The 57,671-nt window shown below is 58.5% G+C and carries 52 protein-coding genes, 1 tRNA gene, 1 pseudogene and 1 riboswitch (1 of these 55 running past the window's edge); of the genes and pseudogenes, 21 read left to right on the top strand and 33 right to left on the bottom strand.

Annotation, left to right across the window (positions count from 1 at the left end; genetic code table 11):
- The 7 genes from LG31_RS0110375 to uhpC all read left to right on the top strand — a co-directional run.
- Window positions 1-1,045 carry the 3' portion of an alkaline phosphatase gene (locus tag LG31_RS0110375; protein ID WP_033114398.1) on the top strand. Its footprint begins 362 nt before the window's first position, so only the last 1,045 of its 1,407 coding nucleotides appear in the window; its start codon lies off the left edge, out of view; it ends in the stop codon at window positions 1,043-1,045.
- 50 nt (window positions 1,046-1,095) lie between these two features.
- Window positions 1,096-1,779, top strand: a complete 684-nt coding sequence (locus LG31_RS0110370) for a hypothetical protein (RefSeq protein ID WP_033114397.1) — start codon at window positions 1,096-1,098, stop codon at window positions 1,777-1,779.
- A gap of 37 nt (window positions 1,780-1,816) precedes the next feature.
- Window positions 1,817-2,587 carry a substrate-binding periplasmic protein gene (locus LG31_RS0110365; RefSeq protein WP_033114396.1) on the top strand — a complete coding sequence of 257 codons (771 nt, stop codon included), beginning with the start codon at window positions 1,817-1,819 and terminating at the stop codon, window positions 2,585-2,587.
- A gap of 226 nt (window positions 2,588-2,813) precedes the next feature.
- Window positions 2,814-3,209, top strand: a complete 396-nt coding sequence (gene rnk / locus LG31_RS0110360; protein ID WP_005334070.1) for a nucleoside diphosphate kinase regulator — start codon at window positions 2,814-2,816, stop codon at window positions 3,207-3,209.
- Between the two features lie 181 nt (window positions 3,210-3,390).
- Complete coding sequence (gene uhpA, locus LG31_RS0110355) at window positions 3,391-3,981, top strand: response regulator transcription factor UhpA (protein ID WP_033114395.1); 591 nt, start codon at window positions 3,391-3,393, stop codon at window positions 3,979-3,981.
- Window positions 3,978-5,498: a signal transduction histidine-protein kinase/phosphatase UhpB gene (gene uhpB, locus LG31_RS0110350; protein WP_033114394.1), complete on the top strand. Its 1,521-nt coding sequence runs from the start codon at window positions 3,978-3,980 to the stop codon at window positions 5,496-5,498. Before uhpA ends, uhpB begins: the two co-directional genes overlap by 4 nt.
- 27 nt (window positions 5,499-5,525) lie before the next feature.
- The gene (gene uhpC, locus LG31_RS0110345) at window positions 5,526-6,860 is read left to right on the top strand and encodes an MFS transporter (protein WP_033114393.1); all 1,335 of its coding nucleotides are present in this window, start codon (window positions 5,526-5,528) and stop codon (window positions 6,858-6,860) included.
- 19 nt (window positions 6,861-6,879) lie between these two features.
- Here uhpC and LG31_RS0110340 read toward each other — a convergent pair whose 3' ends face one another.
- Window positions 6,880-8,016 (bottom strand): GGDEF domain-containing protein, encoded by a 1,137-nt coding sequence (locus LG31_RS0110340; RefSeq protein WP_033114392.1) that lies wholly within the window; start codon window positions 8,014-8,016, stop codon window positions 6,880-6,882.
- Window positions 8,017-8,514: 498 nt separating this feature from the next.
- Here LG31_RS0110340 and LG31_RS0110335 point away from each other — a divergent pair, with 498 nt between their 5' ends.
- The 4 genes from LG31_RS0110335 to LG31_RS0110320 all read left to right on the top strand — a co-directional run bounded on the left by LG31_RS0110335 (window position 8,515) and on the right by LG31_RS0110320 (window position 12,071).
- Entirely contained in the window at window positions 8,515-9,315 is an 801-nt protein-coding gene (locus LG31_RS0110335; RefSeq protein ID WP_033114391.1) for a transporter substrate-binding domain-containing protein, read from the top strand.
- A gap of 96 nt (window positions 9,316-9,411) precedes the next feature.
- Complete coding sequence (locus LG31_RS0110330) at window positions 9,412-10,371, top strand: amino acid ABC transporter permease (protein ID WP_033114390.1); 960 nt, start codon at window positions 9,412-9,414, stop codon at window positions 10,369-10,371.
- Window positions 10,355-11,098 carry an amino acid ABC transporter ATP-binding protein gene (locus LG31_RS0110325; protein ID WP_033114389.1) on the top strand — a complete coding sequence of 248 codons (744 nt, stop codon included), beginning with the start codon at window positions 10,355-10,357 and terminating at the stop codon, window positions 11,096-11,098. The genes LG31_RS0110330 and LG31_RS0110325 overlap by 17 nt, the downstream gene beginning before the upstream one ends.
- A 133-nt stretch (window positions 11,099-11,231) precedes the next feature.
- Window positions 11,232-12,071, top strand: a complete 840-nt coding sequence (locus LG31_RS0110320) for a sterol desaturase family protein (RefSeq protein WP_033114388.1) — start codon at window positions 11,232-11,234, stop codon at window positions 12,069-12,071.
- Between the two features lie 103 nt (window positions 12,072-12,174).
- Here the strand turns inward: LG31_RS0110320 and LG31_RS0110315 are convergent, their stop codons facing one another.
- From LG31_RS0110315 to tadA, 9 genes are all read right to left on the bottom strand, one after another.
- Window positions 12,175-13,590 (bottom strand): basic amino acid/polyamine antiporter, encoded by a 1,416-nt coding sequence (locus LG31_RS0110315; protein WP_033114387.1) that lies wholly within the window; start codon window positions 13,588-13,590, stop codon window positions 12,175-12,177.
- 9 nt (window positions 13,591-13,599) lie between these two features.
- Window positions 13,600-14,502, bottom strand: coding sequence for a homocysteine S-methyltransferase family protein (locus tag LG31_RS0110310; protein ID WP_033114386.1), 903 nt, complete (start codon window positions 14,500-14,502; stop codon window positions 13,600-13,602).
- Window positions 14,503-14,775: 273 nt separating this feature from the next.
- Complete coding sequence (locus tag LG31_RS0110305; RefSeq protein WP_033114385.1) at window positions 14,776-15,318, bottom strand: hypothetical protein; 543 nt, start codon at window positions 15,316-15,318, stop codon at window positions 14,776-14,778.
- 18 nt (window positions 15,319-15,336) lie between these two features.
- Window positions 15,337-16,659: a polyamine export protein PaeA gene (gene paeA, locus LG31_RS0110300; protein WP_033114384.1), complete on the bottom strand. Its 1,323-nt coding sequence runs from the start codon at window positions 16,657-16,659 to the stop codon at window positions 15,337-15,339.
- Window positions 16,660-16,851: 192 nt separating this feature from the next.
- Window positions 16,852-17,562 (bottom strand): phosphate signaling complex protein PhoU, encoded by a 711-nt coding sequence (gene phoU, locus LG31_RS0110295; RefSeq protein ID WP_033114383.1) that lies wholly within the window; start codon window positions 17,560-17,562, stop codon window positions 16,852-16,854.
- An 84-nt stretch (window positions 17,563-17,646) separates the two neighbouring features.
- On the bottom strand, window positions 17,647-18,465 hold the full coding sequence (gene pstB / locus LG31_RS0110290; protein ID WP_033114382.1) for a phosphate ABC transporter ATP-binding protein PstB: 819 nt from the start codon (window positions 18,463-18,465) through the stop codon (window positions 17,647-17,649).
- A gap of 109 nt (window positions 18,466-18,574) precedes the next feature.
- Window positions 18,575-20,224 (bottom strand): phosphate ABC transporter permease PstA, encoded by a 1,650-nt coding sequence (gene pstA, locus LG31_RS0110285; protein ID WP_033114381.1) that lies wholly within the window; start codon window positions 20,222-20,224, stop codon window positions 18,575-18,577.
- Between the two features lie 16 nt (window positions 20,225-20,240).
- Entirely contained in the window at window positions 20,241-22,478 is a 2,238-nt protein-coding gene (locus LG31_RS0110280; RefSeq protein WP_033114380.1) for an ABC transporter permease subunit, read from the bottom strand.
- A gap of 205 nt (window positions 22,479-22,683) precedes the next feature.
- Window positions 22,684-23,166, bottom strand: coding sequence for a tRNA adenosine(34) deaminase TadA (gene tadA, locus LG31_RS0110275; protein WP_033114405.1), 483 nt, complete (start codon window positions 23,164-23,166; stop codon window positions 22,684-22,686).
- Between the two features lie 310 nt (window positions 23,167-23,476).
- Here tadA and LG31_RS0110270 point away from each other — a divergent pair.
- Window positions 23,477-23,553: transfer RNA gene (locus tag LG31_RS0110270), tRNA-Pro, on the top strand.
- A 269-nt stretch (window positions 23,554-23,822) separates the two neighbouring features.
- Window positions 23,823-23,966: a hypothetical protein gene (locus tag LG31_RS21430; RefSeq protein ID WP_167334755.1), complete on the top strand. Its 144-nt coding sequence runs from the start codon at window positions 23,823-23,825 to the stop codon at window positions 23,964-23,966.
- Window positions 23,967-24,163: 197 nt separating this feature from the next.
- Here LG31_RS21430 and LG31_RS21270 read toward each other — a convergent pair whose 3' ends face one another.
- Window positions 24,164-24,334 (bottom strand): hypothetical protein, encoded by a 171-nt coding sequence (locus LG31_RS21270; protein ID WP_161785983.1) that lies wholly within the window; start codon window positions 24,332-24,334, stop codon window positions 24,164-24,166.
- 315 nt (window positions 24,335-24,649) lie between these two features.
- Between LG31_RS21270 and aceB the strand changes: the two genes are divergently transcribed.
- Both aceB and aceA read left to right on the top strand, forming a co-directional pair.
- Entirely contained in the window at window positions 24,650-26,257 is a 1,608-nt protein-coding gene (aceB, locus tag LG31_RS0110265) for a malate synthase A (RefSeq protein WP_033114379.1), read from the top strand.
- A gap of 73 nt (window positions 26,258-26,330) precedes the next feature.
- Window positions 26,331-27,644, top strand: a complete 1,314-nt coding sequence (gene aceA, locus LG31_RS0110260) for an isocitrate lyase (protein ID WP_005344572.1) — start codon at window positions 26,331-26,333, stop codon at window positions 27,642-27,644.
- A 111-nt stretch (window positions 27,645-27,755) separates the two neighbouring features.
- Here the strand turns inward: aceA and hda are convergent, their stop codons facing one another.
- The 3 genes from hda to upp form a co-directional block, all read right to left on the bottom strand.
- Window positions 27,756-28,457, bottom strand: a complete 702-nt coding sequence (gene hda, locus LG31_RS0110255; RefSeq protein ID WP_033114378.1) for a DnaA inactivator Hda — start codon at window positions 28,455-28,457, stop codon at window positions 27,756-27,758.
- Between the two features lie 102 nt (window positions 28,458-28,559).
- Complete coding sequence (locus LG31_RS0110250) at window positions 28,560-29,579, bottom strand: DUF2066 domain-containing protein (RefSeq protein WP_033114377.1); 1,020 nt, start codon at window positions 29,577-29,579, stop codon at window positions 28,560-28,562.
- 146 nt (window positions 29,580-29,725) lie between these two features.
- A complete protein-coding gene (gene upp / locus LG31_RS0110245) occupies window positions 29,726-30,352 on the bottom strand; it encodes a uracil phosphoribosyltransferase (protein ID WP_033114376.1) in 627 nt (208 codons plus the stop codon).
- A 175-nt stretch (window positions 30,353-30,527) separates the two neighbouring features.
- Here upp and purM point away from each other — a divergent pair, with 175 nt between their 5' ends.
- Window positions 30,528-31,565 (top strand): phosphoribosylformylglycinamidine cyclo-ligase, encoded by a 1,038-nt coding sequence (gene purM / locus LG31_RS0110240; protein ID WP_021231046.1) that lies wholly within the window; start codon window positions 30,528-30,530, stop codon window positions 31,563-31,565.
- Complete coding sequence (gene purN / locus LG31_RS0110235) at window positions 31,562-32,200, top strand: phosphoribosylglycinamide formyltransferase (RefSeq protein WP_033114375.1); 639 nt, start codon at window positions 31,562-31,564, stop codon at window positions 32,198-32,200. Before purM ends, purN begins: the two co-directional genes overlap by 4 nt.
- 112 nt (window positions 32,201-32,312) lie before the next feature.
- Here purN and LG31_RS0110230 read toward each other — a convergent pair whose 3' ends face one another.
- The 5 genes from LG31_RS0110230 to LG31_RS0110210 form a co-directional block, all read right to left on the bottom strand.
- Window positions 32,313-33,074: a Nif3-like dinuclear metal center hexameric protein gene (locus LG31_RS0110230; protein WP_033114374.1), complete on the bottom strand. Its 762-nt coding sequence runs from the start codon at window positions 33,072-33,074 to the stop codon at window positions 32,313-32,315.
- A gap of 156 nt (window positions 33,075-33,230) precedes the next feature.
- On the bottom strand, window positions 33,231-34,574 hold the full coding sequence (locus tag LG31_RS0110225; protein ID WP_033114373.1) for a sigma-54-dependent transcriptional regulator: 1,344 nt from the start codon (window positions 34,572-34,574) through the stop codon (window positions 33,231-33,233).
- Between the two features lie 76 nt (window positions 34,575-34,650).
- A complete protein-coding gene (locus LG31_RS0110220; RefSeq protein ID WP_033114372.1) occupies window positions 34,651-35,685 on the bottom strand; it encodes a sensor histidine kinase in 1,035 nt (344 codons plus the stop codon).
- A 106-nt stretch (window positions 35,686-35,791) separates the two neighbouring features.
- Window positions 35,792-37,213 carry a sigma-54 dependent transcriptional regulator gene (locus tag LG31_RS0110215; protein WP_033114371.1) on the bottom strand — a complete coding sequence of 474 codons (1,422 nt, stop codon included), beginning with the start codon at window positions 37,211-37,213 and terminating at the stop codon, window positions 35,792-35,794.
- 242 nt (window positions 37,214-37,455) lie between these two features.
- The gene (locus LG31_RS0110210; RefSeq protein WP_033114370.1) at window positions 37,456-38,343 is read right to left on the bottom strand and encodes a DUF2726 domain-containing protein; all 888 of its coding nucleotides are present in this window, start codon (window positions 38,341-38,343) and stop codon (window positions 37,456-37,458) included.
- A 190-nt stretch (window positions 38,344-38,533) separates the two neighbouring features.
- On the opposite strand from LG31_RS0110210, the gene LG31_RS0110205 reads away from it, so the two are divergent.
- From LG31_RS0110205 to ppx, 3 genes are all read left to right on the top strand, one after another.
- The gene (locus tag LG31_RS0110205; protein WP_033114369.1) at window positions 38,534-39,046 is read left to right on the top strand and encodes a glycine cleavage system transcriptional repressor; all 513 of its coding nucleotides are present in this window, start codon (window positions 38,534-38,536) and stop codon (window positions 39,044-39,046) included.
- An 80-nt stretch (window positions 39,047-39,126) separates the two neighbouring features.
- On the top strand, window positions 39,127-41,196 hold the full coding sequence (gene ppk1, locus LG31_RS0110200) for a polyphosphate kinase 1 (RefSeq protein ID WP_033114368.1): 2,070 nt from the start codon (window positions 39,127-39,129) through the stop codon (window positions 41,194-41,196).
- Complete coding sequence (ppx, locus tag LG31_RS0110195; RefSeq protein WP_033114367.1) at window positions 41,186-42,676, top strand: exopolyphosphatase; 1,491 nt, start codon at window positions 41,186-41,188, stop codon at window positions 42,674-42,676. The genes ppk1 and ppx overlap by 11 nt, the downstream gene beginning before the upstream one ends.
- 63 nt (window positions 42,677-42,739) lie before the next feature.
- Here ppx and mgtE read toward each other — a convergent pair whose 3' ends face one another.
- From mgtE to LG31_RS0110125, 14 genes are all read right to left on the bottom strand, one after another.
- Complete coding sequence (mgtE, locus tag LG31_RS0110190) at window positions 42,740-44,083, bottom strand: magnesium transporter (protein WP_033114366.1); 1,344 nt, start codon at window positions 44,081-44,083, stop codon at window positions 42,740-42,742.
- A 121-nt stretch (window positions 44,084-44,204) separates the two neighbouring features.
- Window positions 44,205-44,374, bottom strand: a riboswitch (M-box (ykoK) riboswitch).
- 183 nt (window positions 44,375-44,557) lie between these two features.
- Entirely contained in the window at window positions 44,558-45,766 is a 1,209-nt protein-coding gene (gene flgL / locus LG31_RS0110185) for a flagellar hook-associated protein FlgL (protein WP_033114365.1), read from the bottom strand.
- Window positions 45,767-45,770: 4 nt separating this feature from the next.
- On the bottom strand, window positions 45,771-47,774 hold the full coding sequence (locus LG31_RS0110180; RefSeq protein WP_033114364.1) for a FlgK family flagellar hook-associated protein: 2,004 nt from the start codon (window positions 47,772-47,774) through the stop codon (window positions 45,771-45,773).
- Between the two features lie 3 nt (window positions 47,775-47,777).
- A complete protein-coding gene (gene flgJ / locus LG31_RS0110175; RefSeq protein ID WP_033114363.1) occupies window positions 47,778-48,833 on the bottom strand; it encodes a flagellar assembly peptidoglycan hydrolase FlgJ in 1,056 nt (351 codons plus the stop codon).
- A gap of 43 nt (window positions 48,834-48,876) precedes the next feature.
- Complete coding sequence (locus tag LG31_RS0110170) at window positions 48,877-49,974, bottom strand: flagellar basal body P-ring protein FlgI (protein WP_033114362.1); 1,098 nt, start codon at window positions 49,972-49,974, stop codon at window positions 48,877-48,879.
- Window positions 49,975-49,982: 8 nt separating this feature from the next.
- A complete protein-coding gene (gene flgH, locus LG31_RS0110165; RefSeq protein ID WP_033114361.1) occupies window positions 49,983-50,654 on the bottom strand; it encodes a flagellar basal body L-ring protein FlgH in 672 nt (223 codons plus the stop codon).
- Window positions 50,655-50,668: 14 nt separating this feature from the next.
- Complete coding sequence (gene flgG, locus LG31_RS0110160) at window positions 50,669-51,457, bottom strand: flagellar basal-body rod protein FlgG (protein ID WP_033114360.1); 789 nt, start codon at window positions 51,455-51,457, stop codon at window positions 50,669-50,671.
- 14 nt (window positions 51,458-51,471) lie between these two features.
- Window positions 51,472-52,218 carry a flagellar basal-body rod protein FlgF gene (gene flgF, locus LG31_RS0110155; protein ID WP_033114359.1) on the bottom strand — a complete coding sequence of 249 codons (747 nt, stop codon included), beginning with the start codon at window positions 52,216-52,218 and terminating at the stop codon, window positions 51,472-51,474.
- A gap of 145 nt (window positions 52,219-52,363) precedes the next feature.
- The gene (flgE, locus tag LG31_RS0110150; protein WP_033114358.1) at window positions 52,364-53,728 is read right to left on the bottom strand and encodes a flagellar hook protein FlgE; all 1,365 of its coding nucleotides are present in this window, start codon (window positions 53,726-53,728) and stop codon (window positions 52,364-52,366) included.
- A 10-nt stretch (window positions 53,729-53,738) separates the two neighbouring features.
- Complete coding sequence (locus LG31_RS0110145) at window positions 53,739-54,473, bottom strand: flagellar hook assembly protein FlgD (RefSeq protein WP_033114357.1); 735 nt, start codon at window positions 54,471-54,473, stop codon at window positions 53,739-53,741.
- A 15-nt stretch (window positions 54,474-54,488) separates the two neighbouring features.
- Window positions 54,489-54,908 carry a flagellar basal body rod protein FlgC gene (gene flgC / locus LG31_RS0110140; RefSeq protein ID WP_033114356.1) on the bottom strand — a complete coding sequence of 140 codons (420 nt, stop codon included), beginning with the start codon at window positions 54,906-54,908 and terminating at the stop codon, window positions 54,489-54,491.
- Entirely contained in the window at window positions 54,908-55,309 is a 402-nt protein-coding gene (flgB, locus tag LG31_RS0110135) for a flagellar basal body rod protein FlgB (protein WP_033114355.1), read from the bottom strand. The genes flgC and flgB overlap by 1 nt, the downstream gene beginning before the upstream one ends.
- A gap of 253 nt (window positions 55,310-55,562) precedes the next feature.
- Window positions 55,563-56,387: a CheR family methyltransferase gene (locus LG31_RS0110130; RefSeq protein WP_033114354.1), complete on the bottom strand. Its 825-nt coding sequence runs from the start codon at window positions 56,385-56,387 to the stop codon at window positions 55,563-55,565.
- 17 nt (window positions 56,388-56,404) lie between these two features.
- Window positions 56,405-57,316 (bottom strand): chemotaxis protein CheV, encoded by a 912-nt coding sequence (locus LG31_RS0110125; RefSeq protein ID WP_033114353.1) that lies wholly within the window; start codon window positions 57,314-57,316, stop codon window positions 56,405-56,407.
- Between the two features lie 144 nt (window positions 57,317-57,460).
- Here LG31_RS0110125 and LG31_RS0110120 point away from each other — a divergent pair.
- Window positions 57,461-57,671: pseudogene (locus LG31_RS0110120) on the top strand (flagellar basal body P-ring formation chaperone FlgA); the annotation flags it as partial.

The raw sequence follows: 57,671 nt of genomic DNA, 5'->3' as shown, positions 1-57,671 counted from the left end.
GGACGCCAACGGCAACAAGGGCGTCAACAACTGCGCCAGCGACAACGGCAAGCCGGTGTCCACCATTCTCGAGCTGGCCAAAGCAGCGGGCAAGTCGGTGGGTGCCGTCACTACCACCGAGCTAACCCATGCCACTCCGGCCGCCACCTACTCCCACATCTGCCATCGGGATGCCGCCTATGCCATCGCCGCGCAGGCGGTACCGGGCGGCGCCGGCTTCAACCAGGCTCTGGGGAACGGGGTCGACGTGCTGATGGGGGGCGGCGCCAACCACTGGACGCCCTACAACAGCACCAGCAACAAGGGGGGCCGCGCCGACGGGCGGGATCTTACCGCCGAGCTGACCGCCCGGGGCTATCGCTACGTCACCACCCGCACCGATCTCGCCAAGGTCGATAGCGGCAAGCTCATCGGCCTGTTCAGCACCAAATCCCACCTCGACTACGAGCTGGACCGCGTCGCCAAGGGGGCGGCCAATACCCAGCCGTCGCTCTCCGAGATGACCGCCAAGGCGATCGATCTGCTCAGCCAGAACAGCCAGGGCTACTTCCTGATGGTGGAAGGGGGCCGCATCGATCACGCCCTGCACGGCACCAATGCCAAGCGCTCGCTCACCGACGCGGTGGCGCTGGACGACGCGGTCAAAACGGCGCTCGGCAAGGTAGACCTGAAAGATACCCTGATCGTGGTCACCGCCGACCATGACCACACCATGACCATCAACGGCTACTCGGCCAAGGGCAACAAGGTGCTGGATCTGGTGAAAAATGGCGATGGCTCGACCCAGAACGACGTGGATGGCAAGCCGTTCACAACCCTGGTGTTCGGCAACGGCCCCAACCGCCCCGACGTGCGCCCCACCCTCACCAGCGATCAGGTGATGGCGGACGACTACCTGCAGGAGACCGGGGTCAAGCTCGGCTCAGAGACCCACGGCGGCGGCGATGTCATGCTGTTTGCCGACGGCGCCGGCAGCACTCGCTTCAAGGGGACGCTGGATAACACCCGGGTGTTCGGCAAGCTGAAGGAGGCGCTCGGCCTGTAAACGGCAGGGCCCGGCGCGGTGCCGGGCCCTGCTCGTTCGAGCGATCCCCCATGATGCGATATTTACTTCCGCTGTGGCTGCTCGCCAGCAGCCTCTCATTTCCCCTCCTTGCCGATGAAGTCCCCGATCTGGCCGCCCGCATCCGCTATCAGGAGAGGGTGACCAGCAGCGACGGCATCAGCAAGGAGAGCCAGTGGCAGGAGAAGTGGCTGCGGGTTGGCGATCAGGTGTGGAGCCAGCGGCTCATTCCGCTGCCCCTTGCCCGCGCCTACCACGCCACCCACGATGCCACCCCGGGCCACAAGCACTTTACCCACCAGATGGCGGCGCGCTGGATAACCCTCGACCAGCAGGGCATGCTGCAACTGCGCTACGCCGACAGCTGGCACAACCAGCTGGTGGAGGTACCGGAGGAGGAGTACGGTCATGTGGCTTTCAAACCAGACTGGCCGCGGATCCGCCACCTCATCAACCCAGCCCTGTTGCAGGAGATGACCCCCCTCGATGAAAGCGCCCCCGAACAGGCGCGCTGGTATGAAAAACGCGAGGGCAACCAGCGCACCCGTATCCTCTGGTCGAGTCGCTGGCAGCTGCCGCTGGTGGTGGAGTCGGCGAGCCTCGATGGCTATCGCAGCTACCGGATGGAGGTGACCCTAAAAACGCTGCCCAAGAATTTGCCCTGGCAGCAGCTGGAGGGGTATCAAACGCTCGATCTGCGGGACTTCTTCGATTGAGATGAAGCTCCATAGTGGGCTGACTTGTCTCTGCGGGATGTTACACTCTGTGTACTCATCCCGGATCAGGTCTGCCATGCGTCTCCCCTTGCTCCTGCTGCTCTGCACCTCGCTCCTGCCAGCCTTTCACGCCCGGGCCATGGTGGTGGTCGCGGCCGAAATTCCCCCTTACGTGATCCGCTCTCACCAGGGCGCCCCGAGCGGCATGGCCATCGAGGTGCTGGAGGAGGCGGCCCGTCGCCTCAAGGAGCCACTGACCATCGAGCTGATGCCGCTGGCTCGCGCCCTGAGTCAGACCCAGCACCGGCAGGATGTGCTGCTGGTGCCGCCGGTGAGAAGCCCCCAGCGCGAGCCACTGTTTCTCTGGATTACCCCCTTGCTGGACGAGGCCTTTGTGCTGGTGACTCATCGTCAGCACCATCCCCAACCGCTGACAACCGGTGAACTGCCCGGCCTCACCATCGGCGTGATGCGCAGCTCCTATGGCCAGAGCCTGCTGCTCCCGTTCAAACGGATCAAACAGGAAGAGGTGGCCGAAGAGGTCAACAACGCCAGCAAGCTGGCTCGGGGCCGTATTCAGGGCTGGGCAGTGGCCTGGAACAGCGCCCGCTACAACCAGCTGCAGGCAGGCTTGCCGCTGGCGGATCTGGTTCGCGGCGAAACGCTGAAACAGGCTGCGCTCTACCTGGCGGCCAGTCCCCATTTTCCAGCCAAAGAGGCAACACGCTGGCGCGACACCATCGCCGCCATGCGCGATGACGGCAGTCTGGCCCGCATCATCAAGCAGTACGATTACCAGGCACCCTGACAAACTTGTCAGGATAATTGCCAAAGCCGTCCAGAATGGTTATGGTAGCCCCATGAAAAGATTCACTATTTCCTCTCACAAGCTCACACCCTGCTGAGCCCCCGCCTCGCTCCTTCGGCCGCGAGTCGCTTGGGGGCATGGCACTTTCTCGATCTCTCGACACCCTTGTGATGGCCAGCCTGCGTGAGTGGGCTTGGCCCTGTAAGCTATTGATAAGGATTATCTTATGAAACAACCGCATCTCGTTATCTCCAGCCTTGATCTGGATCGGATTGAACAACTGCTCGGCAACCATCCCCAACACCTTGCCCTGCAAGAGGAGCTGGATCGCGCCGAAATCCGCGAGCCGGCCGACATGCCGCCCGATGTCGTCACCATGAACAGCAAGGTACGCTTCAAGATGCAGAGCAGCGGCAACGAGTTCTGCCTCACCCTGGTCTACCCGCGCGATGCCAAGGGCGACGAGAGCAACATCTCGGTGCTGGCACCGGTGGGCAGCGCCCTGCTTGGTCTGAAAGTGGGCGACAGCATCGCTTGGCCGGGCCCGGCCGGTCGCACCATCGAGGTGGAGATCCTTGAGGTGGTCTACCAGCCAGAGCGTGCCGGCGAGCTGCACCGCTGATCCCGGTTGCGGAAAGGCCAACCCGGAAGGCCAGCCCGCATAGCCTGATCCCGATCAAGCTTCCCCTGCTTATCGGGTCGATTTTTCCCCTATTCCCCCCCGCCCCTTGAGCCTGACTCGGGGGGCAGGTATCTTGTTGGCCGCGTCATGGTCATGACGCACCGAATTTCAGGCTGACATCATGATAAACATTGCCCTCATCGACGATCACCAGATCGTCCGTTCCGGTTTTGCCCAACTGCTCAATCTGGAGCCCGACCTGCAGGTGGTCGCCGAATTTGGCTCCGCCAGCGAGGCGCTGGCCGGCCTGCCCGGCAGTGGCGCCCGGGTCTGCGTCTGCGACATCTCGATGCCCGACCAGTCGGGACTGGATCTGCTCAAGCAGCTCCCCTCCGGTCTGGCGGTGGTGATGCTCTCGGTACACGACAGCCCCGCCCTCATCGAGCAGGCGCTGCAAACCGGTGCCAAGGGATTTCTCTCCAAACGCTGCAGCCCGGACGAGCTGATCGCCGCGGTGCGCACCGCCGCGCTCGGCGGTTGCTACCTCACCCCCGACATCGCCCAGAAGCTGGCCAGCAGCAGCCGGGATCCCCTCACCAATCGGGAGCGGGAGATTGCCCAGTTACTGGCGCAGGGGCTGGAGGTGAAGAGCATCGCCGAGCAACTCGGCCTCTCCCCCAAGACGGTGCATGTGCACCGCGCCAACCTGATGGACAAGCTCAAGGTCAGCAACAACGTCGAGCTGGCCCACCGCATGCTGGATAGCTGGTGATCCACCGTCTTGCCAGCTATGTCGCCATCGCGCTGGCGGCCTGCTTCATCTTTGCCGCCGGCTGGTTTTGCCTGTGGAGCATCAGCCTGCATCTGGCGGGTGGCCCAGCGCTGGCGGTGCTGCTGTTCCCCTTCGGCCTGCGCCTCGGCTTGCTGCTGCAAAGTCCCGGCCACTACTGGCCGCCGCTGCTGCTGTGCGAAGGGCTGCTGCTCTACTGGCTCAATCAGGAGGTGGGGTTGCCCCACTGGCCGTGGCTGGTCGCAGGCAGTCTGCTGACTCTGTTGCCGCTGCTGATTGCCCGTCGCCAGCAGGTACGCAACGACTGGCAGCAACTGTTGCTGCTGCTCGCCACCGTCACGACGGCGGCGCTGCTGCAAGCACTGCTCTGGCATCTGGCCGGGGAAGATGGCCTCTCGGCACTGCTGCTCACCCTCACCGGCGGCCTCACCCTCACCTCCACCTGCATGCTGATCTGGCACTACCTTACCCGCGCCACTTGGGTGCCGCTCGGCCCTGCGCTGGTGGATCAGCCGGTAGACTGGCGCTTTCGCCATCTGGTCTGGTATCTGCTGTTGTTCGTGCTGAGCCTCTGGCTGCAGCTGGGGCTGCCCAACTCGCTGGTGCGCTTCACCCCGTTTTGTCTGGCCATCCCCATCATCGCCATGGCGTGGCGCTACGGCTGGCAGGGGGCGCTGCTCGCCACTCTGATGAACACCATCGCCCTGCTGGCAAGCCAGGCCTGGCATGACCACCCCCTCGATTTGCTGCTCTCCCTGCTGGCCCAGAGTCTCACTGGCCTGCTGCTGGGCGCCGGGATCCAGCGCCAGCGCGAGCTCAATCAGGCGCTGACCCGCCAGCTTGCCCACAATCGCCAACTCACCGAGCGGCTGCTGGAGACCGAGGAGAGCATCCGCAAGGAGGTGGCGCGCGAACTGCACGACGACATCGGCCAGACCATCACCGCCATTCGTACCCAGGCCGGCATAGTGCGCCGCCTCGCCCCCGACAATGCGGGGGTGGGCCAGAGCAGCGCCCTGATCGATACCCTCTCCCTTGGCATCTACGACGCGGTGCGCGGTCTGCTCGGTCGCCTGCGCCCGCGCCAGCTCGACGACATGACCCTGGAGCAGGCGGTGCGGGCACTGCTCAGAGAGCTGGAGCTGGAGCGCCACGGCATCGTCACCCGGCTGGAGTGGCAGCTGGCGGACAGCGATCTCTCCGATGCCCAGCGGGTCACCCTGTTTCGGGTCTGTCAGGAGGGGCTCAACAACGTGGTCAAACATGCCAACGCCCACTCGGTGACGATCCGGACGCGGCACGGTGAAGAACAGCTGCAGCTGGTGCTGGAGGATGATGGTCGCGGCCTGCCGCAAAGCCGCGCGGCGCAGGGCTATGGCCTGCTCGGTATTCGCGAGCGGGTGCGGGCGCTGGGAGGCACCTTGCAGCTCTCCTGTGTCCACGGCACCCAGTTGACAGTCAATCTCCCCTGCCGCAAGCGGGAGGAGAGCCATGAGTAACCTCATCCTTCATCAGGGAGGAACCCCATGCTGAGCTTTATGAGAAGCGCACCGGCGCAACCGCCGATCCGCGAGCAAGCCGAGATCGACGCCACCTATCGTCACTGGCGGCTGCATCTGCTGCTCACCATGTATCTGGGCTATGCGGTCTTCTACTTCACCCGCAAAAGCTTCAACTTCGCCATGCCGGACATGCTGGCGAGCGGGATGCTGGACAAGTCCGACATCGGCATGCTCTGGACCCTGTTCTACATCACCTACGGCTGCTCCAAGTTCTTCTCCGGCATCATCAGCGACCGCGCCAACCCGCGCTACTTCATGGGGATCGGGCTGATGGCCACCGGCGTCATCAATATCCTGTTCGGCCTCTCGTCCGCTCTCTGGATGTTTGCCGCCCTCTGGGTGGCCAACGCCTTCTTTCAGGGCTGGGGTTGGCCCCCCTGCTCCAAGCTGCTCACCAGCTGGTATTCGCGCAGTGAGCGGGGTGTCTGGTGGTCGGCCTGGAACACCGCCCACAACGCTGGCGGGGCGCTCATTCCCCTTATCGTCAGCACCCTGGCCCTGCAACATGGCTGGCGCTACGGCATGATAGTGCCCGGTCTTATCGCCATTGCGGCCGGTCTGCTGCTCTGCTGGCGGCTGCGGGATACCCCGGCTGCCATGGGGCTGCCGTCGGTGGGCGAGTGGCGCAAGGATGCGATGGAGCTGGCCCAGCAGACTCAGGATGCGGGGCTCTCCCATCGCCAGATCTTGCGTAAATACGTGCTGGGCAACCCCTATATCTGGCTGCTGGCCTGCTGTTACGTGCTGGTCTATGTGGTGCGCACCGCCATCAACGACTGGGGCAACCTCTACATGACCGAGCAGCGCGGCTTCAATCTGATGAGCGCCAACTCGGCCATCTCCATGTTCGAGGTGGGGGGCTTTATCGGCGCACTGGTGGCGGGTTGGGGATCGGACAAGCTGTTCAACGGCAACCGCGGTCCGATGAACCTCATCTTTGCGGTGGGGATCCTGCTGGCGGTGGGATCGCTCTGGCTGATGCCCTTCTTCAGCTACGTGATGCAGGCAGCCTGCTTCTTTACCATCGGCTTTTTCGTGTTCGGCCCCCAGATGCTGATCGGCATGGCGGCAGCGGAGTGCTCCCACAAAAACTCGGCGGGAGCGGCCACCGGCTTTGTCGGCCTGTTTGCCTACATGGGGGCGGCGCTTTCGGGTTATCCGCTGGCCAAGGTGATGGAGATCTGGCACTGGAACGGCTTCTTCGTGGTGATCTCGGTGGCGGCGGGCGTCTCGGCCCTGCTGCTGCTCCCCTTTCTCAAGGCGCAGGCACCGCGCACCCAACCTGCCGACACAATATGATTGCCAGACAGGCTGGAGGTTACGCCTCCCGGCCAGCCTGACAGACCCGGTTCTTGCCCTGCCGCTTGGCGCAATAGAGTGCATGGTCGGCCTGAGTGAACAGGGGATCAAAGTGCCACTCCCCGTGCCAGTGGGAGAGTCCCATGCTGACCGTGATGGAGAGGCCGCCCATGTCGCGGTTCGCGACCGCCTCCAGTAATCCCTCGCAGCGTTGCAGGGCCAGCACACCGGGCTGCGAGAAGAGCAGCACAAACTCCTCGCCACCGAAACGGCTGCACACCAGATCGGGCTGGCAACCCAGATAGGCGCCGAGCTCGGCCAGTACCCGATCACCCACCTCGTGACCATGTATATCATTGATCTGCTTGAAATCATCGATGTCGAGCACGGCAAGCGCGCCGCCGTCACCCAACTTTTGCTGTTTCAGCTGCTCCATAAAGCCGCGCCGGTTGAGCAGGCCGGTGAGAGGGTCGTGACTCGCCTGCTGGTGCAGCGCCAGCGCCCGGTACTGGGTACAGAGCAGCAGCACCCCGAAGGTGGAGAGATAACTCCCCATCAGCATGGAGAGGAAGGGCAGCACATTGACCCCGCTCTTATCCATCAGCATCTGCACGTTGTCCTGCCACAGGAACCAGAGCCGCATCAGGTAGAAGGCGTAGAGCAGGATGTTGACCACGGTAAAGACCATCACCGCCGGCAAATAGTAGGGATAGCCGTGACGCCAGACCAGATAGACGATCACCGCCCCCAGCACCATGTAGCTCAGACAAGCCAGCATCACCCGGGACTCCATCCCCCCCTTCACAATGCACCAGCTCAGGATCAGCAGATAGACCAGCATGAAGAGCACACCTGCACGCCAGTTCGGGGGCTGGCCGAAAAAGCGCTGCAGCGCCAGCGGCATCAGCGCGATGCAGAGCGTGATCAGGGTGTTGGCCAGCCAGATGCCAGATGGGCTGGGGAAAAATGCCTGCAATGAGAAGAGCGTCTGGGCCACCAGCGCACAGAGTGCAGACCACCACCAGTAACCGATACCGGGGATCTCCCTGTGGGTAGACCAGATGATGGAGAGGGTGATAAAGCCAAGACTGTAGCCACCCAGCGCCATCAGCATCAGGGTGAACACATCCAGTTTCAGCAGCAGTGAGAGCGCCATACAAGAACCAGTTTCAGAAGGTAACTGAGTATATGAGAAGCGTTTGCCAAGACCCAGAGGGGACTGACTATTTTCACAATAAAAACATATTGTTTACTGTCTCTGTGACCTGCTTGCCCTGCCGGGATCGCACCACCGCAGGAACTGAAACAGCCAGAGTACAAAACAAGCCACAAGCGAACCCCATATATGTAACAAAAGGTATTGAACACAATTTGGGCTTGAACCGGCCACGTTAGATAGATATGTTGTTTTCGTGTGATTTTATGAGTGAAGCGGTGAGCGAAAAGCACCTCTAACCTATTGAGTATTCTGACACAATTGGTTTTTGGTACATTTTTCGCTCAATTTCGATTCATAGCATCCCATATGGGGCTTTCCCCCGACCCAAGACATTCATCCTGTCTTGCCTGTTGCCGGATGCAGCAGTCTCTTGTGCCACGGAGTCGCACGGGATCAGGTTCAAGGCCGAACACAACACCGACAGAGACGTCACTTATGATCAAAAAACTGATTCTTTCTACCCTGCTGTTTTGCGGGATCGCCACGGCGGCCCCGACCCCTGCCCCTACTTCCACCCTGGATGCCGTGCTCGAACGCGGCGTGCTGCGGGTTGGCTTTGATGCGGGCTATCAACCTTTCGAGATGACCAACAAGCAGGGCCAATACATCGGCTTTGACGTGGATCTCGCCAAGATGGTCGCCAAAGAGATGGGCGTGAAGGTCGAGTTCGTCAACACCGCATGGGACGGTATCATTCCCGCGCTCTTGACCAACAAGTTCGACGTCATCATGGGCGGCATGACCGTCACCCCGCAGCGCAACCTGCGCGTCAACTTTGCCGAGCCCTATATCGTGGTCGGGCAGACCATCGTTGTGCGCAAGGACAAGGCCGCCGAGATCAAATCCTTCACCGACCTCAACGACCCGAAATACAAGATTGCGGTCAAGCTCGGCACTACTGGCGAGCAGGCGGTCAAGCGCCTCATCCCGAAAGCCACCCTGCTGCAGTTTGAGACCCAGGATGACGCCAAGCTGGAAGTGATCAACGGCAAGGTCGATGCCTTCGTCTACGACCTGCCCTACAACGCCATCTTCGCCTCCCAGAACCAGGGCGCCGTGGTACACCTCGACAAGCCGTTCACCTTCGAGCCGCTGGCCTGGGCCATCCGCAAAGGGGATCAGGACACCCTCAACTGGTTCAACAACTACCTGCGCCAGATCAAGGGCGACGGCAGCTACGACCGCCTCTACAAGAAGTGGTTCGAATCCAACGCCTGGCTGAGTCAGCTCAAATAACCTCAAAAGGGGGCGCCTTGCCGCCCCCTCTCGCAACACCCCACACAATAACGAGAAGAGGTTGTGACTGTGCACACACCCAAACCGACAAGACAGATGGAAAAACAGCCCAACCCGCTACTCTGGCACGGCGTCTTTTTGCTGATGCTGCTGGTGGCCGTGTTCGGCATCTACAAGGCGGTGCAATCCGTTGACTACACCTGGCGCTGGGAACGCATTCCCCAGTACATCGCCTATCAAGCCGAACAGAAGAATTACGCCGAGTTTGACGGCACAGTGGTAGCCGGCACCACTGCCGCAGAGAAAGGCAAACTGTTCCTGCAAAACGATCTCGACCCCAACCAGCGCCAACCCATCGCGACCAGCGGTGTGCAGGTCAGCGAAGGGGATACCGTCTTTCGTGGTGATGCCCTCGATATCCAGCTGAGCTGGACCGCCGGCCCCATCGCCTGGGGCGTCTGGATGACCATCAAGCTCTCGCTGGTGGCGGGTATCTTCGCCATTTTGCTCGGCACCCTGGCCGGACTGGCCCGACTCTCCCCCAACCCGGCCCTGCGCAATCTGGCCGTCACCTATGTGGAGCTCATTCGCGGCACCCCGCTGCTGGTGCAGATCTTCATCGTCTACTTCTTTATCGGCACAGTGCTGAACCTCGATCGCTTTACTGCCGGGGTCGCGGCACTGGCCGTCTTTACCGGCGCCTATGTGGCGGAGATCGTGCGCGCCGGCATCAGCTCCATCCACAAGGGGCAGATGGAGGCGGGGCGCAGTCTGGGCCTCACCTCGGCCCAGACCATGCGTTACGTCATCCTGCCGCAGGCGTTCAAGCGGGTGCTGCCGCCGCTGGCAGGTCAGTTCATCAACCTGATCAAGGACTCCTCGCTGGTATCGGTTATCTCCATCACCGACCTGACCAAGGCAGGACGCGAGGTGGTCAGCTCCACCTTCAGCCCGTTCGAGGTGTGGTTCACCGTCGCCCTGCTCTATCTGGTGCTGACCGGTACCCTCTCCTTCCTGGTGCGCCGTCTCGAGGTGAAATATGCGAAAAGCAATTGATCCCATCATCAAGGCGACCGGTGTAGAGAAGTTCTACGGCAGCGAAGTGCATGCCCTGAAAAACGTCAGCACCGAGGTCGCCGAAGGGGAAGTGGTGGTGATCGTCGGCCCCAGCGGCTCCGGCAAGTCCACCTTTCTGCGCACCCTCAACCAGCTGGAGACCATCAACGACGGCGATATCGTGGTGGATGGCATCTGCCTGACCCAGCCGGGCGATGTCAACAAGCTGCGGGAAGAGGTGGGCATGGTGTTCCAGTCCTTCAACCTCTTTCCCCACCTGACTGTGCTGGAGAACATCTGCCTCGCCCCGCAAAAGGTGCGGGGACTGTCACGCAAGGAGGCCGAAGATCGCGCCAAGGCCCTGCTGCTCAAAGTGGGGCTCTCGGCCAAGGCGGGCAGCTACCCCTCCCAGCTCTCCGGTGGTCAGCAGCAGCGGGTGGCCATCGCGAGGGCGCTCGCCATGCAGCCGCGCATCATGCTCTTCGACGAGCCCACCAGTGCGCTCGACCCCGAGATGGTTGGGGAGGTGCTGGACGTCATGAAGGGGCTGGCCCGCGAAGGGATGACCATGGTAGTGGTGACCCACGAGATGGGCTTTGCCCGGGAAGTGGCGGATCGGGTGCTCTTTATGGAGAGTGGCGAACTGCTGGTAGACGAGAAACCAACGGAGTTTTTCGACACCCCCCCCTCCCCGCGCCTGCGCCAGTTCCTGAGTCAGGTGCTGTAACCAGTGCCGTACCACGGGAGAGGAGGCTGAGCCCCCTCTCCCGATTACCAGTCCTCACGCGCTGAAAATGTTAATGAAATATTGCGTTCATCCTTTATGCTGGAGAGCAATTGCTCTGAATGGATACCGGCTCATGGATGTGCAACTGATCCTGCTCTACCTATCCCCCCTCTTTCTGGCGTTTGTCGGCTGGGAGATGGTCTATCTGCGCAAGCATGGGGTGGCCTTTTCCACCGCCACCTACCAGTGGAAAGATCTGCTGGCCAATGCCACCCTGGCCCTGATGCATCAGGGGGGCGATGCGCTGGCAGCCATTGCCATCGCTTATCTGTATGACACCCTCTGGAGCTGGCGACTGTTCGATATCGAGCTGAATTTCTGGAGCGTATTGCTGCTCTTCCTGCTGCAGGATCTCTGCTACTGGCTGTTCCACTTCACCAGCCACCATGTGCGCTGGCTGTGGGCCTCCCATGTGGTGCACCACAGTTCGGAGCGGCTCAATCTCTCCACCGCCTTTCGCCAGAGCCTGATGTATCCGATCTCCGGCATGTGGCTGTTCTGGATCCCGATGATTGTCATCGGCTTCCCGCCCGAGGCGGTGGTCGCCACCGTGTTGCTGAGCCTGGGCTTTCAGTTCTTCGTCCACACCCAAGTGGTGGGCAAGCTCGGCTGGCTGGAGTGGGTCTTCAACACCCCCTCCCACCACCGGGTGCACCACGCCAGCAACGCCAAGTACATCGACCGCAACTTCGCCGGGGTGCTGATCATCTGGGATCGGCTGTTTGGTACCTTTGTCGAGGAGGACCCTGCCGAGCCGTGCTGCTTTGGCATCACCAAACCGATCCACAGCTTCAACCCCCTCACCCTCACCTTCCACGAATGGCGCGACATGCTGCGTGACGCCCGTGGCCTGCCGTGGCGACAAAAACTCGCCGTGCTGTTTGGCAAACCGGCCGGGCCAGCCAGCCGCTAAGCCTTCACCTCGAATAGCAACTCCCGGCCCTGATAACAAGTCCCTGATAACAAAGAGAGCGCCACAGTTGCGCTCTCTTTTATGGTCAGTCACATCTTAGATATCAGAGATGGGTAAACGACCAGACGGCGGGGATCAGGCTTAGCAAGGTCACTCCGGCCAACAGCCGTTCGCGACCGCTCAGGCAAAGACCTGCACCCAGCTGACGGCGGCTGTAGAGAAACAACAGCAAGCCCGGCCCGTAGAGCAGCAAGGAGAGCAATAGATACTCCACCCCGGCGGCATAGAGCAGCCAGAATCCGTAACCGCTCGCCACCAGTGCCACCGCCCGCATCAGGCCTAAGCCCTGCCCACCCTCACCCTTCCTGCGGAACGAGAGCTTGAGCAGGAACAGGCCGATCAGCAGGTAGGGCACCAGGATCATCGAGGTGGAGATAAGCAGCAGGCTGGTGTAGCCCTTGCCGAGCAGCCACACCAGCAGCAGGCATGTCTGCACCGTCAGGCTGGTGAGCCAGAGCGATGCGATGGGAGTGCCGTTGCTGTTCTGGCGCCGGAAGATGGCAGGAAACGCGCCGTGGCGGGCCGCGCTAAAGGGTACCTCGGCCGAGAACAGCGTCCAGCTCACGTAGGAGGCGAGCACCGAGACGATAAGACCGATGCTTATCAGCAGCTTGCCCCAGGAACCGGTCATCTGGGCCATCAGCCCTGCCATGGAGGGGTTGGGCAGGGCCGCGAGTTCAGGGCGACTCAATATCCCCAGCGCCAGCACCGAGATAAGCACATAGAGCAGCAGCGCCAACACGACCCCAAGCACGGTGGCCGTGCCTACATCCCGCCGGTTTCTGGCGCGGGCCGACAGCACCGCCGCCCCCTCGATGCCGGTAAAGACCCAGAGGGTGATCAGCATGGTGTTGCGCACCTGCTCGGAGACCGGCACCGCCAGAGTGCTGCCCTGCTGATCCGCCGCGAAGGTGACCGGGTCGAACCAGTAGCAGGCGAACAGGATAAACAGCAGCAGCGGCAGGCTCTTGGCCAGAGTCGCCACCAGATTAAACAGCGCCGCCTGCTGCACGCCACGGGCCACCAGCAGGTGCACCGCCCAGAGGATGCAGGACTCGCCAACAAAAGCCGCCAGGGTATTGCCGTCACCAAACCAGATCTGCTCGGGGGTATCGATAAAACTGCCCAGCGCCGCAAAGGCAATGACCAGATAACCCACCACGCCGATGGTGGCACAGAGCCAATAGCCCCATGCGGAGAAGAAACCCACCAGATCGCCAAAGCCGGCGCGGGCATAGCTGTAGATGCCGCCATCGAGATCCGGCCTTAACCGCGACAGATAGAGAAAACTCATGGCGAGCGCCACTATGCCCACCCCCGTCACGCCCCAGCCGATCAGCACAGCGCGTGCCCCAGCCACCTCGGCCATATTCTGCGGCAGGCTGAAGATCCCTGCCCCCACCATTGAGCTGAACACCAGCGCGGTGAGAGACCAGAGCCCAATCTTGTTCTCTTTCATCGGGACTCCTTAGCGCAACCGGCTGCTCAGCGCCTGAATATGCTCGGGGCCGATACCGCAGCAACCGCCGATCAAATTCGCCCCGGCCGCACGCCAGCGCTCGGCCCAGCCAAGGTAATCCAGCGGCCCCAGATCGGTGCGGATCTCATCCAACCCATCGTTGGCGGTGGCCTCTTTGGGTTGCGGCGGGAAGGCGTTGGCATAGGCACCGAGGCGAATATCGGTGCGGCCCACAGCCTGCAAGCGGGCGCGGGCAACTTCGAGGGCCCCTTCAATAACCTCGGGCTGACAGCAGTTGAACAGGATGGCGTCCACCCCGGCCGATGCCAGCGCGGTCACCGCATCGGCCACCCGCTCGCCGGAGCGCAGTCGCGGCTCGTTGCCCGGCGCCTCATCTTCCAGGGTGAAGGAGACCCAGAACGGCTTGCCATCTTTCGGCAGCAGCGCTTTCAGGGCCTGTGGCTCGGCGATCAGGCTCATGGTCTCGGCCAGCCAGATATCCACATGAGGGGATAGCGCCCGGATAAGCGGGGTCGCCAGCTCGCTCACCTTGTCCGCCTTGAACAGATCGGCGCGGTAAGAGCCAAACAGCGGTGGTAGGGAACCCGCCACCTGCACGGCGCCCTTCTGTTCGTCAGCCACCTCGCGGGCCAGTTGGCCAGCCAGCGCTGCCAGCCCCTCCCCTTCGGCAAAGAAACGCTCATCGCCGATATGAAACGGCACCAGCGCATAGCTGTTGGTGGTGATGACCCGGGCACCGCTCGCCACATAGGCCTGATGCACGTCACGCACCGTCTCTGGCGCCTCCATCAAGGCCAGCGCCGACCACTCCGGCTGACGAAACGGAGCCCCCCGCCGTGCCAACTCGCGCCCCATGCCCCCATCCAGCACCCACAATTCCCTGGTTTCCATCTGTCGTGTCTCTTTGTTATTTGCGTATGTGTCTTGCTGATCTGCGGTTTCGCGCAGAATCGCAGCAGATCGTCCGGCTTCATCCGGGTGAAGCACCTGACACCTTAGCCATAAAAACATTCAGATGTTTAGATGGCCAAAACAAGATAAAACAAAGTGCCACTGACGGCAATCCGTATCAGCAGAAATCAGAATGCGTACGGCGAGACAAACGCAGAAATGCAAAAGGCCACCCGAAGGTGGCCTTTTGTGGCGATATGGTGAACTGGCCACTTAATGTCCAGCCAGTACCCGCTTGATCTGTTTTACCCAGTCGGAGACCCGACCATCCTGCGGCAAGCGGCGCCAGATCTGCTCCCACTGGGCAGGGCTGAGCGGGCGGCCCAGGCGACGCTGCACACCGGCATAGAGGTAGTCGTGCGCCGTGGTGGTGGCATGGGCAGAGGTGAGGAACTTGTAGACCGGATCGGTCAGCCGCACATCTCGCATACCGAGCAGCGGATAGTCATTCTTCACCGCCGCCAGCATGGTTTCACGCATGGCCGACTCGATGTAGCCACGGGCAAACAGGGCGGTCACCGACTCCAGCGATCCCTGCTCCGGCCCGTGGTACTCCTCGTCAAACACCGGGCTGGGCTCAGCCACGGCGCTCTGCACCACCGCATCGGGATCCGGCTGCGGCACAACTACGGCAGGCTTTGTCGCCACCGGTTTGGCAGTAACGGTTGCCTTGCGCGGTGCACTCTGGCTACAAGCGCCGAGTGCCAGAGCGAGCGCCACACAGGCGATCGCACGGGAATGAGACTGCATTTTCATGACTCCTGAAAGCTCCTTTTACGCATCCTGAGCAAGCTTGTCGGTAACGACGGCGGGTTCAATCCGGGTAACCAGCAGCTGATCGATCTTGTAGCTGTCGATATCCACCACTTCGAACTTGTAACCTGCATATTTGACCGAATCGGTTCGTTTGGGGATCTTGCGCAGCATGTACATGATGAAACCGGCGATGGTCTCGTAGTTCTGATCGTCCGGGAACTCTTCGATATCGAAGGCACGCATCACGTCGGAGATGGGGGTCACCCCGTCCACCAGCCAGGAACTCTCGTCACGCTGCACAATCTGCTCTTCCACCACGTGAGTGGCCCATTCGCCCATGACGGTACTCATCAGGTCGTTCATGGTGACGATACCCACCACCAGCGCGTACTCGTTCATTACCACGGCAAAGTCGCCTCTGTGGTTCTTGAAGTACTCCATCGCCTCATAGAGGTTGAGGGTATCGGGAATGATGATGACGTTCTGCACCAGATTGCCACCGATGAGATCAATGCTCTGACCGCTGATGACGCGGATCAGCAGCTCTTTGGCATCGACAAAACCCTTGATGCTGTCGAGGTTGTGGTCACAGACCAGAAACTTGTTGTGCGGGTGCTCGGCGATCTTGGCCTTGATGCTCTCTTCACTCTCTTGCAGGGTGAAGTAGATGAGGCTCTCGCGGGCCGTCATGGCGGAGGTGACGCCAAGGGACTGCAGCTCGAACACGTTCTCGATGAGCTGGTGCTCCTCGCGCTGGATAACCCCCGCTTCGGCACCGGCATCCATCACTGCATAGATATCGTCCGAGGTGATCTCGTCGTTGCGCACGGTGGAGACCCGCATCAGGCGGAACAGGGCGTTGGCCAGTCCGTTGAAGATCCACACCAGCGGCATCAGCACGGTGACAAAGAAGAGCATGGGACGCACCACCACCACGGCGATCTGCTCGGGCATGATCATGGCGAGGCGCTTGGGCATCAAGTCGGCGATCAGGATAAACATACCGGTGACGAACACGAAGGACGCTCCGGAGCTGATCTCGCCAAGCCAGGGGCCCTGATAGAACTCGGAGACAATCCCCTTGATGGCGGGGTTGAGGGCAGACTCACCCAAGATACCGCCCAGAATGGCGACGGTATTGAGGCCAATCTGTACCACGGTAAAGAAATTGCCCGGCTGGGCCTGCAGTGCCAGCACCTTTTCGGCCTGACGATTACCTTCGTCAGCCATCACCTGCAATTTGATTTTGCGGGAGGCCGCGAGGGAGATCTCGGAGAGGGAGAAGAACACACTGCCGCCAACCAGCAGCATCAGAAAGAACAAACTATCGGCAAAACTCATGATTAACCTAATTGCTACGCCCGCCTTAGCACAAGACGGCAAACTGGGCCCGGGAGACCGGACCGTGAGTCCATCCGGGACTCACACAGGGGGAGTATTCTATCAGAAAACAGCCAGTTGGGGGCTTTATCTTACTCCGACCAGTTATGCAACAAAAAAGGCGCCTGACGCGCCTTTTTATTCACTTTCTGTTTAGCCCTTGCCCAGCAGGGTGCCCAGATCGTCCGCCTTGGTGTGGCGCACATCCTTGCCCTTGACGTAGTAGACGATGTACTCGCAGATGTGCTGGCAGCGATCGCCCACCCGCTCGATGGCCCGCGCCGCCCACAGGACGTTGAGCACCTGCGGTATGGTGCGCGGGTCTTCCATCATGTAGGTCATCAGCTCGCGGATGATGGACTCGTACTCCCGATCCACCTTGTCATCTTCCTTGTAGACCGCCAGCGCTGCATCCAGATCCATGCGGGCGAAGGCATCGAGCACGTCGTGCAGCATCTTGATGGTACGGCGGCCCATGTTCTCCAGCGACACCAGCGGCGGCTGCGGCTTGTTGGCGTTGTCGGTCAGCATGCGGGCGATCTTGTCCGCCACATCGCCAATGCGCTCCAGATCGGTGATGGTCTTGATGATGGCCATCACCAGTCGCAGGTCGGAGGCGGTCGGCTGGCGCTTGGCGATGATGCGGGTGCACTCCTCGTCGATCGCCACTTCCATGGCGTTGACCTTGTGGTCGTTGGCCACGATTTTGCGCGCCGCCTCCAGATCCTGATCGTGGATCGCCGCGATGGCGTCGGTGAGCTGCTGCTCCACCATGCCGCCCATCACCAGCACCTGGTTGCGCACACTCTCGAGCTCGGCATTGAACTGACCGGAGATATGTTTATTGAGGTTCATATTGTCCATACAAATAATCCTTGATGCTCCGATTATGCCTTAGCCGTTGAATTGACTGCCAATCTGTTTGTGGTGGTTCATCCTCTCCTCTCCTTAACCATAGCGACCGGTGATGTAGTCTTCGGTCTTCTTCTTGGCCGGGGTGGTGAAGATGGTGTTGGTATCCGAGTACTCGATAAGCTCGCCCATGTACATGAAGGCGGTCTGATCCGACACCCGCGCCGCCTGCTGCATGTTGTGGGTCACGATCACCACGGTGAACTGGCTCTTGAGCTCGTTGATCAACTCCTCGATGGTGAGGGTGGAAATCGGGTCAAGCGCCGAGGTAGGTTCATCGAGCAGCAGCACTTCCGGCTCGATGGCGATGGCACGGGCAATCACCAGACGCTGCTGCTGACCACCGGAAAGACCGAAGGCGTTGTCGTGCAGACGATCCTTCACCTCATCCCACAGCGCCGCGCCGCGCAAAGAGCGCTCGGCGGCATCGTCCAGGGTGCGGCGATCGTTGATCCCCTGCAGACGCAGGCCGTAGACCACGTTCTCGTAGATGGACTTGGGGAAGGGGTTGGGGCGCTGGAACACCATGCCCACCCGGCGGCGCAGGGCGGAGACATCGACGCTCTTGTCATAGATGTTTTGACCGTGCAGCTGGATCTCGCCGTCGATGCGGCAAATTTCCACCAGATCGTTCATCCGGTTGATGCAGCGCAGCAGAGTCGATTTACCGCAGCCGGAGGGGCCGATAAAGGCGGTTACCTGACCTTTGGGGATCTTCATGTTGACGTTGAACAGCGCCTGTTTGCTGCCGTAGTACAGGTTGAGATCCTTCACCTCCAGCGCGGTCTGCTCCGGGCTCAGGTTGAGCAGGTCGGTCGCGGTGTGTTGGGTCGCTGCGGTCGTTACGTTGATCATCTGTTACCTCAAAATCTGTCGGTGGCGGCGGGCAATCTCATCGCCCGCGGCCGGAACGCTTGGCTGGCAAGGAACCTGTCCCCTGCCCGTCTCTGTGGTGGCTGGCCTATCAATGTTCCAGCGACCGGAATTTCTCGCGCAGGTGGTTGCGAATACCGATAGCCGTCAGGTTGAGGCCGACGATCACCGTCACCAGCAGGAAAGAGGTGGCGTAGACCAGAGGGCGCGCCGCCTCGACGTTGGGGCTCTGGAAGCCGACGTCATAGATGTGGAAGCCCAGGTGCATGAACTTGCGCTCCACATGCAGATACGGGAAGTTGCCATCCATCGGCAGGGTCGGTGCCAGTTTCACCACCCCCACCAACATCAGCGGTGCCACTTCACCGGCCGCACGGGCAATCGCCAGAATAAGGCCGGTCATGATGGCCGGGCTCGCCATCGGCAGCACGATACGCCACAGGGTCTCGGCCTGGGTGGCACCCAGTGCCAACGAGCCCTGACGGATGGTGCTCGGGATCCGCGCCAGCCCCTCTTCGGTGGAGACGATCACCACCGGCAGGGTCAGGATGGCCAGGGTAAGCGCCGACCAGATAACGCCGGGTGAGCCAAAGGTCGGGCTCGGCAGCGCTTCCGGATAGAAGAGGCGGTCGATGCTGCCCCCCAGGGTATAGACGAAGAAACCCAGACCAAACACGCCGTAAACGATGGAGGGCACGCCCGCCAAGTTGATCACTGCGATGCGGATAAGCTTGGTCAGGCTGTTCTTGCCGGCATACTCGTGCAGGTAGACCGCCGCAATCACGCCGAGCGGGGTCACGATGATAGCCATCAGGAACACCATGAAGACGGTGCCGAAGATGGCCGGGAATACCCCGCCCTCGGTGTTGGCTTCACGGGGATCGTCGGAGACAAACTTGCCGATCTGGTGGAACCAGTAACCTACCTTGGCCAATAGACTCATGTCGTTGGGCCACACCACATCCAGTACCTTGGACATCGGCATGGTCACCAGCTCGCCACGCATATCCTTGACGGTGATGCTGTCGCGATCGGCCTGACTGCGCAGGGAGAAGAGCTCCTTCTCCAGCACCTGATAGCGATCGTTGAGAGCCTGACGCTCGCTCGCCAGCTGGGCTTTGAGCTGATCGGTCAGGTTATTCTCAAGCTCGGCCTTGCGCTCTTTGAGGCGCAGCCGCTCCAGCTGATAGTTGATGCTGCCGATGTCCCCTTTTTGCAGATCGTTAGCCTGTTCGGAGAGGCCATTGGCCCGCGCCAGCACCCGCTGCAGAGCGGCGTGCAGATCCGTGGTGATCTCGCGCCCATCCTCTTTGACCGAGCTGATGTAGCCGTAGAAGTTGCCGTTGGTGGCGCGCTCAATCATGGCGAGCTCAACCGGCTGGCTCTGGGACTTGATGTCGGTCTCCAGCACCCAGCGGAAGTCCAGATCGACAAACTCGCGGTTGCCGGTCTTGACCAGATAGCGGGTCAGCAGCTCGCGCTCCTCACCCTTGAGCGGCAGGCCTGCGGCGCGCAGGCGCTCCACCGGCACCAGCTCGCGATCGTTGATTTCACCGATCAGCACGCTCTTGTTGCCGCTCGCATCTTCCAGCTGCCACTCATAGATGGGGTGAGGCCAGAAGTAGACCAGACCACGCCAGCCGATGAGCAGCAACAGCCCCAGTACCGCGACCAGACTCAGGCTGACGGCGCCGCCGGTCATCCAGATCCACGGGGCCCCTGATTTAAACCACTTACCCATTGTCATTCCTTGGTCCTTACAGAGAGCTGTATTTTTCACGCAACCGCTGACGGATAAACTCGGCCAGGGTGTTGAACAAGAAGGTGAACACGAACAGGACGAAGGCTGCGAGGAACAGCACCCGATAGTGGGAGCTGCCCACTTCCGACTCCGGCATCTCTACCGCAATGTTGGCGGCGAGGGTACGCAACCCCTGGAACATGGAGAAGTCCATGATGGGGGTGTTGCCGGTGGCCATCAGCACGATCATGGTCTCGCCCACGGCGCGGCCAAGGCCCATCATCACCGCCGAGAAGATGCCCGGGCTGGCGGTGAGGATCACCACCCGGCTCAGGGTCTGCCACGGCGTGGCACCGAGGGCCAGCGAGCCCTGGGTCAGGTGCTTGGGTACCGAGAAGACCGCGTCTTCGGCGATGGAGAAGATGGTCGGAATGACTGCAAAGCCCATGGCGATGCCGACCACCAGCGAGTTGCGCTGGTCGAACTTGATGCCCATGTCGTGGGTCAGCCAGATGCGCGAATCACCGTGCATAAAGGCATTCTCGATGAGCGGGCTCAGCGCGAACGCTCCCCAACCGATGAAGAGCAGCACCGGGATCAGCAGGATGGCGTGCCACCCCTCCGGCAGCCAGGTGCGGCTGCGCTCCGGCAGGTAGTTCCACACCAGCGCGGTCAGCAGCATTCCCGCTGGCAGCAGAATAAGCAGCAACACCACGCCGGGCAGGGAGCCCTCTATGATGGGCGCCAGCCAGAGGCCTGCCAGGAAGCCGAGGATAACGGTCGGCAGGGCCGCCATGATCTCGACGGTCGGTTTGACATATTTGCGCAGCCCCGCCGACATGAAGTAGGCGGTGTAGATGGCGCCCGCAACACCGAGCGGCACCGCAAACACCATGGCATAGAAGGAGGCTTTCAAGGTACCGAATACCAGCGGCACCAGGCTCAGCTTGGCTTCAAAGTCGTTGCTGGCGGAGGTGGATTGCCACACATACTGGGGCTCCGGATACCCTTCGTACCACACCTGTTGCCACAGGGCAGACCAGGTCACCTCGGGGTGCTCGTTCTCCACCGCAAACAGCTTGAACGCATCGCCCTGCTGGGTCAGCAGCAGGTTGTGGCGCGGCGAAATGGCCAGCGCAGAGAAGGCGCCGCCATCGACATGCTCGCTCAGCAGCTTGGTCTCGCCGGTGGCGTGGAAGAAGCTGACGGTGCCATCCTTGTCGGCACTGATAAAGCCCTTGCGAAAGTGCTCCGGGGTGAGCTGCGCCACGGCGCCATCACCCTTGAAGTCACGGATCTGAGTGAACTGGCGTTTGCCATCCTTTGCCACTTCAAACCACTGGGAGATAACGCCATTGTCGTTGCCCACCAGCAGGGAAGAGGCGCCGGAGAGCAGCTCGACCCGGGTCACGTTGGCATTCGGGGCGTTGATCTCCAGCACGTTGCGTACCGAGATATCGCTCAGGTTCTGGATGTCGTAGACAGAGAGGCGGTTGCCCTCGCGCACGAACAGGATGCGCAGGTTGGGGGTGAGCAGCATCTGATCCACATGGCGCGGCAGGGAGGGAATGGTGTAGTTCTGGGCACTCCACTCGATCTCGCCGGAGAGGAAGTTCTCCTCACCGCTCATCACCGTCATCACGCCGCGACCATCTTCGGTCACGGCGGCAGCGGCCATCTTGTCCTTGGTGGCTTCAAACACCATGGTCTTGAGCGCCTTGCCCTCGGGATCCACTACCACCGGCTCTTCGCCGAAGGGGTACTGGAGGCTTGGCTCAATGACGCGCACATCGTTGGGATAGGAAACCTTGAAGGAGGGCTGTACCACTTGCGCCTTGCCGTCGGCAAAACCATAGGCAATCAGCTTCTGACCCGGCGCGGGCGGCGCCACGGCAGTGACGTCACCGGCCACCTCAGCCTGACCGAGGGATTGACCGACCTTGATCTTGCCATCGCCCTGCACGGCGAAGAAGTTGACCTGTCCGTTGTCGCTGAAGCGATAACCGATCTCGTTCTGCTCTTCTACCCCGAGCCAGGCGGTCTTGCCGCTTGTCGGCAGGGTAAACGAGGCGGTCGGCTCCATCGTGGCGCCATTGAAGATGGGCTTCACCACGTAGAGCAGGTAAAAGAAGATAAGCAGTAGCGCCACCAGCACCAGCGCCCCACCCGTGGTGACGCCGTACTTGGCCAATTTGTCCTTGATGCGGCGTTTTCGACTCCCCGCCATACCCAGGTGTAATGATTCCGATGACATGCAAAACCTCAATGTAAGCTAGGCTTGGCGGCATTATATGGCGGTTGCATGACAGTTTTGTTACACCCGCCACCTTAAATAAGCAGGATAAACAGGGGGTCGGAATACAAGGGGAGATAAGGAGTGAAGGCTTAATAACTGATTGTTTTTAAAGTGGTTATAAAAATGGCAAGCGGCGGGTTAGTACATCCCGCCGCTGACCGGCTCAGGCGGAAGCCTCACCCGATTGTTGCAGCGCCAGTTTGGCCGCCTTTTTCTCGGCGCGGCGCCGCTTGAAGAAATCGGAGAGCTGGGTCGAACAGGCCTCAGCCAGTACGCCAGCGGTCAGCTCGACCCTGTGGTTGTGACGCGGATCCTGCAAGATCTCGAACACCGACCCCGCTGCACCCGTTTTGAGATCCCGTGCGCCAAAGACCACCCGCTTGACCCGGCTATGGATGAGGGCTCCGGCACACATGCAGCAGGGCTCCAGCGTCACGTAGAGGGTGGTGTCGAGCAGGCGGTAGTTCTCCAGCTGGCTACCTGCCGCGCGGATCGCCATCACTTCGGCATGGGCGCAGGCATCGTGCTCGCTGATGGAGCGGTTCCACCCCTCCCCCACGATCTCGTCACCCAGCACCAGAACGGCACCAACCGGTATCTCGCCGATCCCCTCGGCGCGACCCGCCAGTGCCATGGCGTGGCGCATCCACTTCTCATCCGTTGCGGCCTGTTCCGGCGCATCGGCCCCCTCTGCTGGTTTCACGGCCATGCCTCTCTGTCTGTTCAATCTCTGCATTGGTATTCCATACTGCCGCACCTTTCAGCCGATATTATGAATATCTTGCATAAATAGTGGCTGCTGCGGGGCGGCGATTATGCCAAAACTCCCTCCTCCGCCCAAGCCGCATCTTGGCTGAGCAATAAAGAAGCAGTCGGCATCTCTATGATAAAAAAGGAGTTGCACCCATGAGTGCAGATCATTAGACTTCCTCCCCGTCAGCTCAGACTGACCTTGTCGGCGTGTAGCGCAGCCAGGTAGCGCACTGTCATGGGGTGTCAGGGGTCGGAGGTTCAAATCCTCTCACGCCGACCATCATTCCCCGAAAATAGCCCAGTCAAACGACTGGGCTATTTTTTTACTCCCGTTTTTGCTCTGAATTGCCTTCCCTCTCCCGCTTTCCCCCCCTTTTCTGCCCGACGCAACCAACGCCATCAGAGTCAGGAACAAAAAATGTACAGAATCGCTTGAATCTTTTTGATGCGATCATTAATATGCGCAACTTTCCGCCGGTATCAAGACAGGGAGGTGGAGGCACAAGTGAAGGGATCACTGGCCGGCTTGCATTCAATACGGGAGCAAGCATGAACCAGACCACCGATTTCACCCCGCTCATTCCGCTCTACCCTGTTCCTCACGACACCTCCTGCACCCCGCAAGGTGAAGAGGAAGAGCTGGTCATCCAGCTTGATGTCATCGATCTGGCCGAACCTGACGATGACTACTGAGCCCGCCTGCGGGCGATTTTCTCCTCTCTTTGCCCTCTTTTGTCCGTTTTCTGCCTCTTAAGACGTACCACCTTAAAAAAACGACAAACCACTACCAAAACATGATTACGCAGTGTAATTGACTACTGTTTAACCACCACTCCCCGCCGGGTTGATCCCCATCAGCTGATACAAACCTACGTTATTGCGCTCCACTTTCAATGCGGCAAGCCGTCAGCGCCAACAGAGCCCTGCGAAGGTATGGCAGTTTTAAACGAACGTTCACTATCCAGCATCAACGCCACCAGTCTATTGATTGAAATATTTAAACGCACTTCATACAGCTGTTTTTCAAAAGCCTGGAGTAAGGTCGGGATTTGTTTTTGCATTTGTAATTTTATTACGTAATAAGTTACGAATCGCATGACAAGAAGAGTGACCGGATGAGCCATCGTCCGGACAGAAAAACCAGGAGCATAACCATCTGTGTAGAGCTTTTATACCAATCCAATAACTCAATTAAAAACATCAACTTAAATATCACCCCCAAACAAGCGTTTAAAAAAAACTGTTGACGTAATCGACAATATTTCGCACCTTATCAATCGTGTTATCCCGTTGTTGCGGGAACGTTTCAGGAACAGGGATTCGACTTTAGTCGTAGTTAGTAAGTTCAAAATGTAATTCTCAAAGGAGTGAACCTTATGTCGGCACCGGCTCAGACCCACTGTAGCGCCCGCCTTCGCATCCAGGGCGAGATGCTGCCCGAATACGCGCAAATTCTGACGCCGGAAGCGGTGGCTCTGGTCTCCGAACTGGTGGAACGTTTTGCTCCCCAAAGAGGGGAATTGCTGAAACAACGTGTGGCACGTCAGGCCCGTATCGATGGCGGCGAGTTACCGGACTTCCTGCCGGAAACCGCCCACATCCGTGAAGGTGACTGGACCATTCGCGGCATTCCCGCCGACCTGCAAGACCGCCGTGTGGAGATCACCGGCCCGGTCGAGCGCAAGATGGTGATCAACGCCCTCAACGCCAACGTCAAGGTGTTTATGGCGGACTTCGAGGACTCACTGGCCCCCGCCTGGAACAAGGTGATCGAGGGTCAAATCAACCTGCGCGATGCGGTCAACGGCACCGTCTCCTACACCAGTCCGGAAGGAAAGGCCTATACCCTGAACCCCAATCCGGCGGTGCTCATCTGCCGGGTTCGCGGGCTGCACCTGCCAGAAAAACATGTCACCTTCGATGGCGAGCCGATCCCCGGTGGCCTGTTCGATTTTGCCCTCTACTTCCTGCACAACTATCAGGCGCTGCTGGCCAAAGGCTCCGGCCCCTACTTCTACGTACCCAAGCTGCAGAGCCATCTGGAAGGGCGCTGGTGGAGCGAGGTATTCGCCTGGACCGAGGACAAGTTCGGTCTGCCCCGTGGCACCATCAAAGCCACCGTGCTGATCGAAACCCTGCCAGCAGTGTTCGAGATGGATGAGCTGCTCTATCAGATGAAGGATCACATCGTCGCCCTAAACTGCGGCCGCTGGGACTACATCTTCAGCTACATCAAGACCTTAAAGAACCACCCGGATCGGGTACTGCCTGATCGCCAGGTGGTGACCATGGACAAGCCGTTCCTCTCCGCCTACTCGCGACTGCTGATCAAGACCTGCCATAAGCGCGGTGCGCTGGCGATGGGGGGCATGGCCGCCTTTATTCCGGCCAAAGATGCCGCCGTCAACGAGCAGGTGTTTGCCAAGGTCAAAGCCGACAAGGAGCGTGAAGCCAACAACGGCCACGATGGCACCTGGGTCGCCCACCCCGGTCTCGCCGATACCGCCATGGCGGTGTTCAACGCCACCATTGCGGTTGGCGCCAAGAACCAGATCGGCGTGCTGCGCGAGCAGGATGCCCCCATAACTGCCGCCGACCTGCTGGCCCCCTGCGAGGGCGAGCGCACCGAGGCAGGGATGCGCACCAATATCCGGGTTGCCCTGCAATATCTGGAGGCTTGGATCAACGGCAACGGCTGCGTGCCCATCTACGGTCTGATGGAAGATGCCGCCACCGCCGAGATCTCCCGCACCTCCATCTGGCAATGGATCCGCCACGGCAAGAGCCTCGCCAACGGCAAGGTGGTGACCAAGGATCTGTTCCGCCAGATGCTGGCCGAGGAGCAGGAGGTGGTCAAAGCCGAAGTGGGTACCGAGCGTTGGCAATCGGGTCGCTTTGCCGAGGCGAGCGAGCTGATGGAAGAGATCACCTGCGCCGATACTCTGATCGATTTTCTAACGCTGCCCGGTTACGAGCGGCTCTGAACTCCGGGCCCCGGGCGGGGCTCGCCAATAACAAGTCAATGGAAACGTGAAATCAATGAAAGAGGGAACTGATATGGCACTGACCCGTGAGCAACAGATCCAGGCTATCGAGAAAGACTGGGCGGAAAACCCCCGCTGGAAAGGGATCAAGCGCGGCTACAGCGCCGAAGATGTGGTAAACCTGCGCGGCAGCTTGCAGCCGGTACACACCCTGGCACAGCGCGGTGCCGACAAGCTGTGGGGTCTGATCCACGGCGACGCCAAGAAAGGCTACGTCAACTGCCTCGGCGCCCTGACCGGTGGTCAGGCGGTGCAGCAGGCCAAGGCGGGGATCGAGGCGATTTACCTCTCCGGCTGGCAGGTGGCGGCGGACAACAACTTGTCCTCCACCATGTATCCGGATCAGTCCCTCTACCCGGCCAACTCCGTACCATCCGTGGTGGAGCGCATCAACAACTCTTTCGCCCGTGCCGACCAGATCCAGTGGGCCAACAAAGTAGGGCCACAGGATGAGGGCTTTATCGATTACTTCCTGCCTATCGTGGCCGATGCGGAAGCCGGTTTCGGCGGTGTGCTGAACGCCTTCGAACTGATGAAGGGAATGATTGAAGCGGGCGCCGCTGGCGTGCACTTCGAAGATCAGCTGGCTTCCGTCAAGAAGTGCGGCCATATGGGTGGCAAGGTGCTGGTACCGACTCAGGAAGCGGTGCAGAAGCTGGTTGCCGCCCGTCTGGCAGCCGATGTCTGCGGCACAACCACGCTAGTGATAGCCCGTACCGATGCCAACGCCGCTGACCTGTTGACCACCGACGCTGACCCGTACGATGCAGACTTCCTGACTGGCGAGCGCACAGCCGAAGGGTTCTACAAGGTACGTGCCGGTATCGATCAGGCCATTGCTCGCGGTCTGGCTTACGCCCCTTATGCCGACATGGTGTGGTGTGAAACCGCCAAGCCGGATCTGGACGAAGCGCGCAAGTTTGCCGAAGCGATCAAGGCCAAGTTCCCGGATCGTATCCTGGCCTACAACTGCTCCCCGAGCTTCAACTGGAAGAAGAATCTGGACGATGCCACCATCGCCCGATTCCAGCAGGAGCTCTCCGACATGGGCTACAAGTACCAGTTCATCACCCTCGCGGGTATCCACAACATGTGGTTCCACATGTACGAACTGGCCTACCAGTACGCCCGTGGCGAAGGGATGAAGCACTACGTCGAGATGGTGCAAGAGCCGGAATTTGCCGCCGCCAGCCGTGGCTACACCTTCGTGGCACACCAGCAGGAGGTGGGTACCGGTTACTTTGACAAGGTGACCACCGTCATTCAGGGTGGCCAATCCTCGGTGACCGCGCTGACCGGCTCTACTGAAGAAGATCAGTTCCACTGATAGGCAGAACTCTTTGAGAGAGTCCTTGAGATAGCAAAACCCCGGCCTGAAGCCGGGGTTTCTTTTTGTCCGTTGTATCAGCGCCGCTGAGGCTCAAGCACACCCAATGGCTCAGAGCTCCAAGATCTCTTTTACAAAGGGGATGGTGAGCTTGCGCTTGGCGCGAAATGAAGCGTTGTCGAGCTGATTGAGAGTGGTGAGCAGAGTGCGCATGTCGCGCGAGAGGCGGTTGAGCAGGAAGCGGCCCACATCGATGGGAAGTTTGAAGCCCCGCAGCTCGGCACGCAGCTGCAGGGCACTGAGCTTGCCTTCATCATCCAGCTCTTCAAGGTGGAAACTCACCCCCCAGTCGAGGCGCGAGGCAAGATCCGGCAGCTGCAGCCCCAGTTTGCGCGGCGCGCTGCAACCGGTGACGATCAGCGTCCCTTCCCCTTTCTCCTGCCAGCGATTGTAGAAATCAAACAGCGCCCGCTCCCACACGGCATTGCCGGCGATGGCCTCAATGCTGTCGAGGCAGACCAGCGGCAGGCTTTCGAGGGCATCAAGCATGCTGGGGTCGAGCTGTTCAAACTGATCGAGGGAGAGATAGGCCGCCGCCGCATCGCGGGCATTGACCTCGGCACAGGTAGCGTGGAGCAGATGAGAGCGTCCGGAGCCCTTGGCTCCCCAGAAATAGAGGAAAGGCGACCCCTGACCGATGGCCGCATTCTTGAGGGCGGTGATCAGATGAGCATTGGTGCCGGGATAAAAACTGACGAAGGTTTCATCATCCGGTAGTTGTACGGCTAGGGACAGTTGGGCCGGTTGCTTCACTCGTTGGGCTTTGACTGTGACATTTGTGGCTAAGTGTACCATCGCAATGGCAGATAGAGAACCGCCCGGACAAGCCGGGCGGTAGACAAAAGCCTTGTGAAATCAGGGCTGCGACCATTGGTAACGCAGATTGCTGCCATTATCGTCAACCTTGTGCAAGCGGCTCTCCAACTGCAGGGCTCGCACCAACTCGCTCTGCTCCCCCTGCAGGGTGAAGTTGAAGGTGACCTGATTGCCTTCCAGCTTGCCGATCTCCACCTTGCTGACGTTGGCCATCCCCTGCAGCATCTTCTGCACGGCGATCATGCTATCCACATCGGAGAGACCATCCACCACCAGAGTCTGACTGGTTGCCGGGCCCGAGATGCGGGCACCGTAGTTTTTCACCAGCCAGGTCGCCAAGGTATCGGCAAGCCCTTGTGCCACTTCGGCCTGTGTACCCGTGCTGTTGCCTCGGGTCAGTTCGGCCACTTCACCCGCGGCCTTGGGACCGTAGAGTCCCCAGTCGATGCTCCACTTGTCCCCTTCCGGGGTCAGCTTGCCCAGCACCACCATTTCGGCGCCATAGCGCTGGCTCGCCTTGAGGATGGGATCAGCAAAACGGCCCCACACATCGGTGGCACTGACCGCCATGTTGTCGTCGAGATCCATCAGGGGAATGCTGACCGGCAGCCCCAGCGCCAGGGTCTGTTCGCGCAGTGCCTGTGCCCAGCCATCGGTAGACTGGTCTGCCAGCAGATGGCGCTCACCCTGATCCACCACCAGCCAGAGGGCCATCTGGGGACGAGCTGGGCCAAGCAGGGCGAATTTGCTCTCGGAGACCAGGCTGTTGACCTTGTCGCTCTTGAACTCGGCCTTCAGATACTTGACCGAATCCACATCCTGATAGCCATAGCTCTTTACATAGTCGCCCGGCGCAGCCAGCGCCTTGACCACGGCAGGCTGGGTCAGAATATCCCGCTTGCCGGTCACCTTGATCAACACCTCGCCCAGCGCCTGACCCTGAGCAGCCACCATGTCGCCGGTGGTCGGGGCCTTGCCCTGATAGAGGTCGGTCACCTGAGCGGCCGAGGCAATGAATGACAAGCCGCAGCAGAGGGCGGTCACAACACGTTTGAACATGAACAGAGTCTCGAAATGGGAGATGGTGCTTATGGTAGCGGCAAGGCGCGTCCTGCGGCAAGGCTGGGACAAAGGCCATAAACAGCGAAGCCGGCAGGACGCCGGCTCCGTCAGCCACCTCGGCAGAGGCGGCGTGTCACAGCAACTTACTTGGTACCGAAGATCTTGTCGCCAGCATCGCCCAGACCCGGCACGATGTAGCCTTTCTCGTTCAGGCCCTGATCGATGGAGGCACAGAACAGCTCCACGTCCGGGTGAGCGGCTTCCAGCGCCTTGATCCCTTCTGGTGCGGCAACCAGCACCAGCACCTTGATGGACTGGCAGCCTTTCTTTTTCAGCAGATCGATGGTGGCGATCATGGAGCCGCCGGTGGCCAGCATAGGGTCGATGACCAGCGCCAGACGCTCTTCGATGTTGCTGACGATCTTCTCGAAGTAGGGAACCGGCTGCAGGGTCTCTTCATCGCGGTAGATACCAACCACGCTGACGCGGGCGCTTGGCATGTGCTCCAGCACGCCATCCATCATGCCAAGACCGGCACGCAGGATCGGTACGACGGTTACCTTCTTGCCCTTGATCTGGTCAACTTCTACTGGCCCATTCCAGCCATCGATGATAACCTTCTCGGTTTCGAAGTCAGAGGTAGCTTCATAGGTCAACAAACTGCCCACTTCTTTGGCCAGTTCACGGAAACGCTTGGTGCTGATATCGCCTTCACGCATCAGACCGATCTTGTGTTTGACCAGGGGGTGTTTGACTTCAACGACTTTCATTATTATCTCCTCTAACCTGCCGCAAAAAAATCGCGGAATCATACAACAAAAGCCGCCGCTTGTAGAGCAGTTTTGCGCAAAAACGCGCAAACGATTTCCTTTCTGGTTTTTGACCGCCACTGTTAGAATACGCCCCGAATTTTACCCTCCACTTCTCACATGACGGGGACTACTCGTGACTGACAAAACCTCACTGAGCTACAAGGATGCTGGCGTGGATATTGATGCCGGCAATGCACTGGTTGAACGTATCAAGGGCGTGTCAAAGCGCACTCGTCGTCCTGAAGTCCTTGGTGGTCTTGGCGGCTTTGGGGCCTTGTGTCAAATCCCTGCGGGCTACAAGGAGCCGGTGCTGGTTTCCGGCACCGACGGTGTGGGCACCAAGCTGCGCCTCGCCATCGATCTGAAAAAACATGACACCGTGGGTATCGATCTGGTGGCCATGTGCGTCAACGACCTGATCGTACAGGGTGCCGAGCCCCTCTTCTTCCTCGACTACTACGCCACTGGCAAGCTGGATGTGGACACCGCGGCAGCCGTGGTCACCGGGATCGGTGCCGGTTGCGAGCAGTCCGGCTGTGCTCTGGTGGGCGGCGAGACCGCCGAGATGCCGGGTATGTATGAAGGGGAAGACTACGACATCGCCGGTTTCTGCGTCGGTGTGGTGGAAAAGAGCGAAATCATCGACGGCAGCAAGGTGGGTGAAGGGGATGCCCTGATCGCGCTGGCCGCCAGCGGCCCCCACTCCAACGGTTTCTCCCTGATCCGCAAAATTCTCGAGGTCTCCAAGGCAGACGTTCATCAGCCGCTGGGTGACACCACCCTGGCCAACGCCCTGCTGGAGCCGACCCGCATCTATGTGAAACCTGTGCTCAAGCTCATCAAGGAGTGCGAGATCCACGCTCTCTCCCACATCACAGGTGGTGGCTTCTGGGAGAACATCCCGCGCGTACTGCCCGCCAACACCCAGGCAGTGATAGACGAGCAGAGCTGGCAGTGGCCGGCAGTGTTCAGCTGGCTGCAGCAGGCAGGCAACGTCACCCGTCACGAGATGTATCGTACCTTCAACTGCGGCGTCGGCATGATCATCGCCCTGCCCGCCAACCAGCTGGAGAAGGCGCTGACCCTGCTCAAGGCGGAAGGCGAGAACGCATGGCACATCGGTCATATCGCCAAGGCAGCCGACGGTGAGGAGCAGGTCGTCATCAAATGATGCGGGTCCTCGTCCTAATCTCCGGCAGCGGCAGCAATCTGCAGGCAATCCTCGACCACTGTGCCAGCGGCAAGATTGCCGGTGAGGTGGTCGGCGTCATCAGCAACAAGGCCGATGCCTATGGCCTGATCCGCGCACAAGAGGCAGGGGTGGCTACCACCACCCTCAGCCAGCAGCAGTTTGCCAGCCGGGAGGAGTATGACGCCGCCCTGCTGGCGCTGATGGCTGACTATCAGCCGGATCTGGTGGTACTGGCCGGCTTTATGCGCATATTGAGCGGTGATCTGGTGCGCCACTTCGCCGGACGGATGATCAATATCCACCCCTCCCTGCTGCCGAAATATCAGGGGCTGCACACCCACCAGCGCGCTATCGATGCTGGTGACAGCGAGCATGGCGCCAGCGTTCACTTCGTGACCGAAGAGCTCGATGGTGGCCCGGTGATCCTGCAGGCGCACGTCCCCATCTTCGAAGGCGATGATGCTGACGAGGTAGCGGCACGGGTACAGGTGCAGGAGCACAGCATCTACCCACTGGTGGTGCAGTGGTTCTGTGAAGGGCGCTTGCAGATGCGAGATGCATCAGCCTTTCTCGATGGCAAGCAACTTGGCCCGGCTGGCTATGCCTGCGAGTAACCGCTAACCACAGCAAGCAAAATGTAACAAGGGAGGCCCAGGCCTCCCTTGTCATTTCCATAGATCAACGCAATGACCACGTTCATCTCCGATTACGCCACTACGCGGCTAATCAGACCGGATTGTCGATATCGATAAAGGTGACATCCAGCCCGTGCACGGTCGCCAGCCACTCTCCCAGCGCCTTGACGCCGTAGCGTTCGGTAGCGTGATGACCGGCAGCGTAGAAGTGCATCCCCATCTCGCGGGCGGTGTGAATGGTCTGCTCGGAGGCTTCGCCGGAGATAAAGGCATCGATGCCCTGCTCCGCCGCCAGATTGATGTAGCTCTGGCCGCCGCCGGTGCACCAGGCCACTGAACGGATAAGTTCGGGGCCGCTGTCGCCGCAGTGGAGCGGCTCACGACCGAGACGCTCGGCAATCAGCTTGGCAAAATCGCTGCCGCTCATCGGCTCTTCCAGCTTGCCAACCATGGCGACGCTCTTGCTGTTCCACGGCTCCAGACCACGGCGCACCTTGATGTCGAGCAGCTTGGCGAGCTGGGCGTTGTTGCCCACCTCGGGATGGACATCGAGCGGCAGGTGGTAGGCAAACAGGTTGATATCGTGGGCCAGCAGGGTCTTGATGCGGCGCTGCTTCATGCCGGTGATCTGGGCCGGTTCACCGCTCCAGAAGTAGCCGTGGTGAACCAGAATGGCATCGGCATCGGCAGCCACGGCGGCGTCGATAAGGGCCTGACTGGCGGTCACGCCGGTCACCACCTTGCGAATGCGCTCGCGCCCCTCAATTTGCAGACCATTGGGGCAGTAATCCTTGATGGCGTGGGGCTCAAGCAGGTGGTTGAGTACGGTTTCCAATTTTCGATGAGAGATCATAAGGGTCCCTTTATAACGGCGCGATTCCCTGTTTTACCAATAAAAACAAGGCCCCGGCTCAAAACGCCAAGGGCCCTATGATAATCGAGAGCCGCCATCAAGACCATGACGGTTCCCACACAGTGATACTTCCCCCTATTGAGGCTCCTGCCTGACTCAGGCGGGCAAGTCGATGCCGGCATCCCGCATCTGGGCCAGCTTGTAGCGCAGAGTTCGCGGGCTGATCCCGAGCCGGTCGGCCACATCCTTGCGACTGCCGTTGCACTCTTGCAAGGTGTCGAGAATGATCTGGTGCTCCTGCTGCTTGAGTTCGCTGCCGAGACGATCACCGCCATAAGCGCGCTCTGCGACGGCAAACTCCATTTCCTGCTCGTCCACCTCTTCCAGAATGAGGTGGCTGCAATCGATCACTCCATCAGGGCTGAGGATCAGCGCCCGCTGTACCACATTGTCCAGCTCCCGCACGTTGCCGGGCCAGGGGTGAGAGAGCAGCCGCTCGCGCGCCTGCGGCTCCAGCTGCGGGGCTGGCAGCCCTTGCTGGCTGGCATGCAGGGCCAGCAGATGTTCAGCCAACGGCAAGATGTCTCCGGGCCGCTCGCACAGGGCAGACCAGCGCAGCGGAAAGACGTTGAGACGGTAGTAGAGATCTTCGCGGAACAGACCATCCTGCACCGCCTTCTTGAGATCCCGGTTGCTGGTGGCGATGACCCGCACATCTAGCGGGATCATCTTGCGGCTGCCGAGCCGCTCCACCTCTTTCTCCTGCAGCACCCGCAACAACTTGGCCTGCAGCCCCAGATCCATCTCGGTGATCTCGTCAAGCAGCAGGGTGCCCCCCTGCGCCTGCTCGAACTTGCCGGGGCACCCCTGCACCGCACCGGTGAAAGCCCCCTTCTCGTAGCCAAACAGGGTCGCCTCCAGCATGTTCTCCGGAATGGCGGCGCAGTTGATGGCGATAAAGGGCTGCTCGGCGCGGTTGGAGTTGTCGTGGATGTAGCGGGCCAGTACCTCTTTCCCCGTACCACTCGGGCCTGTCACCATCACGGTGGCCTCGCTTCTGGCCACCCGGGTCGCCAGCTGGAACAGCTCGGCGCTCTTGGGATCGCCATAGACTACGGCACGTTTTTCTACCTTCTGGGCCGGTACATAGCGGCTCACCTGATTGAGCAGCACCTCGGGCGAAAAGGGCTTGGCCAGATAGTCGATGGCGCCTTCCCGCATGGCGCGCACCGCGCCGTCGATGTTGGCGTAGGCAGTCATCAGGAGTACCGGCACCTGCGGATACTGCTGGCGTATGGTGGCCAACAGGGTCAGGCCATCCATCCCTCCCATCTGAATATCGGAGATCACCATGTCAAACGGCTGACGGGAGAGGGCCAGCAAGGCCCGCTCGCCGCTGTCTACCTCACGACACTCATAGCCGCCAAGCAACAGGGTATCGACCAGCGCTTCGCGCAGGCCATTGTCATCTTCCACTACCAGGATCCGGGCCTGAGTCATGCTACACCTCCCACGACAGCCAACCTGGCCGCATTGATATGGCTCCCTCTCGGCCGGCACAGCACCTGAACAAGGCTCATGCTGCACCTCCAAGCTGTACCTGCTGCTGATGCAGGGGGAACGACAGAGTAAAACAGGTGCCCTCTCCGGGAACCGAGGCCACACCGACCTCGCCCTGATGGGCACGCACGACGGATTGCACCACCGCCAACCCAAGGCCGGTGCCCTGGGAGCGAGTGGTAAAGAAGGGCTCGAAAATCTGGCTGAGCAGGTGAGCCGGCATCCCCTTGCCATTGTCGATCACCCGCATCTCGACGCGGGCACCGCTGCGCACTGCACTCACCAAAAGCGACGTTGCCCCCGCCTGCTGGGCGTTGGCGATGAGATTGTTGATGGCTCCGGAGAGCGCACTGCTGTTGGCCAACAGGCAGAGATCGGGCTCCGGCGCCTCCATGTGCAGCTCGCACCCCTGCTGGGTGCAGAACGCCTCTGCCCCCGCATGTACTTCAGCCAGCAGACCCTGTACCGAGATGGGGGTAACCACCTGATTGTCGCCATTGCGGGCAAACAGCAGGATGTCGTTGATCTGCTTCTCCAAGTCCTGCAGCCGGGCCATCAGCTTTTGCTGAAACTGGGTGCGGGATTCGGGTTTGAGGGTGCGGTTGGCCAAGTTGGCAGCATAGAGCATGGCGGCCGAGAGCGGGGTGCGGATCTGATGGGCCAGCGAAGCGGCCATATTGCCAAGGGCCGACAACCGCTTCATGTGGTTGATGCGATCCTGCAGCTGACGGGTTTCGGTCAAATCGTTGATAAAAACCAGCTGGCCCGCCTGATCCTGCAGCGGTTGGGTCGAGAGTTGGACCCGGCGGCCATCGCGCAGGGAGATCTCGTGACCATCATCCTCGCGCGGCTCGAAGCAGCGGGTGATGACGTGACGCCAGAGTTCCCCCTCCAGCGGCTCCCCCAGCAGGTCTATCGCCGCCGGATTGGCACGGGTGATGATGCCAGTGCCATCAAGCAACAGCACCCCGGTCGGGAGCGCCTTGAAGATGGCGTAAAGCTGGCTCACTTCGTGAGACTGGAGTGGGATATCCTGCTGTTGGGCTGTCATAAACCTGACCTCAAACTGGCGACCTGGTCAGGTTATTCAATTTCCATGCCACTAAATTAATCTATTAAAACCAATAGATTACCGCTTTGCGTCAAGGCTTTGACCCTCAGACGTCCTTGCTCATCCCGTACTTTTTCATCTTCTCGACCAGGGTAGTACGGCGCATGCCAAGCAGATCGGCGGCGCGGGCCACCACCCCGTCCTGCGACTCCAGTGCCTGGCGGATCAGCTCCACTTCGAGGTCGGCCAGCATCTCCTTGAGATTGACCCCCTCCTCCGGCAGCTGCATGGTACGGGGCGAGGAAAGCGGATGGTCGATCTCCGGTGGATCCTGAAACACCGCGGCCAGCGCATCGCGCTCGTCCATCTCGGTCAGCCGCTCATCCCGTGGCTCGCTTGGCAGCAAGCGGTAGCGGCTCGGCAGATCGGCCACATCGACAATTTGCTGCGGATAGAGAATAAGCAGTCTCTCCAGCAGGTTGGAAAGCTCACGCACGTTGCCCGGCCAGGGATACTGCATCAGCGACTCCATCGCCCGCTGGGTCAGACGGATGGTGCTGTGGTGCTGTTCGGCATGACGGTTGAGCAGCTCCTGCAGCAGCAGGGGAATATCGTCGATGCGATCCCGCAGCGGCGGGGTCTCGATGGGGAAGACGTTGAGGCGATAGTAGAGATCTTCACGAAAACCCTGGGTGCGGATCAGCGCCTCCAGATCCCGGTGAGTCGCGGCGATGATACGCACATCGGCCTGAATGGGCTTACCACCACCCACCCGATCAAAGAGCCGCTCCTGCAACACCCGCAACAGCTTGACCTGCATCGGCATCGGCATGTCGCCAATCTCGTCGAGGAACAGAGTGCCCCCCTGCGCCAGCTCAAAACGGCCACGCCGCGCGGCGATAGCACCGGTAAAGGCCCCCTTCTCGTGACCAAACAGCTCGCTCTCCAAGAGCTCCGCCGGAATAGCACCGCAGTTGATGGGCACGAACGGCCCCTGGCTGCGGGCAGAGAGTTCGTGAATGGCGCGCGCCACCACCTCTTTACCGGTACCCGACTCCCCGAGGATCAGCACGTTGGCATCGGTCTCGGCAACCTGGCTGATGAGGCGACGCACCTCCTGGATCCCCTTCCCCTTGCCCACCAGCAGGCGCAGCAGAGCCTGCCCCTTGTCATGGGTCTGCTGACGGGGATGCAGAGAAACAAACGCCTGACAGAAGTGCAGGTGGCGAGTCAGCGACTCATAGGTAAACGGCGCCTCGGCAACCCCGATGAAGTTGCTGTTGGGCAGGTCGGCCTCGACCAGAGAGATAAAGGGGGTTCGGGGGAATGCGGCCAGCAGATCCGGCAGAACACGGGCGCCGAGTTCTCCGGCCAGCACACCTTGCAGGGGGCCGGAGGAGTCGATGGCGACATCCAGATCGCCTTCAGCGACCTCTTGCCACGGGATCCCCATAAACGAGAGCACTGTTCCCAACTGCTGACGCCGCTGCGCATCGGCATCAACAATCAACACGCCCATCTCCACCATATCAATCCCTCGCGACGACCGAATATAATTCATTGTTTTATATAGATATAAAACATATATCACTTATTTTATTTCAGACAGACAAAGTGCCAAAATTCCGACACTTTGTCAAAAACTGTCGTATTCAGGCTAAGTGTATCGACATAAAACGGGGATAAACGAAATGGCTACGGCATTTTTTTCGAAGGGAATATTCAGGTGATACCGCCTTGCCGGCGGCGGTATCACTCAGATGCAGCAGTTTAAGGGTGGATATGGTGGCGCGGGGTGGCGTAGCGGCACTCGGGAAAACGGCTGCAGGCCAGAAAGAGGCGGCCGGCATGGGGCCCTTTCTTGGCTTCACGCTCCACCAGCGGCGCATCGCAGCGAGGACAGTGGTGCACCTCTTCATCCTCGTCTTCAGACGGATCGGCAAACAGGTTGTCAGCAAGCTCCGGCTCCATCACGGGAACTGCAACGCTCGGCGCAGGGCTCTCCAGATTTGGGAAGTGAAGTGGCTCTTCATCGACCGGGCGAACTGTTGCCTGTGGCGAGCCACCGCGGAGCGGCGTGCCAAGATCGACCCCGTCCAGCAACAGAGGGTTGAAAGTGGGTTCGCGCCGCTGGCCCGGCAGCAGATCATCAACCACCGGCTCGCTGGTTTTGACCAGCAACGGCAGAATCTGTTCGCGCAGCTCTTCCACCTGATAACCGCTGCTGGCCGGAATTTGCAGCAGGGGCAGACCGGCGCTGTCGCAGGCAGTTTTCAGAAAGAGATCACGCGCCTTGCGCTTCTGATGACGGTGAGAGCTGTCATCCAGCTCGATGGCACAGATAAACGAGAGGTCGGTCGGATGGCAGAGCAGATAGTCAAAATGCTTGCCGCTGATCTTGTTGAAATGTTGCTGCCACTTGCTCTTGCCAAGCCCGGCTTGCGGGGTCAGCACATCGGCCACCCGCACCTTGGCCAGCACTCTGGCCTTGTCGCCTACTGCCAGATCCAGAACCCCGAGAAAAGAGCGTTCGGCCGGAGTGAAGAGAGTCTCCTGCAGATCGTAGGGCAGCTGCTTCTGCTCCTTGTTTCTGCTCCAGAAAATCGCCAGCACCAGCAGGGCCAGCAGCAGTAATCCCGACAGGACGAGGGTATTCATGAGAGCACAATCCAGTTCACAACACGAAAGGGGAAACACTTTACCACAGCCAGCGTCGCGCAAGGCAGCAGGCAAGCGTATGGAAAGTGTAAAAGTCCCTGCTTTTTATCCATTTGCCAGCGGGCGGGGCTTCATATGACCAGCCACAGCAGGCACAATGCTGGAGAAACCCAATTCCAAGGAGAGCAGGATGCAAAAGCAATTGGTGGTCACCGTGATCGGTGCAGACAAACCAGGTATCGTCGAGAGTCTGGCTGCCGTCATCAGTCGCGAGCAGGGCAACTGGCTGGGCAGTGCCATGAGCGAGCTGGCAGGCCAGTTTGCCGGCATCCTCCATGTGGCCGTGCCCGAGGAGCACTACCGCAGCCTGTGCGAAGCGCTGGCCCTGCTGCCCGGCCTCACCATCAGTTTTGCCGAAGGGACCCCCACCGCCGAACCGGCCCATCAGGTGATGATGACGGTCACCGGCAATGATCGCCCCGGCATCGTCCACGAAGTGGCCAGCATCCTGCGGCAACTTGATATCAATGTGGCCGATCTCACCACCGGCTGTGAACCGGCCCCCCACTCCGGCGCATCGCTCTTCTACGCCCATGCACTGGTTGCCCTGCCAGACGGGCTGGAGATGGAGAGCCTTGTCTCTGCGCTGGAGTCTCTCTCCGATGATCTGGTGGTCGATATTGACGAGGCGATGCCCGAGTAATATTGCTGTCACTTTTCTGTCATATATTCACGTCATACCTGCCGCGCAGAGGCGAACTGATTAGAGACCAGAGGCATAACATGAGCACCGACAAGCTGTATGAAGAGAAAGAGCTGAGCTGGCTCTCATTCAATGAACGGGTGTTGCAAGAAGCGATGGACAAGACGGTCCCCCTCATCGAGCGGGTCCGCTTTTTGGGGATCTTCTCCTCCAACCAGGATGAGTTTTTTAAAGTTCGGGTGTCGGACGTCAAGCGCCGCATTCTGATCAACGAAGTACATGGCGGCGGCGATGAAGCCAAGGTGCTGCTGCGCGCCATCCAGCAGAAGGTGATGGCCCTTGGCGAGGCATTCGACAACACCTACAAGGAGCTGCTGATCGCCCTGGCTCGCCACAACATCTTTCTGGTCAACGAAAACCAGCTCTCCGATGCTATCCAGAAGTGGCTGCGGGTGTTCTTTCGGGAAAAAGTGCTGCGCCACATCATCCCGATCCTGCTCAACAAGGAGGTCAACCCGGTCAAGTTCCTGAAAGACGAGCACACTTATCTGGCCATCGAGATGAAAAAGAATGGCCAGGTGATCCAGTATGCGCTGGTGGAAGTGCCGACCGATGACCTGCCCCGTTTCTTCCAGCTGCCGCCGGAAGGGACCCGCCGCAAGAAGCAGATCATCATTCTGGACAATGTCATCCGCTTCTGTCTGGACGAGATCTTCAAAGGCTTCTTCGACTACGACGAGATTGCCGCCTATGCGGTGAAGCTGACCCGGGATGCCGAATATGACCTCTCCGACCAGCTGGACTTGAGCCTGGTCGACAAGATGAGTGACGGCTTGAAACAGCGTCTCACCGCCATGCCGGTGCGTTTCGTCTACGAGCGGGAGATGCCGGCAGCGATGATAAGCTTCCTCAAGCTCAAGCTGCAGATCAGCTCCTACGACGCCATCATGCCGGGCGGGCGCTATCACAACTTCAAAGATTTCATCGGCTTCCCCAACGTGGGCCGCGACTATCTGGAAAACCCCAAGCTGCCGGCCATCGATTGCCGCGACTTTGACGGCTTCGTCAATGCCTTCGATGCCATCACCAAGCAGGACATCCTGCTCTACTACCCGTACCACAAGTTCCACCACTTCACCGAGCTGGTGCGTCAGGCGGCGTTCGATCCGGCGGTCAGCGCCATTCGCATCAATATCTACCGGGTCGCCAAGAAGTCGCGCATCATCCACTCCCTTATCGATGCCGCCAACAACGGCAAGAAGGTGACCGTGGTGGTGGAGCTGCGCGCCCGTTTCGACGAAGCGGCCAATATCGACTGGGCCAACATCCTGACCGATGCCGGGGTCAAGGTGGTGTTCGGGGTGCCGAGCCTCAAGATCCACTCCAAGCTCTGCCTCATTACCCGCCACGAAAATGGCGAGGCGGTGCGCTACGCCCATATCGGGACCGGCAACTTCAACGAGAAGACCGCCAAGATCTATACCGACTTCTCGCTGCTGACCCGCCACCCGGACATCACCGCCGAGGTGGAGAGCGTGTTCGAGTACATCGAATACCCCTACCGACGCTACAAGTTCAACCACCTGCTGGTCTCCCCCATCAACAGCCGGCGTCAGCTCTATCGTCTCATCGACAACGAGCTCTCCAACGCCAAGGCGGGGCAACCGAGCGGCATTACCCTCAAGATCAACAACCTGGTGGACAGGGATCTCATCAACCGGCTCTATGCCGCCGGTCAGGCCGGGGTGCCGATCCAGATGATCATCCGCGGCATGTGCGCCCTGCGCCCGGGCGTGCCGGGCCTCAGTGACAACATCAAGGTGATCAGCATCATCGACCGCTTCCTCGAGCACCCGCGGGTAATGGTGTTCCACAACAAGGGCAACCCCCAGCTCTATATCTCCAGTGCCGACTGGATGAGCCGCAATATTGACGGCCGGATCGAGGTGGGCACCCCCATCTATGACGAGCGGCTCAAGCAGCGCATCATGGATATTCTCGAGCTACAACTGAGTGATACCTGCAAGGCGCGGGTTATCGATGCCGACCAGAAGAACGAATATGTGAAACGGGGCAACCGCCGCAAAATCCGCTCTCAGGTCGCGATTTACGACTATCTCAAACGTATCGAGTCAAACAATGGACAATAGCCTCTACGCCGCCGTCGATCTCGGCTCCAACAGTTTTCATATGGTGATCGCCCATCTGAGCGAAGGGCGTTTTCGCATCGTCGATCGCATCAAGGAGCGGGTCCGGCTGGCGGAAGGGATGGATGAGCAGAAACGAATGAGCCCGGAGGCGATGGAACGCGGCCTCGCCTGTCTGTCACTCTTTGCCGAGCGGCTCACCAACATCAAACCGGATCAGATCCGCATCGCCGGCACCTACACATTGCGCCGTGCCAGCAACGCGCGCGAGTTCGTCAGCGAAGCAGCCAAGGTGCTCAACCACCCCATCGAGATCATCAGCGGGCAGGAAGAAGCCCGGCTCATCTATCAGGGGGTCGCCCATACCCAGCATATCGAGGGCCAGGTACTGGTCATCGATATCGGCGGCGGCAGCACCGAGCTCATCATCGGTGAAGGGTTTGAACACAAGGCCCTCACCAGCCGCAAGATGGGCTGCGTCAGCTTTACCCAGAGCTTCTTTGCCAGCGGCAAGCTGAGCGACAAGCACTTCACCAATGCCGTGCTGGAAGCGCAGCACCAGCTCGCCCCCATCGTCAACCAGTACCGCAAGCTGGGCTGGCAGAGCTGTCTTGGCAGCTCAGGTTCGATCCGCACCGTGCGCGACGTGCTGCAGGGTGAGGGGCTGACTGACGGCAGTATTACGCTGGAGGGGTTGGAGCGCCTCAAGGCTCTGATGATCGAACACAAGCGGGTCGATAACCTAAAACTGGTCGGGCTCACCGAGGAGCGTCTGGAGGTGTTTGCCGCCGCGGTTGCCATCCTGCTCGGCCTGTTTACCTCGCTGCCCATCGAGCGGCTCGACTACTCCGACGGCGCCCTGCGTGAAGGATTGCTGTATGAGTTCGAGGAGCGCTTGCAACACCACGATATCCGCGAACGGACGGCACAAGCGCTAGGCACCCACTACCGGATGGACCGCAAACAAGCCGCCCGGGTGGAGCAGAGTGTGCTGACTCTGTTTGATGCCTTGCAAGAGCCCTGGCAGATGGAGGTTGAACCCTATCGCGCCATCCTCGGCTGGGCGGCACGGCTGCACGAAATTGGCCTTGCCATCAACTACAGCGGTATCCACCGCCACTCCGCCTATATCCTGCAACACACCGACCTGCCCGGCTTCAACCAGGACGATCAGGCATTGCTGGCCGCGCTGGTACGCTTTCAGCGCAAGGGGCTCAAGCTCGCCGAGCTGCCGCCCCTGCCCAACCACGACATGCAAACCGTGCTGCGCTGCATCCGCATCCTGCGCCTCGCGGTGGCCGCGCACCACAAGCGCCAGGACAACCTGCTGCCTGAGTGGAAAGTCGCGGTACAAGGCGATCAGCTGGTAGTGACCCTGCCGATCGACTGGTGCGAGGAGAACCGTCTCTTGATGCAGAATCTGGAAAAGGAACATCGTTATTGCCAGGAGCAGGGCTGGCCCCTGTTGTTCCAGCTCGGCTGACCCGGAAAGAGAGATGTAAAAAAGGCAGCCCATTGGCTGCCTTTTGCGTTCTCAGGTTCTGACTTACTGCAGTTCGGGCAGCAGCATCTTGGCAATCTCGAAGTAGATGATAAGACCGGTACCATCCACCAGCGTCGCAATAAAGGGAGCCGATACGACCGCCGGGTCGATACGGAAGCGGCGCAGCACCATGGGGATAACCGACGCCACGGTGGCACTCCAGAGCACGATTGCGATGATGGTCAGAGTAACTACCATGCCAATCTGGGGCCCCACCCCAAGGCTCCAGGCCCGCACCCAGGCCGCCAGCGCAATAGCCGCCGAGATAAGCAGACCGGTGGAAATCTCTTTCTTCAGTACGGTACCGAGGTTGCGCAGACTCACCTCCCCGACCGCCATGGCACGCACTATGGTGGTGGTGATCTGGGTACCGCTGTTACCACCGGTACCGATCAGCAGTGGGATAAAGAACGCCAGCGCGATGGCCGCTTCCAGCTGCTCCTCAAACGCCCGCAGCACGGTGCCGGTGTAGGCTTCGGCCACAAACAGAATGAGCAACCAGCCCACCCGTTTGCGCCACAACTGCCAGGGAGTTGCCTGCAGGTAGGGGGTATCCAGCGGCGATGAACCACCCTGCATCTCGGCATCCTCGGTGGATTCGAGCTCCAGGATATCGGCTGCATCATCAACGTGGAAAATACCGACCAGCCTCCCCTGATCCTCGACCGGCAACACCGACAAGTCACGGTCAATCAGCAGGCGCGCTGCCAGCTCCTGATCCGCCCGGGCGTTGATCCGCACCGTTTCACGGTCCATCAGGGTCGCGACGCTGGCCAGCGGGTCAGCGATCAGCAAAGTCTTGAGCGAGATGCTCCCCTGCAGACGCCCATCCGCGTTGACCACATAGATGTGGCGAAACAGCTGGGCATTGTCCCAGGCATCGTGGATCAGCTGCTTGGCCTTGCCCACGGTGTCCTGTTCGCTCACGGCCAGGTATTCATGACGCATGTTGGCCCCGACCGACTCGGTAGGCCAGTCGAGCAGGGAGTAGTACATGGCTTGGGCCTGGGTCGGGAAACGTGCCAACAGCATGGTGCGATCCTGACGGCCGAGCTTGCGCAGGATAGCCACCATTTCGCGGCGGGGAATGGCCTCTTGCAAGACTGTAACGATGCTGCCATGCATGCGCTGCAACAGACGACCGGCACTCTCTGCCGAGAGAGAGGCGATAAGTTCAGCCCCCTGCGGCACAGGCAAGGTATCAAAGATGCAGTTGAGCTCTTCCGGGCGCAGAGTCAGCAGTTGATCGGCGCGCTGAACCGGATCCAGATTGTGTTCCAGCCAGCCCTGCAGGCTGGCGAGATCGAGCAGTTGATGACGGTTGAGAATGGTGTGTGTTTTCTTCATCACAAATAATCCCATGTGATTTCAGGCAAGCCTGAGCGCGAGCGGAGATCCGTTCGCTATCTGAAAGAAAACAGCAATTTGATTGACGAGTAATAGGCAGGAAATGACGCCGTTCGGCGTGTCATCATCCCCACGTACCAGCTTTAGCACTGCATAACGTATCCGGCATGCCGGAAGCCACTTGGGTTTACACCTTAATCCGATGAAAACTGTCCTGATCTTGGGCGTCTCTGGACGTCGTGAGATCAGTGGCCTGTGTTTATACAGGAGCCTCGCCTAACGAGATGCTGCAATTAAACTTGCACAACGCTTTTGTTGTGCGGGCGGCATAATTGTCCAATCACACAACAAGGTCAACCCCGGTTTAGCCAGAAACCGCCATAGGTAACAGCTTGTTACAATTACTGACCCAATCATGGCTCAACAATGGGATAGCCCATATGCAAAAAGGCCCCAGAGGGGCCTTTTATACATTTAGCGGATGTAATCAAACAGGGTAAGCCTGCTTATCTTGCTGAAGGAGAGTTGTGAGGCACTCAGCGCCGCATCCTCTTTCGACAGTGTTGATATCACCTCGTAGAGATCGGCCTCGGAAACCTTGGCCCTCGCCGCGGTATTCAGTGTGCTCAACCCCTCGTTGGAGCTCATCACCTGCTCAAGGCTGTTCATTCGGCCACCCAGCTCGCCCATCCCGTGATCCATGTTCAACCTGGCGTTTTTCATATGGACGGTTGCATCAGCCACCTTATCCTCGAAGGTATCCGCAGAGATGGTCGGATCACGCAGCGCGTTGATGAAGTCGGACATTCCATTGAGAATGTTGTCATTCTTTGGCGGATTGAGCGAAAACTGTTGCGTGGCGCCACCCGCAGGCAAATCAAGTGTCAACTCAAGACCGTTGAACGGGATCGCGGTGCCTGGTTTGTAATCACCCGTCTGCAGTGTTGTCCCACCGGAATCCTTGATCTGATAGGTATCGGGAGGTCCTATTGTGGTGGAAACGGTGTAGTCATTGCTGGCCAGCGCCGAGTTGTAGTTTGACTGGAAAAAGTTATCAAAGTTACCCTGATCCGCGATGCCAACCTTTATATTGGCTGTCCCCGCGCTGGCAGTTCGTCTGGTTGCCACAATCTCGAAGAGATCCTGGCCCGAGTCATTGGCCGCAATCTTGACGGTCGGCGAGACCTGGATCTCGCGCTGCCCGGTATCCCCCTGATAGATGAACTTGCCGTTGGTATCTCTCACATAGGGCTGGGTCTTGCTCTGGTTGCCGCCAAAGATATATTCCCCCTGAGAGTTCTTGCTGTTCATCAGGTCAAACATCTGTTGCTGCAACCCTTCCAGCTCACTGGCGATGGCTTTGCGGTCATCCATGCTGATGGAGCCATTGTGTGACTTCTGGATCAGGGTTTGCGCACTAAGCATCGCGGTATTCAAAGAGTCCAATACCGTCTCTTCATGACCGAGGCTGTTCTCCAGCAGGCTACCGTTGACCCCATACTGCTTGAAAAGGTCGATCTCCTTGGTCAACGCCATCTTTTGGCTCATACCAGCCGGGTCTTCCCCGGCAGTCTGGAATTTATTGCCGGTCTGCAGCTGCTGATAAGCGGTATTAAGCCGCTCGTTGGCACTGTTGAGGGAATAGATATTCCGGTCGTAGATCATGTTGGTCGTAATGCGCATGACGTTACCTCACGGAAGAGAGCAGTGTGTCGAAAATAGTTTTGGCGGTACTGACGATCTGGGCCGATGCCGCATAGGATTGCTGAAACCGGATCAGATTGGCCGCCTCCTCTTCCAGGTTAACCCCGGAGACACTCTCGTAAATACCGGAACTCTGAATCAGTTTGGACTCATTGGCCTTGAGCAAGGTCTTAGCCTGGCTGGTATTGTTACCCACCGACATAACCAGCCCTGAGTAGGCTTCATTGAAAGTCATCTTGTCGTTGGTGGTACCACCATTGGTGCTCTTGCGCACCAGATCCTTGTTTTGCAGCTCGGCCAGAGCCAAGCCATTGCTGTTATCGGCAAAGCCGTTGCTGTTGTAGCCAAGCGTAAAGTTGTCGCCCGCCTTGACCGTGCCGGTGATGCTGAACTCGTAACCAGGAGTCTGTTTTGGATTGGCATAGACTGCAGACCCAGCAGGGAAAGGGTTGACGATAGCAGACATCAGATTCTGCCCCTTACTGCTCGCGGGGGCAGTGCCTATCAAGGTAGTACCATCGGATTGAAATACCTGATAGTTACCACTGGCATCGATCTTGACTACCTGAGGTGCCGTCGCGCTCAGGCTATTGGTGCCAAAACCTGACCCTGTACCTGTATTGAATACGCCACCCAACTTGATATCTGCAGAACCTTTATTATCTGTGTCCTTTTGCGCTTTTAGCGGAGAAGCCAGGGCCAAATCTTCCGGCCGAGTGATATTTTGCGCAAGACCGGCCGCCGCACTCTTGGTCGGTTGCAACAACAGCTTGTCGCCTGTAACTGGTGCTCCGGTCAGATCCACTGAAATACCGTGGCCCGGGATCTGGAAAGTGGCAGGTGGCATAGTCCCCGTTGCAACCGAAGTTGCATTGCCATCCTTGTCCAGTGAAAAGACTTCGTAACCGGTAGCGCTGCTGAAACGGATCTCGTAATCAAAGGGAGTCACCTCTGCTCCCTTGCCGGGTACAAAACTGACTGTAGCCCCAGAGGTTCCTCCGTTGGTGCTGTATGGCAGACCCTTGCTGGTTGGCAGGGTGAAAATATCGCTACCGAGCTCGTTATCCAGATCCATCCCCAGCCGGTTTTGCTGGTTCATAGCATCGGCCATAGCAACGGAAAGCTGCCCCAACTCACGCTTGGTCGGTTCCAGATCTGTACGCGCCTTGAAAAGCCCGCCCATGGCGCCACCAAAGGTGTCATGGTTGATCAGCGTCTGATTGGCCCCCAGCGTTAATTGCAGCTCCTGATTACGCGAATCAGGCTCTCCAGCCACCTGTTTGAACTGTGCGACCCCACCATCAAGAACCAGAGAGTGGCCAGTACTCATGTTGACCAGCACACTGCCATTGGCCTGAGGGATAGTGCGAATATCCATCTTTTCAGAGAGCTGGCGAATAGCCTCATCGCGCTGATCAAATAGCATCAGGTTCTCTTCAGGTGAGCCCTGGGTCCGTATAATGGCCTGGTTCAGATCGTTGATGCTGGTAAGCAGGCTGTTGACCTGCTTGGTCTCGTCATCAATGCGGGTGTTGATGGTGTCACTCTGTTTGTCGAACTGGGCAGAGAGGGTGTGAAATCGGTTGACCATACCGCTCATCTCACTCATGGCGACCTTGCGGCCACCAATGTCGGCGGGAGACTCGTTGGCAGAGTGAAATGCCTTGAAGTAGGAGGTGATAGCAGCCCCTACGCTGTTGCTGGTATCACCCAGCAAGCTGTCCACTGAGGACATTTGATCATAGTGGGTCATGGCTGCATGGTAGGCAGAGGTATCACGGCGCACCTCCCCTTGCATATAGCTGTTGAGGATCCGCTCGGTCTTGATGTCGCCAGTACCCAGACCAACAGAATTGGTATACACCAGCGTACGCTCACGCACATAGCCCTGGCTATTGACGTTCACTATGTTGTTACTGGTGCTCTGCAGCAGGCGTTGCTGTGCCAGCACACCTGATGAACCAATCCCAAGCAGATCGCTTGCCATATGTTACAGCTCCATCTCGTTGTATTGCGCAATCGCATCGCTGCGCAATACCTGTTTCAGTTTGTTGGCGTATTGAGGATCAGTGGCATAACCGGCTTTTTGCAGCGCTTCAAAGTAGTGATCCGGACTGTCTACCTTGGCCAACGCCCCCTTGTAACGGGAGCCGGAGGTGAGAAAATCCACGTAATCGTTGAAGCTCTCTTCAAAAGAGTCGTAGGAGCGGAAGGCCGCTTTTTGGCGCGATGCAACCCCTTCCTCATACTCGAGCGTACTCACCACTGCCTTGGGCCCCTCCCAACGGGGATCAGCCTTAATGCCAAACAGGTTGTGAGTTACGTTCCCCTCGCCATCCTTGATCACCCGCTTGCCCCAGCCACTTTCCAGCGCGGCCTGAGCCACCAGTACCGCCGGACTTAGCCCCAGCTTGTCGGCCGCTTTCTTGGCTAGTGGCATCAAGCGCTGCACAAACTCTTCCGGACTATCAAACTCTTTGCCACCTGCTGCGTCAGCAGCTTGGGCGGCAATGCCCATCGGCGGCACGGTACGGTGAGGGCGTACCGGCATGGTGAGCGCAGGTTTATCCTCTGCCATCCCCTTTTCAGCAAAATCCTTGCCAACTTTAGAGGCTTCAATCAGATCATTGGCAGCCCCGGTGGGCGGCTCATAGGGTTTGTAGGCACGTTCAGTACGCTGCGGCATCTTGAGCACCCGTCCATCCTTATGGGTAAAGGTGGCTGGTGAAAGCTGCTTGGCCACCATATCAGCCAGCCCCAGCCCACCTTTATTGGTCATATCGGAAACACGCTGCTCATCCAGCATCCCCTCATAAAACTGGGTATAGCTGCTGTTGAACGGGCTATCCTTGGTCAACACCTGATTGGCCTGCCGCATCCCCTGAAAGATCATCTGGGTGAAAATTGACTCGAACTGGCGCGATGCACTCCGGAGCGCTTCAGCCTGCCCCTCTTTGCTGTTACTCATCTGACGGAGACGATCCAGGTTCTTGACGTCCTGCACGACCCCGAGATTGATACCGCTGTTAGTGTCAAAATCCGCCATTTTGCTTACCTCTTTGCCGCCCGTGGCAACCCCTTGCCGCTTGTTACAATATGACCAGCTGTCCTTCGATAGCGCCAGCCTGTTGCAGCGCCTCGAGGATGGCCATCAGGTCACCAGGAGCAACCCCTACCTGGTTGACGGCCCGAACCAGCTCATCCAGCGTGGCACCGGTATCAAACTTGAACATCCGCCCCTGCTCCTGCTTGACGTTGATGGTCGAGCTGTTGGTGGTGGTGGTCTGCCCGCCAGAGAGCGGATTGGGCTGGGAGACTTGCTGATTTTCCGCGATGGTGACGGTCAACCCGCCGTGGCTGATGGCCGCCGGTTTCAACCTGACTTCGCTGCCAATGACAATGGTGCCGGTTCGGGAGTTGACGATGATCTTGGCTGCTTCATTGGCCGGATCAACTTCCAGATTCTCGATGGTCGCGAGATAGGAGACCCGCTGACCCGGATCACGCGGCGCATAGACCTTGACCGAAGTGGCGTCGAGTGCCTGCGCGGTATTGGGGCCGACCAGATCGTTCACCACATCCGCCAGTCGGCGTGCAGTAGTAAAATCCGGACGGTTCAGATTGAACGTAATGGTATCGCCTTGACTGAACGCATTGGGTACTTCCCGCTCGACAGTCGCCCCGTTGGCAATGCGCCCGACGGTCGGGGTATTGATCACCACCTTGGAACCATCCGCCCCTTCGGCGCCCAGACCGCCGACTACCAGACTGCCTTGGGCAACCGCATAGACCCGACCATCAAGCCCCTTGAGGAAGCTCTGCAGCAGAGTACCGCCACGCAGACTTTTCGCCTCGCCAATCGCGGAAACCGTGACATCAATGGTCTGGCCCGGCTTGGAAAAGGGCGGCAAGTCGGCATGAATAGCCACCGGCGCCACATCCTTGATCTTGGGCTTGATGTTGTCCGGCACCTTGATGCCAAAGTTGTTGAGCATGGTGCGGAAAGTCTGCTCGGTGAAGGCGTTGTTCTTCTCGCCAGTACCGGGCAAACCGACCACCAGACCGTAACCAATCAACTGGTTGGTGCGAACCCCTTCAACCGAGCTGATGTCCTTGATCCGGGCGGCATGAGCCATGCCCAGCGGCAACAGACAGCAGAGGAGTGTGGCAAGACGGAGTGACTTCATAACATCTCCTAGAGCGGCCACCAAGGACCATTGAAAAAGCTGGTCAACCATCCCTGTTCCTGGGTATTGGCCAGATCACCGGTACCACCGTAGTAGATACGGGCATTGGCAACTTTCTGGGATGAAACGCTGTTATCAGAGGTCACATCCTCTGGCCGGATAAGGCCGGTGATCCGGATATACTCGTTACCATTGTTAAGCATGATCCACTTCTCGCCGCGCACCAGCAGATTACCGTTGGGCAGCACCTTGGCCACGCTAACTGAAATATTGCCCTGCAGGCTGTTGCTCTGATCCGCTTTGGCCTGCCCCTTGAACGCGCTGTCTTGTCCAATGGAAGCCGAGAGATCATAGGGACTGGCGGTGACTGGCACACCACCCAGCTTGACCGGGTCCAGATTGAACTTATTGTCCTTGCCACTCTGGGTATTGGCCTTTTTGGAGGCGGAAGTCGACTCCGACAGCTCGATGGTGATGATGTCGCCCACCTTGTGCGCCTTGATATCCGAATAGATGCCGTTGACCTGCTCCGGCTGAAAGATCGCCCCTGTCGGTCTCACCGAGACCGGCTCCGACTCCCCGTAAACGGGAGAAAACTCGGGATCATCGGGTTTGGGTGTATTGGGGGTCGAGGTACAACCACCCAGTACCAACAAACCCAGCATCCATACGGCTTTCATCATGCACCTCCTACTTAGGTACGCTGGATAAGGAAGGACATCATGCCGTCCACTGCCGAAAGCACCTTGGAGTTCATCTCGTAAACCCGTTGGGCTTGAATAAGGTTGACCAGCTCCTCGGTCACGTTGACGTTTGAGGTTTCCAGCATCCCCTGTTTCACCACGCCCATACCGTCGGCCCCCGCAGTCCCCTGAATGGCTGCGCCACTGGACTGGGTTTCCACAAACAGGTTTTCACCCATCGGCTGCAGGCCGCTGGCGTTGACGAAATCGGAGAGGGTAATCTGACCGACCACTTGAGATGCGCCATCCCCCTTGAGCTGGACAGATACCTGGCCATCTTCGCCGACCGTCACGCTCTGGGCATTTTCCGGGATCTGGATCTCCGGTTGCAGGGTGTAACCGTTGCCGGGCGTGACGATGGTCCCTTCGCTGTTCAGGGTGAATTGACCATTGCGGGTGTAGGCAGAGCTGCCATCCGGCAACTGCACTTCAAAGTAGCCGCGGCCACTGATCATCAGGTCGAGGGAGTTATCAGTGGTTTGCACGTTACCCTGGCTGTGATCTTTCTGGGTCGCCACCACCTTGGCACCGGCCCCCAGCATCAGGCCGGACGGGCGTTCGGTATCTGCCGAGGAGCGGCCGCCGGGCTGGTTGATATTCTGATAAAGAAGATCTTCAAAGATGGCCCGCGACTTTTTAAAGCCCACGGTGCTGGCGTTCGCCAGGTTGTTCGAGGTGACCGAAATATTGGTCTGCTGAGCATCCAACCCGGTCTTGCTGATCCAAAGTGCAGGATTCATAGGTAACTCCTTGGTTAGCTGATACGCAGCAACTGGGTTTGGGCCTCATCATTCTCTTCGGCCGTTTTCATTAACTTGATCTGGGTTTCGAACTGACGCTGCAGTTGAATGAGGTTGGTCATCTCATCCACCACATTGACGTTGCTACCTTCCAGAGAGCCGGCAATCAGACCAACAGCAGCTGAGGCTGGCTCATTTTGGCCATCCTTGCGGCGAAACAGGCCATCGGTCCCCTTCTCTACCGCATTGGCAGCCGGGTTAACCAGTTTGATCCGCTGAAAATCCTCAGACAGGTTGGCCGCAGCACCTTCGGGACGACCGCTGATGGTGCCATCACGGTTGATCTCAAGCTTCTCCATCGGCATTGGCAGCACGATTGGCTGGCCACCATCATCCACCACGTTCAGCCCGGTTGAGGTCTGCAGATTGCCAGTAGCATTCACCTGCAAGTTTCCCATGCGGGTATAGGCTTCTCCCCCCTTGGGATCCTGCACTGCAATCCAGCCAGGTCCATCGACAGCCACGTCAAGATCCCGACCCGTTGTCATCAACATGCCATGCTGCAAGTTCTGGCCAGGGCGCTCTGCCATAGCAAATACCCGACTGGGCAATCCTTCCCCAAAGCTTTGCATACTGCGCGCCTGCTCAAAGTCGGACTTGAAGCCAGTGGTATTGGCGTTGGCGAGGTTATTACTGCGAATAGCCAGGCTATTCATGTTCGCTTTGGCCCCGGACATGGCGATGTAAAGCAGGTGATCCATGGGATTCTCCGTCAAACAGATGACTCTGTTGAGGGAACTGCAATTTGAGTGCCAACAGGAAAAATTGAAGGGATCTCGCGGGGGGCCTGGACTCAGAAATACAGAGGGGGACATCAGTCCCCCTCTTCAATGGTCAGTAGATCAATTAACGGATCTGCAGGATTGTCTGTTGCAGAGAGCTGTTGACCTCCAGGGAGCGGGAGTTGGCCTGGAAGTTACGCTGGGCGGTGATCAAATCCACCAGCTCGGAGGTCAAATCCACGTTGGATTGTTCCAGCGCCGAGGATTTGACAGTACCGAATGTCCCGGAATTGGGCGTTCCCGGCAAAGCATCGCCGGAGAGCAGCGACTGCCGCCAGGAGGTATCACCCACCTGGGTCAACCCTTGCGAGTTGGCAAATTTGGCCATAGCCACCATGGCAACCTTCAGAGTCGTCGCATTACTGTAAGTAGCTGAAACAATGCCGTCCGGTGTGATCTCTACCTTGGTCAAGCGACCGACAGTGGAACCATCCTGCGTCAACTTGTTCACCTCAAACGGTGAAGAGTACTGGGTTACAGTACCGAGCTGAATATCTACCTGCTGGGTACCATCTGCACCATTGTTGATAATGCCAGCGCCTGGGGTACCCAAGGGGATTGTTTTGATTGCTGCAGGCGTGGTCGGGGTGATCATCTTGCCATCGGCACCAAAGGTGAAGCGGGCTGCCAGTGGTGGAACATTGGTAACGGTTCCCGACATCGTGGTTGCCACACCGCCAGCCACATCTATTGGTTTATTCCCCTCATACATGTACATGCGCCAAGCCGTCGGACTTGCCGGCTTTGTCACATCAGCCGGATCAGCTTCTTTAACAAAATATTGGGTAATTACATGAGGAGATCCCAAAGAGTCATAGATCGTAACTGATGTTGATGAGGCATAACTCTTCGGATTGTTGATTGGATCAAAAAACGAAGGGTCTGCAGCTGAACCACCGGCGGCCAGAGGGGTTGAGTCAGATTTGAGGTTGAAACTGGCTTCGATTTTAGTGGTCTTGGTCGGCTCACCTGCACGATCAGGGATCTGGATCGGTTTGGTTGCGTTGATGCTCACCGCCTTCGGCGTGCCATCGACGTTTACCTCATAACCTTGCAGATAGGCCCCTTGGTTATTGACCATATAGCTGTTTTCATTGAGCTTGAAAGCCCCTGCACGGGTGTAGGTGCGATCCAGGTTGGTCAAACCATCCGAAGTGACAAAAAAGCCATTACCCTGGATAGCCAAATCCAGCGCATTACTGGTAAATTGCAGTGCCCCTTGATGGAACTGCTGGGCAACAGCTCCTGTCGCGACACCATTACCGACCTGCGTCTTTCCATTGACAAAGATTGAGTTGGCATAGACATCAGCAAATTCAGCACGCGACTCTTTAAAGCCCATGGTGTTGACGTTGGCAATGTTGTTGGCGGTGACGTTCAAGTCTTTCTGTGCCGCATTGACACCGCTCAAGGCATTGTTAAATGACATATATTGCTCCTCAGATCGATGCTGTCGACTTGGTCGTTGACGGTTTCTGGTTTTGGTTGCTTCCCGAAATTTGCAGGATGCTGTTCAGGGTTGTTGTGCCCAGTCCTCTCAAATTGAGCTGGGTCGGATTTGAACCATTCCCCAGGACCACGCTATCAACCTTGCCATAAGTAAACGCAGTGATACTTTCCGACTTGCCATCCATTGCCCCGTTGGCCTTGATGACGTACTTGCCTGCTTTTGCCGGGTTGCCATCTTTATCTTTGCCATCCCAACTAAATTCCACATTACCTCGTTGCTCCCCTTCCAGGGAAAACTCCTTGATAACCTGTCCCTTCTCATCTTCTACCGTAATCTTGACGTTCGAATACTTGTTCTCAAGACCCACCGCAACGACACCGGAAATGGAACCATCCTTTTCCAGATAACCAACGTTGCTCGGCAGCAATACATTCTGGCCAACCAGCGCAGAAGCCTGCAACGCCTGGCTGGAGGTCATCAGGGTGTTGAGATTGCTCATTTGTGCAGAAAGACTGCTGATACCCTCAGATGTCGACATCGAGGTCATTTGAGAGAGCATCTGCGCATTGTCAACCGGCTTGAACGGGTCCTGGTAGGCAAGTTGCTTGGTCAGCAGCGTCAAAAATGCTGCCTGATCCAACTCCTTTTTGGGCGCTGTTGTCGTACCCGTCGTCTGACTAGTGGTACGGCTGATGCCATTCACACTGTTGGTTGTATCAACCATGTTGCATTCCCCCTATCAGGACTTGCCAAGATTCAGCGTCTGCTGAAGCATTTTCTTGGCCGAGTCTGCAACCTGAACGTTCGTTTGATAACTGCGCGAGGCATTGATCATGTCCGCCATCTCTTCAACCATGTTGACGTTTGGCTTGAAGATGAAGCCATCCTTATCCGCCATTGGGTGATTGGGGTTGTACTCCTTGAGCAGTGGAGCCTTACTCTCGACAATGCCTTTCACCTCGACCCCAACCGAGCCTTGATTATCAGACATAGCCTGATCAAGCTGGGCGGCAAAAATTGGCCGCCGGGCATGGTAAGTTTTTTCCACACTGGAGCTGACGCTATCTGCGTTGGCCATATTGCTGGCAACGGTGTTGAGCCGCACGGTCTGCGCGCTCATGGCCGAGCCGGCGATGTCAAAGACCTTGAACAAACTCATCACTGTTCTCCTTTCAGCGCCTTGAGCAGGCCACTGATCTTGCTATTCATGAATTCAAGAGAGGTCTGATACTCGAGGCTATTACGCAGAAACTCTGTTCGCTCCTGCTGCACGTCTACCGTATTGCCGTCACCAGTATCAGGCTGCAGCGGGTTGCGATACTGAACCGAACCGGGCGCATCCATATTCAAGGCAAAGTGCTTTTCGCTGGTGGTCGCCAGACCAAACCCCTGTTGTTGGTGCTGCGCATCCTGCAATGCCTGTGCAAAGTCGATATCTCTGGCCTTATAGCCAGGGGTATCGGCATTGGCAATATTGCTGGAGAGCACTTCTGCACGCTTGGCACGAACCCCCAGCGTGTATTGATGAACACCAAATGCCTTGTCGAATGAAAGAGCCATAGCTCACCTCCTGCTTGATACTGTTTCCAAGCAAGAGATATGCCACAAAAGACCGGTAATGAGAGGTAGGCAAGAAGGGGTTGCATTATCAGGAAGCACGGAACGCGCCAATAAACAGGCTGACGATTGTGGAGAACCCACGCAGATATCAACCAATGTGCTTCTAACGTAAATAAAGAGGGAGGCATTGTGCCTCCCTCTGGCGTGATATTGCCGGTATTCTGTCAATCCTCCAGGAGTGCGGATTTAAAGCTTATTTCACCTTGTAAACAATCCCAGGATTGCAACGGATCATCTCGAATCGATCAGTCAAACCGGCCAGTGACTCTGATGCCCCTAGCATCAGATATCCTCCCGGATTGAGGCTTGCAGCAAACTGGTTGAGGATCTTTGACTTCACTTCCGGAGCGAAATAAATCAACACATTACGACAGAAAATAATGTCAAATTTACCGAGCAAGCTGTAGCTTTCGAGCAAATTCAAGGGACGGAAAGTGGTCAATTTTCTGACTCGTTCCACCACCCGCATTTTATTGTCACCATAGGGTTCAAAGAACATTTTCTTGCGCTCAGGTGACAAGCCCCGCGCCAAAGCAAGGCTGTCGTATACACCCTCTTTGCACTGGTTGAGCATGGTGGTCGAAATATCTGTACCCACGATCTGTACACCGCCAGGCAGGGTACCAGGTTTTTTCATCTGCTGTTCCAGCGCCGTCATGGCAATAGAGTACGGCTCCTGACCAGATGATGACGCCGCAGACCAAATCTTGACGGGGCGGCCACTTTTACCTAGTTCTGGGAAAATCTTGTCAGTCAGCAACTGGAACGGATAGGTGTCACGAAACCAGAGTGTCTCGTTGGTTGTCATGGCATCTACCACCGCCATTTTCAGGTCACGCTCTCGCACACTCATTGCACGGGTAACCAGGTCAGACAGACTCTCGATGCCAAACTGAGCCATCAAAGGTGAAAGACGGCTCTTCACCAGATACTGTTTGTTATCACCCAGCACGATTCCGCTCTGTACCGCCAGAAAATTGCTGAACTGTTTGTATAAGTCGTCCGAAAGTGTCTTCATGCAGCTGTTCTTCTTTATTAGAGTGCGTTTTGTACGGCCTTGGCCAATTCATCCGGTTGGAACTTGGCGATAAAATTGTTGGCCCCCACTTTCTGCACCATTGCCTGGTTGAATACTCCACTGAGGGATGTGTGCAGAATAACATGCAAGTCTTTGAGGTTGGGATTATTGCGGATCTCGGCAGTGAAGGTGTAACCATCCATCTCCGGCATCTCGATATCCGAAATGACGAGAGCAATCTGCTCTTTAATCGGGCCATTCTTGGTCATTTCGAGCAGCATGTTCAATGCTTCACGGCCATCTTTTGCCAATACGCACTCAACCCCGATCGCCTCAAGTGCACGCTGAACCTGTTTGCGAGCAACCGATGAGTCATCGGCTACCAGCACAGGGCGTCCGAGAGTTGGGTGCTCGACACTCGCTTCAACCAGCTCCTGACTAACCTCGGTGGAGACCGGAGAGATCTCGTTGAGAATGCGTTCAACGTCGAGAATTTCAACCAACTCACCGTCCACTTCGGTAACTGCCGTCATGTAGTTGATACGGCCAGCGCCCTTCGGCGGCGGTAGAATTGATTCCCAGTTCATGTTGATGATGCGCTCGACCGAATGCACCAGAAAACCCTGAATGGAGCGGTTGTACTCGGAGATAATAATGAAGCACTTGCTCAGGTCTTCAATGGGACGTTTGCCCATCGCCATGCTCAGGTCAATAACCGAAATAGTCTGACCCCGAATGTGCGCTACCCCGCGAATGCAGGAGTTCAGCTTGGGCATCACAGTCAAGGGAGGACACTGCAACACTTCACGCACTTTGAATACGTTGATGCCAAATCTTTGACGTCCATTGAGACGAAACAACAACAACTCCAGCCGGTTTTGCCCCACTAGCTGGGTACGTTGGTTGACCGAGTCCAGGATACTGGCCATAAACACTCCCTAAAAACGCTTGGCATTAATCATGCATGCGTGATGGATTGCGTCAGACTATCGATGTGACAACGAACAGATTCTGAAGCAATCATAGTTAAATATGGTGATATGCGTGAACAACTTATCGACCAAAGAGCAAAAATGATTAACCAACTTTTACTCATCAGCCTCTTTTTTGGCAGCATCTCTTCCAGCCACGCCTCGGACGTCACCACCTATTTGCAAGAAAAAGCACAAGAGTTCGTGTTTAACCAGCTCGAGGTGCCATTAGATGCCAAGGCTGAAGTAACGGCGGCAACCCTTGATGACCGACTTCCATTGACCCGCTGCGACGATCTATTGACCATCAGCT

This window comes from Aeromonas lacus (assembly GCF_000764665.1).
In the GTDB taxonomy this organism is placed as follows: Bacteria; Pseudomonadota; Gammaproteobacteria; order Enterobacterales; family Aeromonadaceae; genus Aeromonas; species Aeromonas lacus.
The sequence above is the reverse complement of the archived record's forward strand: the minus strand, read 5'-3'. Positions and strand labels throughout refer to the sequence as shown.

Bases quoted from the DNA above. Each gene is read 5' to 3' on its own strand.
- LG31_RS0110370 (WP_033114397.1), top strand. From the start codon at position 1,096: ATGATGCGATATTTACTTCCGCTGTGGCTGCTCGCCAGCAGCCTCTCA.
- LG31_RS0110365 (WP_033114396.1), top strand. From the start codon at position 1,817: ATGTTACACTCTGTGTACTCATCCCGGATCAGGTCTGCCATGCGTCTC.
- rnk (WP_005334070.1), top strand. From the start codon at position 2,814: ATGAAACAACCGCATCTCGTTATCTCCAGCCTTGATCTGGATCGGATT.
- uhpA (WP_033114395.1), top strand. From the start codon at position 3,391: ATGATAAACATTGCCCTCATCGACGATCACCAGATCGTCCGTTCCGGT.
- uhpC (WP_033114393.1), top strand. From the start codon at position 5,526: ATGCTGAGCTTTATGAGAAGCGCACCGGCGCAACCGCCGATCCGCGAG.
- LG31_RS0110340 (WP_033114392.1), bottom strand. From the start codon at position 8,016: ATGGCGCTCTCACTGCTGCTGAAACTGGATGTGTTCACCCTGATGCTG.
- LG31_RS0110335 (WP_033114391.1), top strand. From the start codon at position 8,515: ATGATCAAAAAACTGATTCTTTCTACCCTGCTGTTTTGCGGGATCGCC.
- LG31_RS0110330 (WP_033114390.1), top strand. From the start codon at position 9,412: ATGGAAAAACAGCCCAACCCGCTACTCTGGCACGGCGTCTTTTTGCTG.
- LG31_RS0110325 (WP_033114389.1), top strand. From the start codon at position 10,355: ATGCGAAAAGCAATTGATCCCATCATCAAGGCGACCGGTGTAGAGAAG.
- LG31_RS0110320 (WP_033114388.1), top strand. From the start codon at position 11,232: ATGGATGTGCAACTGATCCTGCTCTACCTATCCCCCCTCTTTCTGGCG.
- LG31_RS0110315 (WP_033114387.1), bottom strand. From the start codon at position 13,590: ATGAAAGAGAACAAGATTGGGCTCTGGTCTCTCACCGCGCTGGTGTTC.
- LG31_RS0110310 (WP_033114386.1), bottom strand. From the start codon at position 14,502: ATGGAAACCAGGGAATTGTGGGTGCTGGATGGGGGCATGGGGCGCGAG.
- LG31_RS0110305 (WP_033114385.1), bottom strand. From the start codon at position 15,318: ATGAAAATGCAGTCTCATTCCCGTGCGATCGCCTGTGTGGCGCTCGCT.
- paeA (WP_033114384.1), bottom strand. From the start codon at position 16,659: ATGAGTTTTGCCGATAGTTTGTTCTTTCTGATGCTGCTGGTTGGCGGC.
- phoU (WP_033114383.1), bottom strand. From the start codon at position 17,562: ATGGACAATATGAACCTCAATAAACATATCTCCGGTCAGTTCAATGCC.
- pstB (WP_033114382.1), bottom strand. From the start codon at position 18,465: ATGATCAACGTAACGACCGCAGCGACCCAACACACCGCGACCGACCTG.
- pstA (WP_033114381.1), bottom strand. From the start codon at position 20,224: ATGGGTAAGTGGTTTAAATCAGGGGCCCCGTGGATCTGGATGACCGGC.
- LG31_RS0110280 (WP_033114380.1), bottom strand. From the start codon at position 22,478: ATGTCATCGGAATCATTACACCTGGGTATGGCGGGGAGTCGAAAACGC.
- tadA (WP_033114405.1), bottom strand. From the start codon at position 23,166: ATGCGCCACGCCATGGCACTGGCGGGTCGCGCCGAGGGGATCGGCGAG.
- LG31_RS21430 (WP_167334755.1), top strand. From the start codon at position 23,823: ATGAACCAGACCACCGATTTCACCCCGCTCATTCCGCTCTACCCTGTT.
- LG31_RS21270 (WP_161785983.1), bottom strand. From the start codon at position 24,334: ATGCAAAAACAAATCCCGACCTTACTCCAGGCTTTTGAAAAACAGCTG.
- aceB (WP_033114379.1), top strand. From the start codon at position 24,650: ATGTCGGCACCGGCTCAGACCCACTGTAGCGCCCGCCTTCGCATCCAG.
- aceA (WP_005344572.1), top strand. From the start codon at position 26,331: ATGGCACTGACCCGTGAGCAACAGATCCAGGCTATCGAGAAAGACTGG.
- LG31_RS0110250 (WP_033114377.1), bottom strand. From the start codon at position 29,579: ATGTTCAAACGTGTTGTGACCGCCCTCTGCTGCGGCTTGTCATTCATT.
- upp (WP_033114376.1), bottom strand. From the start codon at position 30,352: ATGAAAGTCGTTGAAGTCAAACACCCCCTGGTCAAACACAAGATCGGT.
- purN (WP_033114375.1), top strand. From the start codon at position 31,562: ATGATGCGGGTCCTCGTCCTAATCTCCGGCAGCGGCAGCAATCTGCAG.
- LG31_RS0110230 (WP_033114374.1), bottom strand. From the start codon at position 33,074: ATGATCTCTCATCGAAAATTGGAAACCGTACTCAACCACCTGCTTGAG.
- LG31_RS0110225 (WP_033114373.1), bottom strand. From the start codon at position 34,574: ATGACTCAGGCCCGGATCCTGGTAGTGGAAGATGACAATGGCCTGCGC.
- LG31_RS0110220 (WP_033114372.1), bottom strand. From the start codon at position 35,685: ATGACAGCCCAACAGCAGGATATCCCACTCCAGTCTCACGAAGTGAGC.
- LG31_RS0110215 (WP_033114371.1), bottom strand. From the start codon at position 37,213: ATGGTGGAGATGGGCGTGTTGATTGTTGATGCCGATGCGCAGCGGCGT.
- LG31_RS0110210 (WP_033114370.1), bottom strand. From the start codon at position 38,343: ATGAATACCCTCGTCCTGTCGGGATTACTGCTGCTGGCCCTGCTGGTG.
- LG31_RS0110205 (WP_033114369.1), top strand. From the start codon at position 38,534: ATGCAAAAGCAATTGGTGGTCACCGTGATCGGTGCAGACAAACCAGGT.
- ppk1 (WP_033114368.1), top strand. From the start codon at position 39,127: ATGAGCACCGACAAGCTGTATGAAGAGAAAGAGCTGAGCTGGCTCTCA.
- ppx (WP_033114367.1), top strand. From the start codon at position 41,186: ATGGACAATAGCCTCTACGCCGCCGTCGATCTCGGCTCCAACAGTTTT.
- mgtE (WP_033114366.1), bottom strand. From the start codon at position 44,083: ATGAAGAAAACACACACCATTCTCAACCGTCATCAACTGCTCGATCTC.
- flgL (WP_033114365.1), bottom strand. From the start codon at position 45,766: ATGCGCATTACGACCAACATGATCTACGACCGGAATATCTATTCCCTC.
- LG31_RS0110180 (WP_033114364.1), bottom strand. From the start codon at position 47,774: ATGGCAAGCGATCTGCTTGGGATTGGTTCATCAGGTGTGCTGGCACAG.
- flgJ (WP_033114363.1), bottom strand. From the start codon at position 48,833: ATGGCGGATTTTGACACTAACAGCGGTATCAATCTCGGGGTCGTGCAG.
- LG31_RS0110170 (WP_033114362.1), bottom strand. From the start codon at position 49,974: ATGAAGTCACTCCGTCTTGCCACACTCCTCTGCTGTCTGTTGCCGCTG.
- flgH (WP_033114361.1), bottom strand. From the start codon at position 50,654: ATGAAAGCCGTATGGATGCTGGGTTTGTTGGTACTGGGTGGTTGTACC.
- flgG (WP_033114360.1), bottom strand. From the start codon at position 51,457: ATGAATCCTGCACTTTGGATCAGCAAGACCGGGTTGGATGCTCAGCAG.
- flgF (WP_033114359.1), bottom strand. From the start codon at position 52,218: ATGGATCACCTGCTTTACATCGCCATGTCCGGGGCCAAAGCGAACATG.
- flgE (WP_033114358.1), bottom strand. From the start codon at position 53,728: ATGTCATTTAACAATGCCTTGAGCGGTGTCAATGCGGCACAGAAAGAC.
- LG31_RS0110145 (WP_033114357.1), bottom strand. From the start codon at position 54,473: ATGGTTGATACAACCAACAGTGTGAATGGCATCAGCCGTACCACTAGT.
- flgC (WP_033114356.1), bottom strand. From the start codon at position 54,908: ATGAGTTTGTTCAAGGTCTTTGACATCGCCGGCTCGGCCATGAGCGCG.
- flgB (WP_033114355.1), bottom strand. From the start codon at position 55,309: ATGGCTCTTTCATTCGACAAGGCATTTGGTGTTCATCAATACACGCTG.
- LG31_RS0110130 (WP_033114354.1), bottom strand. From the start codon at position 56,387: ATGAAGACACTTTCGGACGACTTATACAAACAGTTCAGCAATTTTCTG.
- LG31_RS0110125 (WP_033114353.1), bottom strand. From the start codon at position 57,316: ATGGCCAGTATCCTGGACTCGGTCAACCAACGTACCCAGCTAGTGGGG.